Source organism: Duganella sp. Root336D2 (genome assembly GCF_001425005.1).
Taxonomy (GTDB): domain Bacteria; phylum Pseudomonadota; class Gammaproteobacteria; order Burkholderiales; family Burkholderiaceae_D; genus Rugamonas.
This window is the reverse complement of sequence record NZ_LMDB01000038.1, coordinates 1-54,194: the sequence shown is the minus strand read 5'-3', so window position 1 is coordinate 54,194 and position 54,194 is coordinate 1. Positions and strand designations below refer to the sequence as shown.

General features: G+C 60.1%; 66 protein-coding genes (1 of these 66 running past the window's edge). 9 read left to right on the top strand and 57 right to left on the bottom strand.

What is annotated here, in order from left to right; genetic code table 11:
• The 4 genes in view from ASD07_RS26615 to ASD07_RS26600 are tightly spaced (at most 10 nt apart) and all read right to left on the bottom strand, a layout consistent with a single transcriptional unit that may run on beyond the window.
• On the bottom strand, nt 1-392 hold the 5' portion of the coding sequence (locus ASD07_RS26615) for a pilus assembly protein PilP (protein WP_055937742.1). 136 nt of this gene lie to the left of the window's left edge; only the first 392 of its 528 coding nucleotides appear in the window; it begins with the start codon at nt 390-392; its stop codon lies beyond the left edge, outside the window.
• Nucleotides 392-1,075 carry a type 4a pilus biogenesis protein PilO gene (locus ASD07_RS26610; protein WP_055937741.1) on the bottom strand — a complete coding sequence of 228 codons (684 nt, stop codon included), beginning with the start codon at nt 1,073-1,075 and terminating at the stop codon, nt 392-394. Before ASD07_RS26610 ends, ASD07_RS26615 begins: the two co-directional genes overlap by 1 nt.
• 10 nt (nt 1,076-1,085) lie before the next feature.
• Nucleotides 1,086-1,724 carry a PilN domain-containing protein gene (locus ASD07_RS26605; RefSeq protein ID WP_055937738.1) on the bottom strand — a complete coding sequence of 213 codons (639 nt, stop codon included), beginning with the start codon at nt 1,722-1,724 and terminating at the stop codon, nt 1,086-1,088.
• Nucleotides 1,724-2,803, bottom strand: a complete 1,080-nt coding sequence (locus ASD07_RS26600; RefSeq protein ID WP_055937733.1) for a pilus assembly protein PilM — start codon at nt 2,801-2,803, stop codon at nt 1,724-1,726. The genes ASD07_RS26605 and ASD07_RS26600 overlap by 1 nt, the downstream gene beginning before the upstream one ends.
• Nucleotides 2,804-3,165: 362 nt before the next feature.
• On the opposite strand from ASD07_RS26600, the gene ASD07_RS26595 reads away from it, so the two are divergent.
• The gene (locus ASD07_RS26595; protein WP_229207316.1) at nt 3,166-5,433 is read left to right on the top strand and encodes a penicillin-binding protein 1A; all 2,268 of its coding nucleotides are present in this window, start codon (nt 3,166-3,168) and stop codon (nt 5,431-5,433) included.
• 81 nt (nt 5,434-5,514) lie between these two features.
• On the opposite strand, the gene cyaY is transcribed toward ASD07_RS26595, so the two are convergent.
• Complete coding sequence (gene cyaY / locus ASD07_RS26590; protein WP_055937726.1) at nt 5,515-5,847, bottom strand: iron donor protein CyaY; 333 nt, start codon at nt 5,845-5,847, stop codon at nt 5,515-5,517.
• A 72-nt stretch (nt 5,848-5,919) separates the two neighbouring features.
• Here cyaY and ASD07_RS30495 point away from each other — a divergent pair, with 72 nt between their 5' ends.
• Nucleotides 5,920-6,063, top strand: coding sequence for a lipoprotein (locus ASD07_RS30495; protein ID WP_082507583.1), 144 nt, complete (start codon nt 5,920-5,922; stop codon nt 6,061-6,063).
• 4 nt (nt 6,064-6,067) lie between these two features.
• The gene (gene lysA / locus ASD07_RS26585) at nt 6,068-7,336 is read left to right on the top strand and encodes a diaminopimelate decarboxylase (RefSeq protein ID WP_055937722.1); all 1,269 of its coding nucleotides are present in this window, start codon (nt 6,068-6,070) and stop codon (nt 7,334-7,336) included.
• A gap of 253 nt (nt 7,337-7,589) precedes the next feature.
• Here the strand turns inward: lysA and ASD07_RS26580 are convergent, their stop codons facing one another.
• From ASD07_RS26580 to ASD07_RS26555, 6 genes are all read right to left on the bottom strand, one after another.
• Nucleotides 7,590-8,228, bottom strand: a complete 639-nt coding sequence (locus ASD07_RS26580) for a sulfite oxidase heme-binding subunit YedZ (protein ID WP_055937718.1) — start codon at nt 8,226-8,228, stop codon at nt 7,590-7,592.
• Entirely contained in the window at nt 8,228-9,142 is a 915-nt protein-coding gene (gene msrP / locus ASD07_RS26575) for a protein-methionine-sulfoxide reductase catalytic subunit MsrP (RefSeq protein WP_055937715.1), read from the bottom strand. Before msrP ends, ASD07_RS26580 begins: the two co-directional genes overlap by 1 nt.
• A gap of 275 nt (nt 9,143-9,417) precedes the next feature.
• Nucleotides 9,418-9,723 carry a hypothetical protein gene (locus ASD07_RS31505; RefSeq protein ID WP_055937712.1) on the bottom strand — a complete coding sequence of 102 codons (306 nt, stop codon included), beginning with the start codon at nt 9,721-9,723 and terminating at the stop codon, nt 9,418-9,420.
• A gap of 58 nt (nt 9,724-9,781) precedes the next feature.
• Nucleotides 9,782-10,927: a c-type cytochrome biogenesis protein CcsB gene (gene ccsB, locus ASD07_RS26565; RefSeq protein ID WP_055937709.1), complete on the bottom strand. Its 1,146-nt coding sequence runs from the start codon at nt 10,925-10,927 to the stop codon at nt 9,782-9,784.
• Nucleotides 10,928-10,955: 28 nt separating this feature from the next.
• Entirely contained in the window at nt 10,956-13,046 is a 2,091-nt protein-coding gene (locus tag ASD07_RS26560; protein ID WP_055937706.1) for a cytochrome c biogenesis protein ResB, read from the bottom strand.
• 105 nt (nt 13,047-13,151) lie between these two features.
• Entirely contained in the window at nt 13,152-13,817 is a 666-nt protein-coding gene (locus tag ASD07_RS26555; protein WP_055937703.1) for a cytochrome c, read from the bottom strand.
• Between the two features lie 131 nt (nt 13,818-13,948).
• On the opposite strand from ASD07_RS26555, the gene yihA reads away from it, so the two are divergent.
• Nucleotides 13,949-14,650, top strand: a complete 702-nt coding sequence (gene yihA / locus ASD07_RS26550) for a ribosome biogenesis GTP-binding protein YihA/YsxC (protein ID WP_055937700.1) — start codon at nt 13,949-13,951, stop codon at nt 14,648-14,650.
• Nucleotides 14,647-15,651 (top strand): porphobilinogen synthase, encoded by a 1,005-nt coding sequence (hemB, locus tag ASD07_RS26545; protein WP_055937697.1) that lies wholly within the window; start codon nt 14,647-14,649, stop codon nt 15,649-15,651. Before yihA ends, hemB begins: the two co-directional genes overlap by 4 nt.
• 34 nt (nt 15,652-15,685) lie before the next feature.
• On the opposite strand, the gene ASD07_RS26540 is transcribed toward hemB, so the two are convergent.
• From ASD07_RS26540 to ASD07_RS31175, 7 genes are all read right to left on the bottom strand, one after another.
• Entirely contained in the window at nt 15,686-17,149 is a 1,464-nt protein-coding gene (locus ASD07_RS26540) for a sodium:solute symporter family protein (protein WP_055937694.1), read from the bottom strand.
• 91 nt (nt 17,150-17,240) lie between these two features.
• Nucleotides 17,241-18,140, bottom strand: coding sequence for a cell envelope integrity protein TolA (locus ASD07_RS26535; RefSeq protein ID WP_055937691.1), 900 nt, complete (start codon nt 18,138-18,140; stop codon nt 17,241-17,243).
• Between the two features lie 94 nt (nt 18,141-18,234).
• Nucleotides 18,235-21,372, bottom strand: coding sequence for an efflux RND transporter permease subunit (locus ASD07_RS26530; RefSeq protein WP_055937688.1), 3,138 nt, complete (start codon nt 21,370-21,372; stop codon nt 18,235-18,237).
• On the bottom strand, nt 21,369-22,556 hold the full coding sequence (locus tag ASD07_RS26525) for an efflux RND transporter periplasmic adaptor subunit (protein ID WP_055937685.1): 1,188 nt from the start codon (nt 22,554-22,556) through the stop codon (nt 21,369-21,371). Before ASD07_RS26525 ends, ASD07_RS26530 begins: the two co-directional genes overlap by 4 nt.
• 11 nt (nt 22,557-22,567) lie before the next feature.
• On the bottom strand, nt 22,568-23,938 hold the full coding sequence (locus tag ASD07_RS26520) for a cell wall metabolism sensor histidine kinase WalK (RefSeq protein WP_055937682.1): 1,371 nt from the start codon (nt 23,936-23,938) through the stop codon (nt 22,568-22,570).
• Complete coding sequence (locus ASD07_RS26515) at nt 23,938-24,660, bottom strand: response regulator (RefSeq protein WP_055937679.1); 723 nt, start codon at nt 24,658-24,660, stop codon at nt 23,938-23,940. Before ASD07_RS26515 ends, ASD07_RS26520 begins: the two co-directional genes overlap by 1 nt.
• A gap of 106 nt (nt 24,661-24,766) precedes the next feature.
• Nucleotides 24,767-25,831 (bottom strand): hypothetical protein, encoded by a 1,065-nt coding sequence (locus ASD07_RS31175; protein WP_057247173.1) that lies wholly within the window; start codon nt 25,829-25,831, stop codon nt 24,767-24,769.
• Nucleotides 25,832-26,035: 204 nt separating this feature from the next.
• Between ASD07_RS31175 and ASD07_RS26505 the strand changes: the two genes are divergently transcribed.
• Nucleotides 26,036-26,509 (top strand): Spy/CpxP family protein refolding chaperone, encoded by a 474-nt coding sequence (locus ASD07_RS26505; protein WP_055937673.1) that lies wholly within the window; start codon nt 26,036-26,038, stop codon nt 26,507-26,509.
• A 52-nt stretch (nt 26,510-26,561) separates the two neighbouring features.
• Here ASD07_RS26505 and ASD07_RS26500 read toward each other — a convergent pair whose 3' ends face one another.
• The 30 genes from ASD07_RS26500 to rplC all read right to left on the bottom strand — a co-directional run bounded on the left by ASD07_RS26500 (nt 26,562) and on the right by rplC (nt 43,816).
• Nucleotides 26,562-27,629 (bottom strand): hypothetical protein, encoded by a 1,068-nt coding sequence (locus ASD07_RS26500; RefSeq protein WP_156398186.1) that lies wholly within the window; start codon nt 27,627-27,629, stop codon nt 26,562-26,564.
• Nucleotides 27,630-27,722: 93 nt separating this feature from the next.
• Complete coding sequence (gene dsbD, locus ASD07_RS26495) at nt 27,723-29,585, bottom strand: protein-disulfide reductase DsbD (protein WP_055937667.1); 1,863 nt, start codon at nt 29,583-29,585, stop codon at nt 27,723-27,725.
• A 129-nt stretch (nt 29,586-29,714) separates the two neighbouring features.
• Nucleotides 29,715-30,110, bottom strand: a complete 396-nt coding sequence (gene rplQ / locus ASD07_RS26490) for a 50S ribosomal protein L17 (protein WP_055937666.1) — start codon at nt 30,108-30,110, stop codon at nt 29,715-29,717.
• A 188-nt stretch (nt 30,111-30,298) separates the two neighbouring features.
• Nucleotides 30,299-31,276 (bottom strand): DNA-directed RNA polymerase subunit alpha, encoded by a 978-nt coding sequence (locus ASD07_RS26485; protein WP_055937663.1) that lies wholly within the window; start codon nt 31,274-31,276, stop codon nt 30,299-30,301.
• A gap of 103 nt (nt 31,277-31,379) precedes the next feature.
• Nucleotides 31,380-32,003 carry a 30S ribosomal protein S4 gene (gene rpsD, locus ASD07_RS26480; RefSeq protein WP_055937659.1) on the bottom strand — a complete coding sequence of 208 codons (624 nt, stop codon included), beginning with the start codon at nt 32,001-32,003 and terminating at the stop codon, nt 31,380-31,382.
• A 236-nt stretch (nt 32,004-32,239) separates the two neighbouring features.
• On the bottom strand, nt 32,240-32,644 hold the full coding sequence (rpsK, locus tag ASD07_RS26475; RefSeq protein ID WP_028101645.1) for a 30S ribosomal protein S11: 405 nt from the start codon (nt 32,642-32,644) through the stop codon (nt 32,240-32,242).
• A gap of 14 nt (nt 32,645-32,658) precedes the next feature.
• Nucleotides 32,659-33,024, bottom strand: a complete 366-nt coding sequence (rpsM, locus tag ASD07_RS26470) for a 30S ribosomal protein S13 (protein ID WP_055937656.1) — start codon at nt 33,022-33,024, stop codon at nt 32,659-32,661.
• A 16-nt stretch (nt 33,025-33,040) separates the two neighbouring features.
• On the bottom strand, nt 33,041-33,154 hold the full coding sequence (rpmJ, locus tag ASD07_RS30485) for a 50S ribosomal protein L36 (RefSeq protein WP_082507582.1): 114 nt from the start codon (nt 33,152-33,154) through the stop codon (nt 33,041-33,043).
• Between the two features lie 36 nt (nt 33,155-33,190).
• Nucleotides 33,191-33,409, bottom strand: coding sequence for a translation initiation factor IF-1 (infA, locus tag ASD07_RS26465; protein ID WP_005663428.1), 219 nt, complete (start codon nt 33,407-33,409; stop codon nt 33,191-33,193).
• Nucleotides 33,410-34,744 carry a preprotein translocase subunit SecY gene (secY, locus tag ASD07_RS26460; RefSeq protein WP_055937653.1) on the bottom strand — a complete coding sequence of 445 codons (1,335 nt, stop codon included), beginning with the start codon at nt 34,742-34,744 and terminating at the stop codon, nt 33,410-33,412.
• Between the two features lie 26 nt (nt 34,745-34,770).
• Entirely contained in the window at nt 34,771-35,202 is a 432-nt protein-coding gene (gene rplO / locus ASD07_RS26455) for a 50S ribosomal protein L15 (RefSeq protein ID WP_028101648.1), read from the bottom strand.
• A 26-nt stretch (nt 35,203-35,228) separates the two neighbouring features.
• A complete protein-coding gene (gene rpmD, locus ASD07_RS26450; RefSeq protein ID WP_035373423.1) occupies nt 35,229-35,405 on the bottom strand; it encodes a 50S ribosomal protein L30 in 177 nt (58 codons plus the stop codon).
• 14 nt (nt 35,406-35,419) lie between these two features.
• Nucleotides 35,420-35,938, bottom strand: coding sequence for a 30S ribosomal protein S5 (gene rpsE, locus ASD07_RS26445; protein ID WP_055937650.1), 519 nt, complete (start codon nt 35,936-35,938; stop codon nt 35,420-35,422).
• A gap of 10 nt (nt 35,939-35,948) precedes the next feature.
• On the bottom strand, nt 35,949-36,311 hold the full coding sequence (gene rplR / locus ASD07_RS26440) for a 50S ribosomal protein L18 (protein WP_028101651.1): 363 nt from the start codon (nt 36,309-36,311) through the stop codon (nt 35,949-35,951).
• A gap of 13 nt (nt 36,312-36,324) precedes the next feature.
• Nucleotides 36,325-36,858, bottom strand: a complete 534-nt coding sequence (gene rplF / locus ASD07_RS26435; RefSeq protein WP_055937648.1) for a 50S ribosomal protein L6 — start codon at nt 36,856-36,858, stop codon at nt 36,325-36,327.
• A gap of 11 nt (nt 36,859-36,869) precedes the next feature.
• Nucleotides 36,870-37,265 (bottom strand): 30S ribosomal protein S8, encoded by a 396-nt coding sequence (gene rpsH / locus ASD07_RS26430; protein WP_055937646.1) that lies wholly within the window; start codon nt 37,263-37,265, stop codon nt 36,870-36,872.
• 14 nt (nt 37,266-37,279) lie between these two features.
• Nucleotides 37,280-37,585, bottom strand: a complete 306-nt coding sequence (rpsN, locus tag ASD07_RS26425) for a 30S ribosomal protein S14 (protein ID WP_055937643.1) — start codon at nt 37,583-37,585, stop codon at nt 37,280-37,282.
• Between the two features lie 6 nt (nt 37,586-37,591).
• Complete coding sequence (gene rplE, locus ASD07_RS26420; RefSeq protein ID WP_055937640.1) at nt 37,592-38,131, bottom strand: 50S ribosomal protein L5; 540 nt, start codon at nt 38,129-38,131, stop codon at nt 37,592-37,594.
• A gap of 6 nt (nt 38,132-38,137) precedes the next feature.
• The gene (gene rplX, locus ASD07_RS26415) at nt 38,138-38,452 is read right to left on the bottom strand and encodes a 50S ribosomal protein L24 (RefSeq protein ID WP_055937637.1); all 315 of its coding nucleotides are present in this window, start codon (nt 38,450-38,452) and stop codon (nt 38,138-38,140) included.
• Nucleotides 38,453-38,463: 11 nt separating this feature from the next.
• Nucleotides 38,464-38,832: a 50S ribosomal protein L14 gene (gene rplN / locus ASD07_RS26410; RefSeq protein ID WP_028101657.1), complete on the bottom strand. Its 369-nt coding sequence runs from the start codon at nt 38,830-38,832 to the stop codon at nt 38,464-38,466.
• A gap of 249 nt (nt 38,833-39,081) precedes the next feature.
• Nucleotides 39,082-39,348, bottom strand: coding sequence for a 30S ribosomal protein S17 (rpsQ, locus tag ASD07_RS26405; RefSeq protein WP_055937633.1), 267 nt, complete (start codon nt 39,346-39,348; stop codon nt 39,082-39,084).
• Nucleotides 39,345-39,536: a 50S ribosomal protein L29 gene (gene rpmC, locus ASD07_RS26400; protein WP_028101659.1), complete on the bottom strand. Its 192-nt coding sequence runs from the start codon at nt 39,534-39,536 to the stop codon at nt 39,345-39,347. The genes rpsQ and rpmC overlap by 4 nt, the downstream gene beginning before the upstream one ends.
• A 12-nt stretch (nt 39,537-39,548) precedes the next feature.
• Nucleotides 39,549-39,968 carry a 50S ribosomal protein L16 gene (gene rplP, locus ASD07_RS26395; protein WP_028101660.1) on the bottom strand — a complete coding sequence of 140 codons (420 nt, stop codon included), beginning with the start codon at nt 39,966-39,968 and terminating at the stop codon, nt 39,549-39,551.
• Between the two features lie 2 nt (nt 39,969-39,970).
• On the bottom strand, nt 39,971-40,771 hold the full coding sequence (rpsC, locus tag ASD07_RS26390) for a 30S ribosomal protein S3 (RefSeq protein ID WP_055937629.1): 801 nt from the start codon (nt 40,769-40,771) through the stop codon (nt 39,971-39,973).
• 9 nt (nt 40,772-40,780) lie between these two features.
• A complete protein-coding gene (gene rplV / locus ASD07_RS26385) occupies nt 40,781-41,113 on the bottom strand; it encodes a 50S ribosomal protein L22 (protein ID WP_170860297.1) in 333 nt (110 codons plus the stop codon).
• Complete coding sequence (gene rpsS, locus ASD07_RS26380) at nt 41,110-41,385, bottom strand: 30S ribosomal protein S19 (RefSeq protein WP_055937623.1); 276 nt, start codon at nt 41,383-41,385, stop codon at nt 41,110-41,112. The genes rplV and rpsS overlap by 4 nt, the downstream gene beginning before the upstream one ends.
• 9 nt (nt 41,386-41,394) lie before the next feature.
• A complete protein-coding gene (rplB, locus tag ASD07_RS26375) occupies nt 41,395-42,222 on the bottom strand; it encodes a 50S ribosomal protein L2 (protein WP_055937620.1) in 828 nt (275 codons plus the stop codon).
• On the bottom strand, nt 42,222-42,539 hold the full coding sequence (gene rplW / locus ASD07_RS26370) for a 50S ribosomal protein L23 (protein ID WP_028101665.1): 318 nt from the start codon (nt 42,537-42,539) through the stop codon (nt 42,222-42,224). The genes rplB and rplW overlap by 1 nt, the downstream gene beginning before the upstream one ends.
• Nucleotides 42,536-43,156 carry a 50S ribosomal protein L4 gene (rplD, locus tag ASD07_RS26365; RefSeq protein WP_028101666.1) on the bottom strand — a complete coding sequence of 207 codons (621 nt, stop codon included), beginning with the start codon at nt 43,154-43,156 and terminating at the stop codon, nt 42,536-42,538. Before rplD ends, rplW begins: the two co-directional genes overlap by 4 nt.
• Before the next feature lie 3 nt (nt 43,157-43,159).
• Entirely contained in the window at nt 43,160-43,816 is a 657-nt protein-coding gene (rplC, locus tag ASD07_RS26360; protein ID WP_055937618.1) for a 50S ribosomal protein L3, read from the bottom strand.
• Between the two features lie 229 nt (nt 43,817-44,045).
• On the opposite strand from rplC, the gene ASD07_RS26355 reads away from it, so the two are divergent.
• From ASD07_RS26355 to ASD07_RS30480, 3 genes are all read left to right on the top strand, one after another.
• Entirely contained in the window at nt 44,046-44,780 is a 735-nt protein-coding gene (locus ASD07_RS26355) for a PEP-CTERM sorting domain-containing protein (protein WP_055937615.1), read from the top strand.
• Between the two features lie 80 nt (nt 44,781-44,860).
• The gene (locus tag ASD07_RS26350; RefSeq protein ID WP_229207300.1) at nt 44,861-46,225 is read left to right on the top strand and encodes a family 43 glycosylhydrolase; all 1,365 of its coding nucleotides are present in this window, start codon (nt 44,861-44,863) and stop codon (nt 46,223-46,225) included.
• A gap of 84 nt (nt 46,226-46,309) precedes the next feature.
• Nucleotides 46,310-46,678 (top strand): DUF2784 domain-containing protein, encoded by a 369-nt coding sequence (locus ASD07_RS30480; RefSeq protein WP_082507581.1) that lies wholly within the window; start codon nt 46,310-46,312, stop codon nt 46,676-46,678.
• A 465-nt stretch (nt 46,679-47,143) separates the two neighbouring features.
• Here the strand turns inward: ASD07_RS30480 and ASD07_RS26340 are convergent, their stop codons facing one another.
• From ASD07_RS26340 to tuf, 9 genes are all read right to left on the bottom strand, one after another.
• Complete coding sequence (locus ASD07_RS26340; protein WP_055937609.1) at nt 47,144-47,476, bottom strand: hypothetical protein; 333 nt, start codon at nt 47,474-47,476, stop codon at nt 47,144-47,146.
• Nucleotides 47,477-47,484: 8 nt separating this feature from the next.
• Nucleotides 47,485-48,849 carry a cell envelope integrity protein CreD gene (creD, locus tag ASD07_RS26335; RefSeq protein ID WP_162246602.1) on the bottom strand — a complete coding sequence of 455 codons (1,365 nt, stop codon included), beginning with the start codon at nt 48,847-48,849 and terminating at the stop codon, nt 47,485-47,487.
• Between the two features lie 100 nt (nt 48,850-48,949).
• Entirely contained in the window at nt 48,950-49,942 is a 993-nt protein-coding gene (locus ASD07_RS26330) for a phosphodiester glycosidase family protein (RefSeq protein WP_055937603.1), read from the bottom strand.
• A gap of 239 nt (nt 49,943-50,181) precedes the next feature.
• Nucleotides 50,182-51,576: a two-component system sensor histidine kinase CreC gene (creC, locus tag ASD07_RS26325; RefSeq protein WP_055937600.1), complete on the bottom strand. Its 1,395-nt coding sequence runs from the start codon at nt 51,574-51,576 to the stop codon at nt 50,182-50,184.
• Complete coding sequence (gene creB / locus ASD07_RS26320; RefSeq protein WP_055937597.1) at nt 51,573-52,292, bottom strand: two-component system response regulator CreB; 720 nt, start codon at nt 52,290-52,292, stop codon at nt 51,573-51,575. Before creB ends, creC begins: the two co-directional genes overlap by 4 nt.
• A gap of 18 nt (nt 52,293-52,310) precedes the next feature.
• A complete protein-coding gene (locus ASD07_RS26315; protein WP_055937594.1) occupies nt 52,311-52,502 on the bottom strand; it encodes a lipoprotein in 192 nt (63 codons plus the stop codon).
• Nucleotides 52,503-52,571: 69 nt separating this feature from the next.
• Complete coding sequence (gene rpsJ, locus ASD07_RS26310; protein ID WP_028101676.1) at nt 52,572-52,889, bottom strand: 30S ribosomal protein S10; 318 nt, start codon at nt 52,887-52,889, stop codon at nt 52,572-52,574.
• 113 nt (nt 52,890-53,002) lie between these two features.
• Nucleotides 53,003-53,083: a hypothetical protein gene (locus tag ASD07_RS30475; protein WP_081345858.1), complete on the bottom strand. Its 81-nt coding sequence runs from the start codon at nt 53,081-53,083 to the stop codon at nt 53,003-53,005.
• A 19-nt stretch (nt 53,084-53,102) separates the two neighbouring features.
• Nucleotides 53,103-54,194 (bottom strand): elongation factor Tu (tuf, locus tag ASD07_RS26305; RefSeq protein WP_055937591.1); only part of this gene is annotated, 1,092 nt, incomplete at its 5' end.

Sequence of the window (54,194 nt, the reverse complement as noted above, 5' to 3'; positions counted from 1 at the left end):
CCCACGTACTGTCCCTTCTTGACCTGGTAGACGGTGCGGTCGATCTGCACCAGGCCATTCATCACATTGCTCTTTTCCATGGTGCCGACCATCTTCATGGCATCCAGCGGGAAACTCTCGAGGAATTCCTTGCGGCGGTTCTGGTCCGGCGCCTGGGAGCTGCCGGCGCGGCTCTTGGCCAGTTCGGCCAGCAGCTTGCTGGCATTGAACGGATCGAGCACATCGCCGGCCACGTAGGCGAAGGGCACGAAGGTTTTCGGCTCCTGCAGCGGCTTGACGGTCGGCTTGGTCTGGACTTCGGTTTCCTTCATCCAGGTACGCACCTGCTGGACGTCGCTCTCACCGCAAGCGGTCAGCAGCAGCGCGCAGGCGAGGGGGGCAAGCTTCTTCATTACTTCTGACCTCCCTTTTTCTTCTCGTTGGCTGCTTTGCGCTGCTCAGCCACTTCTTCCGGATCGAGATAGCGGAAGGTTTTTGCAGTGGCATTCAGCTGCAGCACGCCGGCCGGCAAATCCTTGCCTTCGCGCGGCTTGATGTCCAGCGAAATGTTGTTCAGCGTGACGATACGCGCCATGCCTGCCAGGTCGCCGGCGAAGGCGCCCAGGTCATGGTAGCTGCCGTTGACACGCAATTCGATCGGCTGTTCGGCGTAGTAGTCCTTGACTTCGACCCGGTTCGGCTTGAACAGTTCGAAGGTCAGGCCGCGGCCGGTACCGGCATTGTTGATGTCCGACAGCAGGGCCGCCATTTCAGCTTTGCCCGGCAGTTGCTTCTCCATCTGTACCACGTACTTGTCGACCTGTTCTTTCTGGCGCTTCAGTTCTTCCAGGTTGACCGCCTGGGCGATCTTCAGCTTGTACTCTTCACGCAGCCTCTGCTCCTGCTGCGCGCCGGCTTCCAGTTCCTCGTACTGCGTCTGCCAGTAGAGGAAGTAGCCGGCAGCGACTGCCACCGCCGCCACGCCCAGCGTAACCAGCAAGCGCGGCAGGATCGGCCACAGGCCCGGGTGCACCCCGTTCAGGTTCCTGAACTGGGCCTTGAGCACCTCATCTAATTGTTTCAAATCAGTTGCCATGGTTATGTTCTCAGGACTTGACTGCGGCATTCGGATTGGCGCCTGGCTTGGCGCCCGGCTTGCCGTCCGGGTTTTCGTCCTTGTCGCGTGGACGCTTGATCATGACCGAGAGCTGGAACTCGACGATGGCGCGGCCGCTCGCCTTGTCCTTGCCGCCGATCGTGCCGGCTTTGACTTCCACCAGTTCCGGACGCTCCAGCCACGGCGAATTGCCGGACAGGTTGCGCAGCAGCTCGGACACCCGTTCCTGCGACTGGCCACTGCCGGTCAGCGTGACTTTCTGGCCTTCCTGCTTGACCGTCTTCAGGAACACGCCTGGCGGAGTCTGCTTGACCAGTTCGTCCATCAGGTACACCGGCTGGTTGCGGTCAGCCTGCAGGTCTTCCACTGCCTGCTGGCGCGCCTTCAGCGCATCGATTTCCTGGCGCAGCGTGGAGATTTCCACGATTTTCTTGTCCAGTTCAACGATGGCGCCTTGCAGCTCGCCGTTGCGCAGCGACTGGATCGACAGTGCCCGGGCGTTGTAGCCGCCCACCACCAGTACCACCGCCGCGCCGGCTGCAGCGCCGATGCCAAGCATCGCGTAGAACGCTTTTTTGCGCAGCGCGCGTTTTTCCTCCCGGTGCGGGAGAAGGTTAATACGTATCATCAGCCGAACCTCCGCATGGCAAGGCCGCAGGCCACCAGGTATGCCGGCGCATCGCTGCGCAGGGCCTGTTCACGCACGCCGGACGCCAGCTGCATGCCTTTGAACGGCGAAATGACGGCGCTGGAAATACGGGTGCGGCTGGCGATCATGTCCAGCAAACCCGGCAACACGGCGCAGCCGCCCGCCAGGAAAATCTGGTCGATCTTGGTAAATGGCGTCGACGTGAAGAAGAACTGGATCGCGCGCGTCACTTCCAGCGCCGCGCCTTCCAGCCACGGTGCAAGCACGTCGGACTGGTAGTTCTCCGGCAAGTCGCCGGCCTTCTTGCGCGCCTCGGCCTCTTCAAAAGCCAGGCCGTAAGAACGCACGATATCCTGGGTCAGCGAATTGCCGCCAAACGGCTGCTCGCGTTCATAGATCGTGGCGCCATCGAGCATCACCGAAATCTGTGTCGACACGGCGCCGATCTGGAACAGCGCGATCACCTGCCCGGCGCCGCCATTTGGCAGTTGGGAGGTGACGTGGTCCAGCGCGGCACGCGCGGCGTAGGACTCGACGTCCACCACCGATGCTTTCAAGCCGGCTTCTTCAGCGATCGCCACGCGGTCGACAACTTTTTCGCGGCGCGCTGCTGCCAGCATCACCTCGATGTCCTCGAGCGAATTGGCAACCGGTCCGATCACGTCGAAGTCCAGGCTCACCTCGTCCAGCGCGAACGGGATGTACTGGGCAGCTTCGGACTCGACCTGCAGTTCCAGCTGCTGCTCCGACATACCGGCTGGCAGAATGATTTTCTTTGTGATGACGGAAGCAGGCGGCATGCCCAGCGCGACATTCTTGGCGCGCGTGCCGCTTTTCTTGACCAGGCGGCGCACCGCCTCGACCACTTGCTCCATATTTTCAATATTGCCGTCGGCGACAGCGCCGCGCGGTAGTGGCTCAGAGGCGCACCGCTCAAGGCGCATGCCGTCCTTGCCCGCATCGGACAATTCCACCAAGCGCACACTCGAGGTGCTGATATCTAAGCCAACCAGCGGGCCTTGGGCGCCGCCAAACAGGGCTTTCAAGTCCAATGGCATGGATGCACTCCTGACAACTCCATAGACATTTACATATCCAAATTCGTTTAAAAACCCGTGTTTAGACCGCAAACATGAGACAGTACATTAGATGCTAGCAACATTGTCAGCGCCGTGTAAAGGTATTTCTCCAGTGCACCATTAATGTTTTGTGAGGGATTTGCCACACCCGATGTTGCAATTAATGGCATATCAATAAACTAAGTTGCCTTGTTGCCCACAACCAATATTTCCGGATATCACGTGCGCTCAAGGGCCGGGAGCCTCATTTATAATGCCTTGCATAAAACTTAGCGAAGCTCCGTATGACTGCAAACAACCACGAAACCACGGCTAAAAAATCGCCGAAGGGTTTTCTGCTGATGGCCCTGATTTCTTTGCTGGGCCTGATCCTGGCCGGCGTGCTGCTGGTGGTATTCGGCCTGGCGCTGGCTTACCCGAACCTGCCCTCGCTCGATACCATTACCGACTACCGTCCGAAAATACCGCTGCGTATTTACTCGGCCGACAATGTGCTGCTCGGCGAGTTCGGCGAAGAGCGCCGCAACCTGGTGCATATCAAAGACATCCCCGAGGTCATGAAGAAGTCGGTGCTGGCAATTGAAGACAGCAACTTCTATGAACACGGCGGCGTCGACTACTGGGGCATCCTGCGCGCGGCGGTCCACAACGCGACCGGCGGCGCCCGCCAGGGAGCGTCCACCATCACGCAGCAGGTAGCGCGCAACTTCTTCCTCTCCAGCGAGCAGACGTTCAAGCGCAAGGCCTATGAAGCGCTGCTGGCCTGGAAGATCGAGCAGAACCTGACCAAGGACCAGATCCTGGAGGTCTACATGAACCAGATCTACCTGGGGCAGCGGGCCTACGGCTTTGCTTCGGCCGCTCAAATCTATTTCGGCAAGAACCTGAAAGACATTAGCGTGGCCGAAGCGGCCATGCTGGCCGGCCTGCCCAAAGCGCCTTCGGCCTACAACCCGGTGGTCAACCCGAAGCGCGCCAAGGTGCGCCAGCAGTACATCCTGCAACGCATGGCCCAGCTTGGCTATATTACGCCCGCACAGTATGAGGCGGCGAAGAATGAGCAGTTAAAAGTCAAAACAGACAGCAGCGCGTTTGGTGTTCATGCCGAATATGTTGCGGAAATGGCGCGCCAGCTGGTCTACGAGCAGTTCAAGGAGGAGACTTACACGCGCGGCCTGAACGTTTTCACCACGATTACCAAGGCCGACCAGGATGCGGCCTACCTCGCGCTGCGCAGCGGCGTGATGGAATATGAAAAGCGCCACCCATACCGCGGCCCGGAATCGTATGTCGACTTGCCGTCGAATAAATCCGAAGCCGACGAAATCGTGGAAACCGAACTGGCCGAGCATCCGGACAGCGACAATATCGTGGCTGCGATGGTATTGAGCGCCGCTGCCGACAAGGTGGTGGCCGTTACCGCCTCCGGCGAGGAAATCACCATCAAGGGCGCCGGCCTGGCCATGGGCAAGAGCTGGCTTTCGGACAAGAACCCGCCGAACAAGCGCATCCGCCGCGGCGCCGTGATCCGCGTCATGCAGGATGACAAGGACTGGCTGGTCACCCAGATGCCGGAAGTGGAATCGGCTTTCGTCTCGGCCAGCACCGAAGATGGCGCGATCAAGGCCATGGTGGGCGGCTTCGATTACAACCGCAACAAGTTCAACCACGTGACGCAGGCCTGGCGCCAGCCGGGTTCCTCGTTCAAGCCTTTCATCTACTCAGCCTCGCTGGAACGCGGCCTGTCGCCGGCAACCATGATCAACGACGCCCCGATCTCCTTCGACGCCGGCCAGACCGGCGGCCAGGCCTGGGAGCCGAAGAACTACGACGGCAAGTATGAAGGCCCGATGACCATGCGGCGCGGCCTGACCAAGTCGAAAAACATGGTCTCGATCCGCATCCTGCACCGCATCGGCGCCAAGTACGGCCAGGAATACACCACCCGATTCGGCTTCGACTCCGAGCGCAACCCGCCGTACCTGACGCTGGCACTGGGCGCCGGCGGCGTGACGCCGATGCAGATGGCCGGCGCCTATGCGGTATTCGCCAACGGCGGCTACAAGATCTCGCCTTACCTGATTGCCAAGGTGACCGACGCCAACGGCAAGGTGCTGTCGCAGGCCAGCCCGGACAAGGCCGGCGACGAAAAGAACCGCGTGATCGACGAGCGCAATGCCTTCCTGATGGATTCGATGCTGAAGGACGTAGTGCGCTTTGGTACCGCGACCCGCGCACTGTCGCTGAAACGCCCTGACATCGCGGGCAAGACCGGTACCACCAACGATTCGATCGATGCCTGGTTTGCCGGCTACCAGGCCAAGCTGGTGGGCATTGCATGGATCGGCTTTGACCAGCCGAAGAACCTTGGCAACAAGGAAACCGGCGGCGGCCTGGCCCTGCCGATCTGGATCAGCTATATGGGCAAGGCGCTCAAGAGTATTCCGGTCGAGGAAAGGACGATTCCGCAGGGCATCATCGCTCAGGATGGCGAGTACTACTATGCGGAGAACCCGCCGGGCGTGGGGATCGACAGCCTGGAAGGCGCGACCCGTGGCACGCCGGCCGAGGAGAAGCAGAAGGACGCCGTCAAGAACGAGTTGTTCTAAACCGCTAAACCTGAATCGGCCCCGTCACGCGACGGGGCTGGCCGAGTGTCACGCCCTGCGGGTCTGACACGGGTTTGCCGTCTACGGCGCCACCACCACCGGCGCCCCACCCTGCTCCGTCACAATCTCCGACAGCGCCGCATACAATTCCGTCCCGCGCCGCGTATCCGTCCATTTGCCCGCCACCTGGCGATAGTGGAAGCCGCCCGAACGCGCCGCCACCCACAGCTCCTGCATCGGGGCCTGCGAGTTGATGATCACCTTCGATCCGTTTTCGACGAACTCGATCTCCAGCACATTGCCGCTGCGGCTGCACTCCACGTCCACCATATCCTGCGCGCACAGGCGGTCCAGCGATGCCTCGATCGCATCCAGGGTCGCTTCGGCCAGGTCCAAAAATTCCGATTCGGTCATGCTACACTCCAAGATTCCTATCAAGCCCCTATTCTAATCGTGAAGTCCCCAATCGCACTTGCTGTCCTTACAATGGCAGCCCTGTTGGCCGGATGCGGCCAAACCGGCCCCCTCTATATGCCAAAGCGTCCCGCCAAGCCCGCCACCGAGGCGAAACCGGGCGTGGCGCCACCGGCGGCTCCGGTTCCCTCCACACCACCAGCATCCCAACAGTAAGCTTATGTCCCACTTCGAATACCAGAACGGCGTGCTGCACGCCGAAGGCGTTGCGCTCGACACTATCGCAGAACAATACGGCACCCCGGCCTACGTCTATTCCAAATCCCAGCTCATAGCGAACTTCGACGCCTACGCCAATGCCTGCGCCGGCCGCGACGCGCTGGTGTGCTATGCGATGAAGGCCAATTCCAACCTCGCCATCCTCGACCTGCTGGCCCGCCGCGGCGCCGGTTTCGACATCGTGTCGGGCGGCGAACTGCTGCGCGTGATTGCCGCCGGCGGCGACCCGAAGAAAGTGATCTTCTCCGGCGTCGGCAAGAGCGTGGAAGAAATGCGCCTGGCACTCGAACACGACATCCTGTGCTTCAACGTCGAATCGATCCCCGAACTGCACCGCCTGAACGAAGTGGCAGGCAGCATGGGCAAGAAGGCGCGCATCTCGCTGCGCGTCAACCCGAACGTGGACGCCAAGACCCACCCCTACATCGCCACCGGCCTGAAAGCCAGCAAGTTCGGCGTAGCCTTTGACGAAGCGCTGGAAACCTACCGCACCGCCGCCAAGCTGGCGCACCTGGACGTGTCGGGCATCGACTGCCATATCGGCTCGCAGCTGCTGGACGACGCGCCGCTGCTGGAAGCGCTGGACAAGCTGATTGAACTGATCGATGCGCTGGGCGCCGAAGGGATCCACCTGCACCACCTGGACATCGGCGGCGGCCTCGGCATCGACTACGGCGACGGCGCACCGGTGCCGGTCGGCGACTACCTGGCACGCCTGTTCAAGCGCATCGACGCCTGGCGCACGGAACAGCACGGCGGCGCACCGATCAAAGTGATTTTCGAACCTGGCCGCTCCATCGTCGGCAATGCCGGCGTGCTGCTGACCCGCGTGGAATTCATCAAGCACGGCGAAGAGAAGAACTTCTGCATCGTCGACGCCGCCATGAACGATATGGCGCGTCCGGCAATGTACCAGGCCTGGATGGATATGCAGCCGGTGCTGCGCAAGGATGCCGCTGCTGCCATGTTCGACGTGGTCGGCCCGATCTGCGAATCCGGCGACTGGCTGGCCCGCGACCGCGAGCTGAGCGTCGACGCCGGCGACCTGCTGGTGATGAAGACCGCCGGCGCCTACGGCATGACCATGGCCTCCAACTACAACACCCGCGGCCGCGCCGTGGAGCTGATCGTCGACGGCGACCAGGTCCACGTCGTACGCCAACGCGAAAATCCAGCCGACCTGTTCGCGCTGGAATCGGTGATCAAGTAATTCTCCCTCCGGGGCGGCAGCCAGCGCCGTCCCATCCAAACCTCGGCGGCGCGGTGCGACGGCGGCAGAAGGGTGCCAAGATTCGGTGCCAAAGATTCGGTGCCAGGTCTGTCATTTGGACACGCAAGCTGATTGTTTGATAATTCTCAATACGTAAAAATGCCGGATTTTGCGTCTTGAGATTTATCAAGCGTGAGCGCTACCTGTCCAAATGACAGACCTGGCACCGAATTGTGGCACCGAATTTCAAACCTCAGCGGCGCGGTGCGACAGCGGCAGAAGCGGCGGCCGTCTTACTGCGTGCCCACCAGGCGCGCATCCCCAGCAGAACCAATACGATCAGCCCAAACAGGATCGGCTTGTTGAAGTCGTGCTTTCCTGCCCGCATCCACCAGAAGTGCAGGATGCCAAGCGGCGCAATCACGTACACCAGCTTATGCAGCAATTGCCAGCGTTTGCCGCCGAGGCGGCGTACCATGCCGTTGGTGCTGGTCACGGCCAGCGGCACCAGCAGCACAAACGCAGTAAAGCCGACGGTGATAAAAGGCCGCTTGGCGACATCCTTCAGCATCTCCTGCACGTCGAAGAAGTGATCGAACCACAGGAACGTGGTGAAGTGCAGCAGCGCATAGAAGAAGGCGTACAAGCCCATCATGCGGCGCAACTTGAGCAGCCAGTTCCAGCCCGACAAACGGCGCAGCGGCGTGACCGCCAGCGTAATGCACAGGAAGTACAAGGTCCACGAGCCGGTGTTGCGCGTGATGTATTGCAGCGGCTCGACCAGCTGGTCGGTCGCGACCAGGTAGACCAGCGCGAAGAACGGCACCAGCGCCAGCATGAAGGCGGTGGATTTGATCGCCGTCAGCTGGCGCGGTGTCGGGGTAAAGGCCATCAGTAGAACTTCTTCAAATCCATGCCGGTGTACAGCGAGGCCACTTCCGGATAGCCGTTGAACATCAGCGTCTTGCGCTTCTTGGTAAAGAAGCCGTCTTCGCCGATGCGGCGCTCGCTGGCCTGCGACCAGCGCGGGTGGTCGACGTCCGGATTCACGTTCGAATAGAAGCCGTATTCACTGGGCGCCGACTTATTCCATGAGGTACGCGGCATGTCGCGCACGAAGCGGATCTTCACGATCGACTTGGCGGATTTGAAGCCGTACTTCCACGGCACTACCATGCGCACCGGCGCGCCATTCTGGTTCGGCAGCACGTCGCCATACATGCCCAGCGTGAGTAGCGCCAGCGGGTGATTGGCTTCGTCGATACGCAAGCCTTCCACATAAGGCCAGTCCAGCACGCGGCTGCGCACGCCCGGCATCTGGTTATGGTCGGCCAGGGTGACGAACTCGACGAACTTGGCATTGTTGGTCGGCTCGACCTTCTTGATCAATTCGGAGAACGAATAGCCGATCCACGGGATCACCATCGACCAGCCTTCAACGCAGCGCAGGCGATAGATGCGTTCTTCCAGCGGCGCCAGCTTGAGCAGGCTGTCGATGTCCAGCGTCATCGGCTTTTTGACTTCGCCTTCGATCTGCACGGTCCAGGGACGCGTGCGCAGCGTGTGCGCATTCTCCGCCGGGTCGGACTTGTCGGTGCCGAATTCATAGAAGTTGTTATAGCTGGTGGCGTCCTTGCGCGAGGTCTGCTTTTCCATCACGGTATAAGCAGGATTCAGCTTGGACGGAAGAGTGGCCGCTTGCACCAGTTCGGGCCCGAGGATGGCGCCGGCAGCAGCCAGCTTGATGAACTTGCGGCGCGACTCGAAAACTTCGCGCGGCGTGATTTCGGAAGGGAGAATCAGCATGGTCGGCTCCAACTGGTGCAAGGTAATAGCCAAACCTTACACCAGTTTGCTGAAGCCGATATTAAAGCTAGCCACGCGCCTTCAGCCACTCCGACACGAAAACGCAATAGTCATTAAACGTCAGTTCTTCTGGCGTCAACTGCGCTTCGTCGCACATGGAAGGCAAATCCCCCAAGAATTGGCGGTATCTTTGCGCTATAGCCGTCCCTCCGGGTATTGTCTTCCTACGAGAAGCGTCATTCAGCCAATCTCGAACATGTCGGATCAGCACACGCTCATCCATACTGCCGCGCACCTAAGAACAAACCCAGTTCGAGGGGCATGTTGAAACGCGGAAGACTGTTGGCAGGATCCAATTCGGTCCGCGAAATATCGTGCACGCCATACCTGGAGGACTGGATTAACCTCTTAATTTTGTCCAGCCGGATGTCTGCCCCGTCGTTCTCTTCCAGCGCACAGCGCGGCACAAATCCACAATCGAAGATGGCAAACACCATCGCATTCTGGAGCGGCTTAAATTCTTCGTCGAATGGACAATTGATAAAAACATTATCGTTGTAATTATCCTCGTCCCCATTCAAGTCCTATTTTTTGGCAGCGAGTGCAGTCGCAACTGCGCGCTTCACGACAGTCTCCAGTTTACAACCTTCCGTAGGAATGCAGGCCGGAGAGGAACATGTTCACGCCGAGGAAGGCGAAGGTGGTGACCAGCAGGCCGACCAGGGCCCACCACGCCGCCGGGCGGCCGCGCAGGCCCGACATCAGGCGCATGTGCAGCCAAGCCGCATAGTTCAGCCAGACGATCAGGGCCCAGGTTTCCTTCGGGTCCCAGGACCAGTAGCCGCCCCAGGCTTCCGCCGCCCACAGGGCGCCGAGGATGGTGGCGATGGTGAAGAAGGCGAAGCCGATCGAGATCGCCTTGTACATCACGTCGTCCAGCACTTCGAGCGAAGGCAGGCGGTCCTCCAGCAGACCGTGCGATTTGAGCAGGTAAGCCGAGGCCACCATTGCAGCCAGCGCAAAAGTGCCGTAGCCAATGAAGTTGGCCGGCACGTGGATCTTCATCCACCAGCTTTGCAGGGCAGGTACCAGCGGCTGGATCTCCGACGCGCCACGCGCCACGGTGTACCACAACAGGAAGCCGACTGCGGCCGAAATTACCAGCAGCACGAAGGGCCCCAGGGTGCGGGTCTTATAATGCTCTTCGTAGTACAGGTAGAACATCGCGGTGATCAGCGAGAACAGGATGAATACTTCGTACAGGTTGGAAATCGGGATATGGCCGACGTCGGTACCGATCAGGTAAGACTCGTACCAGCGTACCAGCATGCCGGTCACCCCCAGCACGATACCGGCCCAGCACAGCCTGGAGCCAATCGCCCCGCCGAAGTCGGAACGCGCCACCAGCCCGCCCCAGTAGAACAGGGTGGACAGGACGAACATGGTGCTCATCCACAGGATGGCCGACTGGCTCGACAGCATGTATTTGAGGAAGAAGCGCTTGTCCGCTGCCGCCAGGTCGCCGCCGTACAGGCTGACTGCCCACAACGCCAGCGCAAACGACAGCGGCATCAGCCAGCGCACAGGCTTCCAATACCAGCCCAGCGCGGCAAACACCGGTGCCGACGCCAGCAGGATGCCCTTCTCGTAGACGTCCATATAGGCGCCGAAGCGGTTAAAGGCGTACAGCGCCCCTGCGCACAGGACCAATGCAAACAGCCAGTCGAACGCGTTGAGGCGCTTGAAATAGCCGGGTTGCTGGGTATAGGTTTGTATTGCTTCCATTTGCGATTCTCCAAAACTTGGCAACAGCTTACGCCGTTTGCGGAAGTTTTTCCTTGAGTTCCTTAAATTCCTGTTCAAAGTCCAGCGTCTTGCGCTGGGTGCTCATGGCCATGAGGGCCGCGGCACCGCCTTCGCCATCCTTGATCCACACCCAGACCCGGCGCTCGCGGATATAGAACATCGCGAACACGCCCAGCACCAGCAGCAGGCAGCCGAGGTACACGATGGTTTTGCCCGGCGAGCGGGTAACCTGGAATACCGATGCCTTGACCTGGGTGAATTCGTCGAGCTGCAGGTAGACCGGGGCGCCGTAGAAGAAGCTGTCCGACAACGCATTGGTGGCCAGCTGCAGGAAACGGCCGTGGGCTTCATCCATCGTGGCAGCCGGCTTGCCATCCTGGGCGCGGGCCGCTTGCCACAGTTCCCACATCGAGCCATTCAGGATCTTCAGGAAGATTTCGGCAGCCTTGGTCTGCTCGGCCTGCGGCACCTTTTCCAGGAAGCGGCTAATGGCGAAGAAGCCGGCGCCGTTGGTGTCGCCGGCGAAGATCTCCAGCCCCTTCAGGGCCGAGGCTTCCAGTTGGCCGCGCAAGGCATCGCCAGCCTTCGATTGAGGCATGGCGCGTGCCGCGTAGCCTGCGGCAGCTTTCTGGCGCAGCAGCGGGTCTTGCAGGGCGGCGCGCAGGCGCATCCACTCCCGCACGCTATGTTCGTCGTCGGCCGGAATGCGCAGGTAGCTGAACGGATCGGACGGATTGGCGCGCACGCCGGCCAGGAAGACGGTATCGCCTTCGATGGTCACCGGCTGCATATAGTTCTGGTATTCGCGCGCCTGTCCGGTCTTGTCGCGCAGCTTGTATTGCACCGAGGGGCCGACGTTCTTCAAGTCCTTGTTGTTGGCGGTCTTGGCGGCCGAGCCCAGCTGCTTGTCCAGGCTGCGCGAGAACGATTCATTCAGGCTTTCGCCCTTGGTGACCGCACGCGCGTCCTGGCCGCTGATGTTTTCCACGTTGAAGGGCCGGAAGTCGCTCCACTCCACCGTGTATTCGTCGCTCAGCTTGGTGGTGCCGTTGACTTCGCCATCCAGGCCGAAAGTGGTGGTGGCGGTGCCCTTCATCGGGTGGCCGAGCAGCTTCAGCTTGCTGCCGCCATCTTCGAAGGAAGACTGGTAAATCGCCACGCCTTCAAAGATCAGCGGCTTGTTGACCTCGACCACCGCGTCGACGGTCTTGCCGCTCTCGTTGGAACGCACCGTCACGTGGCTGGCGAACAGCTTCGGCATGCCGGTGCTGTAGAAGTCGATATCGAATTTCTTGAGCTGGATGGTGAATGGCAGTTCCTGGATCAGTACGCCGTCCGGGCGCGACAGGATGGCGGTATTGCCGGCCGTGCCTTCCGGCAGTGCAATATTGCCGCGGTAAGTCGGGTTGTGCACGCCAAGGCGATGCTGGGCCGGGATGTCGGCAATCAGGCCGGTACCGCCGAAGGCGGTCTTGCCCAGCACCCATTGCTGGAAGCGGATCGGCAGGTCGGAGTCGAGCATGCCGCCAACCAGGATGATGACGATGGCGCTGTGGGCAAAGATATAGCCGAACTTGTTGCCGGCACCGCGTTTGGCCGAGACCAGGATGGCGCCGTCTTTTTCAATGACCTTGGTGCCGTAGCCGGCATGGCCCAGGCGCTGGGCAGTCTGGCCCGCCAGCTGTTCGCGCGACAGCGGCGACTGCCAGTGCGCCTTATGGTGGAAATTGTTCAGCGAAGCCTCGCGTACCTTCTCGCGCCAGCTACGCATATCCTTCAGCATCTTCGGCGTATTGTGCACGATGCACAGCGAGGTCGACACGACCAGCAAGCCGCACATGGAAACAAACCACCACGACGAGTAAATCGCGTACAGTCCCAGTTTATTGAACACTTCGAACCAGAACGGCCCAAACTGGTTGATGTAGTTCGGCATCGGCTGGCTTTGCTGCACGATGGTGCCGATGATGGCGGCGAAGATGATCACCACGAACAGTGCGATCGCGAACCGCATCGAAGACAGCAACTCGACCGTCTCGGCCAGTGCGCCGCGCCGGTTGCGCAGCTGGATTCCGGAGGTGCTTGGGGTATCGCTCATTGCTGCTCAGGGAAAAAGTCAGGAGAATAACAAAAAAGGGCAGCCTGCTTGCGCGGCCGCCCTTTTCATGTCCAGAACCGCCCTGCATCGGGCGGCGCATTGCAATTACTTCAAGCCGGCCATGTAGTCGGCAACCGCTTCGATTTCCTTGTCGGACATGCGGTAAGCGATGGTTTGCATTTCAGCGCTGGACTTGCGGGTGCCGGCCTTGAAGGCTTTCAGGGTGGCAGCGCTGTAGTCCTGGTGCTGGCCGCCGACGCGCGGGTACATGGCTGGCATGCCGCCGCCGGCTGGGCCGTGGCAGGAAGCACAGGCCGGCACGCGGTTTTCAGCGATGCCGCCGCGGTAGATCTTCTTGCCCAGTTCGACGGTGTCCTTGTTCTTGGCGGCGCCGGCCTTGCCGGGCTCGGTGGCCAGGTAGGCTGCGATGTTCTTCTTCTCTTCTTCGGTCAGTGCCTTGGCAAACGCGGTCATCACGGTGCCTGGACGGGCATCGCCGCTGAAGGCCACCAGCTGTTTGTAAACGTAGGCTTCGCCCTGGCCACCCAGTTTTGGGTTGACGGTGATGGTCGATGCGCCCTTGGCGCCGTGGCAGGATACGCAGGCCGGGATGCCGCGTGCGTTGTCGCCTTCCGCATACAGGGTGGCGCCTTTGGCTGGATCAACCTTGGCTGCTGCCGGGGCATGCGCTTCATTAGCGGAGGCCACGCCGGAAACGGCCAGCATTGCAACGAACAAGGATTTTACAAATGGCGAAAACGCACGATTCATTCAGACACCTTGGGACAGAAGTAAATAATGAGTAGTATAAGAATTGGCGCAATATAGCATGGCAACAATTCGTAACCCCTTATTGTACAATAGCTTTCCTGCACTTTTGCCCTCTTTTTGTTGCTTTCCCCATGTCCAAACTCTGGCAAGCCCGTTTTTTCACTACCGTTAACCATCTGCGCGACCTGCCGCGCACGACGGTGCCAGAGATCGCCTTTGCGGGCCGCTCCAATGCTGGCAAATCAACCGCGATCAATATCCTGTGCAACCAGAAAGGCTTGGCTTTCGCCTCCAAAACTCCTGGCCGCACCCAGCACATCAATTTCTTCTCGATCGGCGGCGCCCACGTCGCGATGCACCGCCACGATCCGCTTAACATGGATGAGCTGCAATGCCTGGTAGCGGACTTGCCGGGCTACGGCTATGCGGAAGTGTCGGGCGACGCCAAGAACCACTGGCAGCGCCTGCTGGGCGACTATGTCCAGCGGCGCGAGCAGCTAGCCGCCCTGGTGCTGATGATGGACGCGCGCCGCCCGTTCACCGACCTGGACCAGCAGATGATCGAATGGTTTGCCCCGACCGGCAAGCCGATCCACTGCATCCTGACCAAGGCCGACAAGCTCAACCGCAATGAATCCATCAATGTGCTGCGCCAGGCGCAAGCCAAGCTCGACAGCTACGTCGATGAAGACGGCGAAGGTTTCCCCTTCACCGTGCAACTGTTTTCCGCGCTGAAGCGCATCGGCATCGAGGAAGCGACCGCCAAGATCGAAGAGCTGGCCGGCCTCGCCGATGGCGACCAGGCGCCCCCTCCTGATGAAAGTGAAGAATGATCACTCCTGATTTTCCAGCCATCCGCATGCGCCGCATGCGCCGCGACCCGTTCTCGCGCGCCCTGATGCGCGAGAACACCGTCACCGTCGAAGACCTGATCTACCCGGTCTTCGTGGTGGAAGGCGCCAACCGCCGCGAAGCGGTGGGCACCATGCCGGGCGTGGACCGCATCTCGATCGACAACCTGCTGAAGGTGGCCGAGGAATGCGTGAAGCTGGGCATTCCTGTGCTGTCGCTGTTCCCGAATATCGATCCGTCGCTGAAGACCAACGACGGCGTGGAAGCCACCAATCCGGAAGGCCTGATCCCGCGCGCGGTGCGCGAGCTGAAAAAAAACTTCCCTGAGCTGGGCATCATGACCGACGTGGCACTGGACCCGTACACCAGCCACGGCCAGGACGGCACGGTCGATGAAAAAGGTTCGATCCTGAACGACGAGACCACCGCAATGCTGGTGCGCCAGGCGCTGACCCAGGCCGAAGCCGGCGTCGACATCGTCGGCCCGTCCGACATGATGGATGGCCGCATCGGCGTGATGCGCAAGGCGCTGGAAGAGAAGGAACTGATCCACACCCGCATCATGGCTTATTCGGCCAAATACGCGTCCGCCTTCTACGGCCCGTTCCGCGATGCGGTCGGTTCGGCGGCAGCGCTGGGCAAGGCCGACAAGTTCACCTACCAGATGGACCCGGCCAACACTGACGAAGCCCTGCGCGAAGTGGCGCTGGACATCGCCGAAGGCACCGACATGGTGATGGTCAAGCCAGGCATGCCTTACCTGGATATCGTGCGCCGCGTGAAGGATGAATTCAAGGTGCCGACCTATGCCTACCAGGTATCGGGCGAATACGCCATGCTGAAGGCCGCCGCGCTGAACGGCTGGCTCGATCACGACAAGGTGATGATGGAATCGATGATGGCCTTCAAGCGCGCCGGCGCCGACGGCGTCCTCACCTACTTCGCGCTCGATATCGCGCGCAAGCTGAAAGGCCTGGCGTAAGAAAAAAACGCCGCGGAATCCGCGGCGTTTTTGTTTATGGATTCAAGCCTTTGACGTGGTGCACACCGTCATGGCGATTCTGCAGTACCTGTGGCATCAGCGAACCAGCGATCATGCCGATGAAGCCCGCCAGCAAGCCTGCCAGCTGTCCCGGGAACGTTGCGCCGAGCGAGGAGATCTGCGGGAAGAAGACAATCCAAGTAGCGATGCCAGCGCCCAGCGAGAAGATCGCGCCCTGGGTCGTGGCGCGCTTCCAGTACAGGCCCATGACCAGCGGCACAAACGCACCGACCAAGGTGATCTGGTAAGCCGAGGAAACCAGCTCATAGATCGAGGTGCCATTCATCTTGATCGCGTACAGCAGCACCGACGCTGCGAACACCACGATGGTGGCACGCATGGCGAACAGCTGCTGTTTGTCGTTCATCCCGGGACGCAGGTTTTTCAGGATATTCTCCACGAAGCTGGTCGATGGCGCCAGCAGCGTCGCCGACGAAGTCGACTTGATCGCCGACAGCAGCGCGCCAAAGAACAGGATCTGCATTACCAGCGGCATCTTGGTCAGCACGAAGGTCGGCAGCAGGCGCTGGTAGTCGTTCTTGGCCATTTCCAGGCCATGCTCGCCCAGCACGATGATTGCGCAGGAAACGATGAACATCGGCACCGCGGCGAACAGGATGTAGCTGGCGCCGCCGATGATGGCGCCGGTGCGCGCGGTCGGCGCATTCTTGGCCGACATCACGCGCTGGAACACGTCCTGCTGCGGAATCGAGCCCAGCATCATAGTCACGGCCGAGCCGACGAAGAAGGCGATGTCGGTGAACTGCGCCGGCGGCAGGAAGTTGCCCAGGTCCTTGCTGGCCACCATATCGACCACCTTGCCCGCTCCGCCTGCCAGGTCAGCCGAGAAGAAAGCGATCACGGTCAAGCCGACCACCAGCACGATCATCTGGATGAAGTCAGTCCAGGCCACCGCCAGGAAGCCGCCGATCACCACATAGATCAGCACCGCCAGGGTGCCGACGATCATGCCCATGGTTTCCGACATGGCGCCATTGGTCAGCACCGAGAACACCAGGCCCAGTGCAGTGATCTGCGCCGCCACCCAGCCCAGGTAGGAAACGATGATGGCCACCGAGCAGAACACCTCGATGCCCTTGCCGAAGCGCTGGCGGTAAAAGTCGCCGATGGTCAGCAGGTTGAGCTTGTACAGGCGTGCTGCGAAGAACATGCCGACCAGGATCAGGCAGGTACCGGCGCCAAACGGGTCTTCCACGATGGCGTTCAGGCCACCCTGCACGAACTTGGCAGGAATGCCCATCACGGTTTCCGCGCCAAACCAGGTCGCGAAAGTTGTCGTTACCACCATGATCAGGGGCAGGCTGCGGCCGGCCACCGCAAAGTCGGTCGTATTCTTGATGCGGGTGCCAGCCCATACGCCAAGGCCAAGTGTGCCCAGCAGGTACAGCACAACAAAGGAAATCAGGGTGATGTTCATCGCGGCGAAGACTCCGGCTCCAATCGGCAAATTCGGCGATTATAGCGGCAAGAACCCTGCCGGTTTCAAGAATTTTTACAACGTTGTTGCCTTATCGCACTTTGCCATAATTCGGCCAGAACTCAAGCAGCAGGAAGGCTTGCAGCTCTTTCTCGTCTTCCTTGCGCGCGCTCATTGGGACGTTGCGGCCAAGGCGATGCGACTCCCAGATGAAGTCGCCGGGCTTCTCCTTGCGGATCATCTCGACCATCTTCTTGACGATTGCCGTTTCGATATCTTTTTCCGCGCCCTGGTCGACGTGGATCTGCTGCTGCCAGGTGCGCTTGAAGTTGGTGCTGAAGCCGCGGAACTTGATATCCGCGCCATTGAAGGTCTGGTTGACGATCTGGAACACGCCGCCGGTATCGTTGCGTTCGCCATTCGCGTTGCGGCCCTGGGCGCCCATGATATTGGCCAGGGCGCGCGCCTTGCCGGTGGCGCCCGCATCTTCTTCCTGGGCCGGCTGCTGCGTCTCGCCGTTGCGCGCACGGCGGCGCTGCTCGATCAGCGCCGCCATATCCGGCACGTTGTCGGGCACCGGGGTCAGCTTGGCCTGCTCGGGCGGCACAATCTTTTCCTGCGGCTTGATGATCTCGGTGATCGCGTTCTTGTTCGGCGGCAGGTAGGCACGCGACGAGCGCGGCGTTTCCTTGGACGGCTTGGCTTTCGGCTGCGCTTTGGGCTTGGGCTGCGGCGCCGGCTTGCCCGGGGTGATATACACCATTTCGCCGGCCTTGGCCGGCGGGGTCAGGTCGATCTTGTCCTTGGGCTTGATGAAATAGATCAGCACCACCAGCAAGTGCAGGCCGATGGTGAAGGCCATGCCCCAGCGGTTGGGCTTGCTCGCGCCATACTCAAGCACCTGATCCTGCGGCCATGGCTGGCCGCAGGTCGGGCAATGGTGCCCGTCGTGGGCCGCAAGCTCGGCGTGGGAGTGGGTGTACTGGTGCAAGATATTGGCTTTTTACTGAAGATACTGGGGTGGAAGCTTACCGACTTTCGCCCTTGACGAATGTTACAGGTTGTAAGCGCCGCCCCGCATATTATCAGTGTTTGGCCGCTTTGACGGCCCTCAGCTCGACCGGCTGCGCGGCTTCCGCCGCGGATCCGGCATCCAGCTCGCCATCCTTCATCGGGCCGTTGCCGGAGTACTTGTCGAGGAACAGGTAGATCACCGGCGTGATGTAAAGGGTAATCACCTGCGAGAAGAGCAGGCCGCCGATGACAGCCAGGCCCAGCGGCTGGCGCAGTTCGGCGCCGGCGCCCAGGCCCAGCGCAATCGGCAAGGCGCCCATCAGGGCCGCCAGCGTGGTCATCATGATCGGGCGGAAGCGCAGGATGCAGGCCTCGCGGATCGCATCCAGCGGCGCCTTGCCCTCTTCCCGCTGCGCCACCAGGGCGAAGTCGATCATCATGATCGCGTTCTTTTTCACGATACCGATCAGCATCAGGATGCCGATGATGGCGATCATGGTCAGGTCCATCTTGAAAATCCACAACGTCAGCAGCGCGCCCACCGCCGCGGCCGGCAGCCCGGCCAGGATGGTCAGCGGGTGGATATAGCTTTCGTACAGCACACCGAGCAGTACGTAGATCACGCCCAGCGCCGCCACGATCAGGATCAGCTGGCTGCCTTGCGAATCCTTGAACACGGCAGCATCGCCGCCGTAGCTGGTGATGATCGAGGCCGGCAGGCCCATCTGCATGCCCATCTTTTCGATCTTGGCGGTGGCATTGCCGAGCGGGATATCGGGCGCAAGGTTGAAGGAGATCGTGATCGCCTGCAGCTGGCCCTGGTGGTTGACCGACGTCGGGCCCACAGTGCGCTCGACGCTGGCAAAGCTCGACAGCTGCACCAGCTGGCCGCTGCTGTTACGCACCGACAGCTTGGTCAATGAGTCGTCGAACTGGCGGTCTTCGGTCGCCGCTTCGAGGATCACGAAATAGCTGGCGGCCGAGGAGTAGATGGTCGACACTTGGCGCTCGCCGAAAGCCAGGTAGAGCGCAGTGCGCACATCGGCCAGCTTGACGCCCAGCATATTGGCCTTGTCGCGGTCGATCTTCAGTTGCGCCTGCAAGCCCTTGTTCTGCGAATCGCTGGTGACGTCGCGGAAGTCGGTATCGGCGCGCATCAGGTCCAGGAACTTGGCGGCCCAGTCGTTCAGGGCATCCGGGCTGACCGACTGCAAGGTGTACTGGTAGCGGCTTTTCGATGGACGGCCGCCGAGCTGCAGGTTCTGCACCGGGCTCAGGTAGACCTGGATGCCGGCGATCTTCCTGGTTTCCCTGCGCAGGCTGTCCAGCACCTCCGTCATCTTCTTGCGCTCCGCGCGCGGCTTCAGCACCAGGAACATGCGGCCGGTATTGCCGCCGCCGGTGAACGAGGTGACATCCTTGATGTTCGGGTTGGCCTGGATCGTGGCTGCCACCTTCTCCTGCAGTTCCAGCATGGCCGAAGTCGAGATGTCTTCCGACGCTTCGGTATTGACGCGGATCTGGCCCAGGTCTTCCTCCGGGAAGAAGCCTTTCGGGATGGCGATGTACAGCCAGGCCGTCAACGCAAAGGTGCCAAGCGCGATGCCCAGCACCACGAAGCGGTGGTGCAGCGCCAGCTCCAGCGTGCGCGCATAGGCGTCGCGCGTGGCATGGAAGGCGCGCTCGAAGTGGCGACCGATAAAGGTATCGTCGCCCGAGGTCTCATGCGAGTCGGCCGGCATGAAGCGCGAGGCCAGCATCGGCACCAGGGTCAGCGACACGATCGCCGACACCAGCACCGACAGGCCGACCACCACGGCGAACTCGTGGAACATCAGGCCCATCACTCCCGGCATGAAGAAGATCGGGATGAACACGGCCACCAGCGAAACCGAAATCGAGATGATGGTGAAGCCCATCTCTTTCGAGCCGACCAGGGCTGCCTGCAAGGGTTTCTTGCCCAGTTCGATATGGCGCACGATATTTTCCAGCACCACGATCGCATCGTCGACCACCAGGCCCACCGCCAGCGTGATGCCGAGCAGGGATACGTTGTCCAGGCTGTAGCCCAGCGCATACAGCAGCGCCAGGGCGCCGAGCAGCGAAATCGGCATCGTGACGGCCGGGATGAAGGTGGCAGCCAGGCGGCGCAGGAACAGGAAGATCACCAGCACCACCAGCACCACGGTCAGCGCCAAGGTCAGGTTCACGTCGTGGATCGCTTCGCGGATCGACACCGAACGGTCGTTGACCAGGTTGATCGAGACCGATTCCGGCAGCTGGGCGCGGAAGCGCGGCAGCAGCTTGCGCACCGCATCGACCACCTGCACGGTGTTGGCATCGGGCTGGCGTTGCACCAGCAGCACAATGGCGCGCTCGCCGTTATAGCTGCCGGCCGCCTTGATCGACTGGTAGCTGTCTTCCACCGTCGCCACTTCCTTCAGGCGCACCGGCTGGCCATTGCGGGTAGCGATGATCAGGTCGGCGAAATCGGCGGCATGCATCAGCTGCGCGTTGCCCTGGATGGTCAGCGTCTGGCTCGGTCCATCGATGGTGCCAAGCGGGGTGTTGGCGTTGGCGGCCTTGATGGCGGCCTGCAGTTCGTCGAGCGTCAGGTTGCGCGAGTTCATCAGGTCCGGCTTGGCGCGTACGCGCACGGCAAAGCGCTTCTGGCCGTTGACCGACACCTGGGCCACGCCGGGCAGGGTGGACAGGTTGGGCGCCACCAGGTTTTCCGCGTAATCGTTCAGCTCCGACAGGCTCAGCGATGGCGAAGTCATGGTGGCGAACAGCACCGGCGCATCGGCCGGGTTGACCTTGCGGTAGGACGGCAAGTCCGTCATTTCCTGCGGCAGCGAACGCTGGGCGCGCAGCAGCGCCGCCTGCACGTCGACCGCGGCTTCATTGACGTTGATCGACGCATCGAATTCCAGCGTCAGCGAAGTATTGCCGAGCGTGCTGGTGGAGGTGATCATCGACAGGCCGCCGATGGTCGAGAATTGTTTTTCCAGCGGCAGCGCGACCGACGACGCCATGGTTTCCGGCGAGGCGCCCGGCAAGTCCGCGCTGACGTTGATGACGGGGGTGTTATAGCTCGGCAGTGCAGCGACGGGAATATGGGAGTAAGCCAGCACACCCGCCAGGATCAGGCTCAGCGAGAGCAGCACCACCATGATGGGGCGCCGGATACTCAGCTCGGAAAGGTTCATTCGGACTTGCCTTTCTTGTGGCCCTTGCCGTTCTGTGCCACTGCAGGTTCGGCGATGCGGACTTTGCCGCCCGGGCGCAGGTTCTGCTTGCCTTCGACGATGATCTGTTCATCGCCGTTCAGGCCGGTGACTGCGGCCAGCGTGCCGAAGCCATGGATGCGTTGGACGTTGACTACCTTGGCCGTCTGGTCAGGCGCAACGGTGTACACGAAAGTGCCTTTGGTATTGGTAATAATAGCGTTCTGCGGAACCACCAGGGCGTCTTTCAGCGTGGCGACCGTCAGCCTGGTGTTGACGTACTGGCCCGGCCACAGGCGGCTGTCGGCATTATCGAACACTGCCTTGACGCGGATCACGCCGGCCACCGGATCGACCGTATTGTCGACAAAGCTGAGCTGGCCTTTGACCGGCTTGTCCGAATTGTTCTGGAAGGCTTGCACCGCCACCTTGCCGGCGCGCTGCGCATCGAGCAGGGCCGCCAGGCTGGACTCCGGCACGGTGAAGGCGACGTTGATCGGGTTGAGCTGGGTCACCGTGGTGAGCGAGGTGCTGAGCTGAACCAGGCTGCCCGGGTAGACGTTGATGGCGCCGACGCGGCCGTTCAGCGGCGCGCGGATTTGCGTGAAGCTCTGGTCGACCTTGCTGGCGCGGGCCACGGCGATATCGGCTTCCAGTGCGGCCCGGCTCGAGTCTACCTGGCTCTTCAGGGTATCGACAGCGCTCTGGGCCAGGAAGTTCTGGGTGCGCAGCTCTTGCGCGCGCTGGTACTGGCGCTCCAGGTCGGCCAGGGAGGCGCGGTCTTTCGCCACCTGCGCATCCGCCTTCTCGACATTGGCCGCTTCGCTGCGGGCATCGAGCGAGAACATCAGCTCGCCCTGCTTGACGAACTGGCCTTCCTTCACATGCACCTTGACGATGGTGCTGGTGGTTTGCGGGTGCAGGTCGACAGTCGAGATCGGGCTCACGGTGCCGTTGGCCGACAGTGCCACCGGCACATCCTGGCGCTGCGGCGCCACCACATTGACCGTGGTCGGGCCTTGCTCGCCCTTGCCTTTACCGCCAGCACCGCCATTGCCTTGCGCGTGCTCTGCGCCCTGCTCGGCCGGGCCCTTGTTCGCAAGCCAGGCGCCGCCGCCGATGGCCATGGCCAGGCCCACCACTACTGCCAAAGTTTTCTTCTTCATGTGAGGTCTAACTACTTTCCTGCATAAAATTCCGGGAACACGAGGGTGGCTTCCAGGCCGCCGCTCGCGTGATTGGCCAGGCTCAGGCTGGCACCGTGCTGTTCAGCGATATTGCGCGCAATCGTCAGGCCGAGGCCGGTGCCGCCGGAGGAACGGTTGCGCGAGGTTTCAAGGCGATAGAACGGTTCGAACACCTGTGCCAGCTGGCTGGCCGGGATGCCAGGTCCTTCGTCGCGGATGCGCACGCGCGAAGCGCCGGCTTCGCGCTCGACCGTCACATGGGCACGCTGGCCGTACTTGACGGCATTGTCGATCAGGTTCACCAGGCAGCGGCGGACGTCGAGCGGGCGGCCCATCAGGTCCATGGCGGCGCGGCCTTTCAAGTCCACTTCCTGGCCGGCGTCGGCGGCGTCGGCGCATACGCTGTCGAGCAGGGCGTCGAGGTCGACGCGCTGCATGGCTTCGGTGGTGTCCATGCTGCGCGCCAGGTCCAGGCCCTCCTTGACCATTTGCTGCATGGCCGACAGGTCTTCCAGCAGCTTGCCCTGCAATTCAGGGTCTTGCACCTTTTCCAGGCGCAAACGCATGCGGGTCAGCGGCGTCTGCAAGTCGTGCGTGATGGCGGCCAGCATTTCGGTGCGCTGGGCGATGTGCTGGCGGATGCGCGCCTGCATCGCGTTGAAGGCAGCCGATGCGGTGCGGATTTCGGTTGCGCCGCCCAGCGTGATCGGCGCGTAGTTGATGTCGTTGCCCAGGTTCTTGGCGGCGTCGGCCAGTTTATTCAGCGGCCCCATCGTCATGCGGGCCACCAGGTAAGCCAGCACGGCAATGCTGAGCAGGAATGGAACAAAAGCGGCATATTCATTTTTGCCTGTCGGCGCCGGCTGGCGCGGCGGCAGGATGGACAATTTCAGGTGCTGGCCGTCGGGCATGGTGACCGCCAGCGATTCGCAGGTGCCGCGCCAGGTGCCGGTACCGGCGCCGAACACGGAAAAGGCCGTGTAGGCAGGCGTTGGGCGTTCGCAGGCGTCCGGGCGCTCAAGCAGCGATTGCAGGGCATATTCCTTGCCGAGGCGGTTGGCCAGGGTGGCGCCGAACTCGCTCATTTCCGGGTTGATGCCGTTCAGGTCGTTCAGCACTTCGAGCTTGATGGCGCCCATGCTCGCCACGCGCAGGTACTGGTTGCGCGACTCCGGCAACACCACCACCGCGGTCGAAATGATCTGCTCGGCACGTTCGAGGGCAAAGAAATCGCGGTAGCGCTGCAAGGTGCGCTGGCGTTCGTTGACTGCGAGGTATTGGGTCAGCGCGGCAGAGGCAAGGATGCCCAGCATCAGGACCAGGAAGACCCGGCCCGTCATGCCCCTGAAGAACGCTTTCATCAGTCGGGCTCCACGGCCACCGTACCTGCCAGGACGTAGCCGCCATTCCGTACCGTCTTGATGATTTGCGGCAGGCGGGCATCTTCGCCCAGCTTCTGGCGCAGGCGGCTGATCTGGATGTCGATCGAACGGTCGAACGGATCGGCATCGCGGCCTTGCGTCAGGTTCAGCAACTGGTCGCGGTTCAGCACGCGGTTCGGGTGCTCGAGGAAAACCTTGAGCAGGCGGAATTCGGCGCCGGATAGCATGATGACCGTGCCCTGCGGGTTGACCAGGTGGCGCGCGGTCAGGTCCAGCACCCAGTTCGAGAAACGGATGCGGCTGGCTTTGTCGACGCCGCTGGCGGCGGTACTGGTACTACGGCGCAGCACGCTGCGGATGCGCGCCAGCAACTCGCGCGGCTCGAACGGTTTTGGCAGGTAATCGTCGGCGCCCATTTCCAGGCCGAGGATGCGGTCCAGCGGCTCGCTGCGCGCAGTCAGCATGATGACCGGCAGGGTCGAGTGGGCGCGCAGCTTGCGGCACAGTGTCAGGCCGTCTTCGCCGGGCAGGTTCAGGTCCAGCACGATCAGGTCGGGCTTGCTGTTATCGAGCAGCTTCCACATGGCCGCGCCATCGCTGGCGCCGTGGGTGCGGTAACCATTGGTTTCCAGATAGTCCTGCAACAGGGTGCGGATATCACGGTCGTCGTCGACGATGAGGATAGTGGCGGCATTTTCCATGCCTACAATTATCCCTTGATACGCTCAGGCAGGGGAATGAGTTTGTATCGCCATGTGTATACCGATCCGGTCTACACAATGCGTTACAAACTCCCCCGGCCAGTCCTTATTCCTGGGTCAGGTTCCAAGTGCCGTCGTTCAGGTTCGGCGGAATGCTCCAGACACCGCTCATCTTCTGCAGGCTGTCGAGCTTCCCTGTAAATAACATGCCGGGGTAATCCGGGTCCCCAACGAAAGTCAGCGTCCCGTCAGCACCCAAGGTGCCGGTAAAGCTGAAAGAAGTCGCCATCCCTAAGCAGTAACCTCGCGCACTCCCATTGACGTCCACTGTGAGACGGCATTCCAGCGGATAGCCGCCGGGAGCAGGCACCCCGCCAAAGTAGCTCCCCTTCCAATTACCGGCAAACCGAACCGCCGTGTCCACCTTGCGCGACAGTTTCTGATTGGCATAGCCAAGCATTTCCCACGTCTCCTTCTGCGAGCTTGCTGCGCCGGTTGCCGTGATAGTCTTGGTCGAATTTGAAACACATTTCACCTCGACCCCGAGCTCGGGCTCCCACCAGCAATTGCGCTCAGTAACGATGGTGGAGGTACTACTTTTTTCGCTTGAGTTCCGAATCACCTTGATGGTGTTGAAGGTTCCGGCCGCCACCGTTACAGTCTCTTGTGCAACCGCGCTGTCCTTGATTTCAACGGCGGCCTGAGTCGGAGCTTGCGGCGAACAGTTATTGCTCACAACGATCGAATATTGCCAGTTCATGCCGACCGAGATTGTCAACGGTGCTACAGCGTGATGAGGCAGATTTGGAGTGCTTGTGCAGGTCGAACTATTTTTTCCGCCAAGCCAGCGCCCAAGGACGTCATATTCGTCAGTCGAGGTGCTTGAACTGAATTTTGGACCAGCTGGCCATGTCGTCGTCGACAACGGCGAATCGTACAGGTGAGTAACGGAAACTCCACCGTCAGCTGCCACATTGCTGACCGACGCCGTGATATAGCTCGACGTTTCCGCAGCGGCGCCGTCCTGACTGACCAGTTTGTAGGCGTAATAGTCGTTTACCGTCGGCTTCGCCGCCAGATACGTCTTCGGCCCTGTTTCTAGTTGCGGAGACTGAACGCCGCCCGCTTGATTGCCGCCCCCACACCCAGCCAGAACTCCCAGCGCTGTCATTACGCCAACCCAACGAGAACGCATACTTTTCCTTTGCAAGTGAAATTTTGTTATAAAAATAATCTTTACATAAAGAAAATAATTGTGCAACAACTGGATACAAAACCCTTGCTCCAGGACATTTGGAAAAAGCAGGAAAGCGAGAAGATGCGTCCATGTGCAGTGCGAGTGCACATTTTCATAAATTCATTTCTGAAGGGATAAATGATGAAAACCTTGCATAAAGCATTCGTCATCAGCGCAGCTGTGTTTGGATTTGGCGCGGCTTCTTTGCCGGCCATGGCAGAAGAGGCTCCGCAGCATCAATATGCGGCGACCAAGTTCGATCCGGTAAAGATGCAGGAGCGTATGGACGCGCATGCCAAGCGCATGCACGATACGCTGAAAATCACGCCGGCCCAGGAAGCCGCGTGGCAGGCTTATTTGTCGGCACTGAAATCGAATATGCCGCAGCGCGGCCAGTTCGATCGCGCCTCGTTCAAGAATATGCCGGCGCCGGAGCGCATGGAAAAACGGATTGAAATGACGAAGGCCCGTTTGAGCCGCATGGAAAGCAACCTGGCAGCGACGAAAACCTTCTATGCCGCCCTGACGCCTGAACAGCAAAAACTGTTTGATGAAAAGGCCGGCCATTTCGGCCACGGCAGGCACCACGGCGCCATGCACCAACATCGCTGATCCGGGACGGCAAGCAATAAGGGCGCCTCGCGGCGCCCTGTTGTGGCAAAACCTAGTCCTGGGTGATCAACCAAGTACCGCTGCCTTGATTCGGCACGCTCCAGGTGCCGCTGATCTGCTGCTGGCTTTCGAACTTTGCTGTGATCGTCTGGCCTATGACACCGTTGCCGACCAGGTTCAATGCCAGCGTCCCGTCCGGATTGACCTTGCCGATAATATCGAATTCGAATCCTCTGTCTGCGCAACTGCCCTTGATCGTCCCATCGGGGTGGAACATCGCCGTACACTTGCCGTAGGCGTCGCCTAGCAGGAGGCCGCTCCAGGACCCGGTGAAACGCAGGGCCGATTCCATCTTGCGCCCCAGCTTACGATTGGAAAAACTTTGCAACTCGAAGGAGTCGGCATAATTCGTCTTTTCTCCGGTCGCCTTTTTCGTCCGCACCATATTGGTAAGGCATTTCACCTCCACGCCCAACTCGGGCTCCCACCAGCAGGTGCGCTCACGCACCGACGTCCAGGTCTCATTGATCGAGGTGGAACTTCGCGTTACTTTGAACGCATTGAACGTACCAGCAGGCACGGACACCGGCTCCAGGGCGCCGACCGTATCTTTGAATTCCAGGGTGGATTGCACAGGCCCTGCGCCACAATTGGTATCGAACGCGCCCGCATGCTGCCAGTTCATCCCGGCCGAAATCGTCCGGAGCGCCACGAGGTGATATGGTGGATTGGCGGTCTGGACACAAGAAAAATCCTTGATACTCAGCAGCCGTCCCAGGCTGTCATAATCTTCAGTGCTCGTCTGCGAACGGTATTCCATCAGTTCGGATTGCCCGCCGATTGCGGACACGTATTTAAGGGTCGCGCCTCCATCCGTTGCAACCGCGGCGACCAAACGCGTTACATATTCGGTCCAATCGCCCTGGCCTGAAACCTGCCACACCTGTTTGTACGAGTAATAGTCGCCCACGCTTGGCGTGGCTGCGACATATGTCTTGGGGCCGGTGGGTAATTGCACGCTCGCGCCTGCACTGCCATTACCATTGGCACTACCACCGCCACCGCCACAGGCGACCAGCAACGCCGCCAACACCGTCACGCCAAGACAACGAACATCCATAAACTTCCTTCGACCATTTGTTTATTCAGCAAAAACTATTGATATTATCACAACCTCCCATCCAAAATAAAGGGCGCCTTTCGCGCCCTTGGACTAGTTCAGCTTTTGCAGTGATCGCAAGAATTTCTCTGCGTTCTGGAATCCGATGACACGCGAACCGGCGATTTCCTGGCCTGCGGCATCGAAGAAAATAATTCCGGGCGGGCCGAACAAGGTGAAGCGCTGCAGCATGGCCTTATCGGCTTCGTTATTTTCCGTCACGTCCACCTGCAGCAAAATCGTATTGGCCAATTTCTGCTGGACCGCCGGGTCGACGAAGGTCAGCTTCTCCATTTCCTTGCACGACACGCACCAGTCGGCATAGAAGTCCAGCAGCACGGTTTTGCCGCCGGTCTGCTCCAGCACCGCATCCAGGTCTGCCACGGTTTTGATGCGGGTGAACTGCAGGTGGCGGTCGGCGCGGCCGGCCAGCCTTTCAATCGGGTGCAGCGGATCGGCACTGCCGGTCGCCAGCCCTGCTACCTGGATCAGGCCGAATAGCGCAAAGAAGGCTGCGATGACTTTCGGCAGCCATTTGCCGCGCTCATGGGTCAGCAGGAAGAACGCATAGCCCACGCCCAGGATGGCCCAGCCGATCATCTGCACTTTACCCGGCAACACCGGTGCGACCAGCCACAAGGCCATCGCCAGCATCAGCACGCCGAAGAAGCGCTTCACAGCCTGCATCCAGATGCCGGCGCGCGGCACCAGGGCGCCGGCCGAGATACCGACCAGCAGCAGCGGGATACTCATGCCCAGCGCCATCGAGAACAATGCACTGCCGCCGATCACGACGTCGCGGGTCTGGCTGATGTACACCAGCGCTCCGGCCAGCGGAGCGGCGACGCAAGGGCCGACGATCAGGGCGGAGATGGCGCCCATCGCAAACACGCCGGCCAGTTTGCCGCTGGACTGGCGGTTCGATGCGCCGGCCAGGCGCGATTGCATGGATGCCGGGACTTGCAGGTCATACACGCCAAACATGGACAGCGCCATGGCGGCCATCCCCAGGCCGAAGAAGCCGAGGACCCAAGGGTTTTGCAGGGCAGCCGACAAACCCTGGCCAACCAGGCCGGCTGCCACGCCGAGCACGGTGTAGACGATTGCCATGCCCAGCGAATAGCTGACCGACAGCACGAAGCCGCGCGAGCGGTTGCCGGCAGAACCATCGCCAACAATGATCGAAGACAGGATCGGCACCATCGGCAGTACGCAGGGAGTGAAGGACAGGCCCAGGCCAAGCAGGATGAACAGGGGCGCAATCACCAGCAGGCTGCCACCCTTCAAGGCCGATTCGATCTTGCCCATTTCGCTGTCGCCGGAGGCGGCCACCGCCACGGGGACTGCTGCCGCCACGGCCGCCTCTGGCGTATCGACGCCAGCCGATGCCGGGGCGCCCGGCACGCTCTGCTGGGCAGCCGCAGCGCCCTGCTTCGCGCCGAAGCCGAACACGCCGCTGCCAATGGATGCGCTGCTGCCGCCCACCACCATCAGGCGCGCCGACGATTCCATCGGCGAATAGCACAAGCCTTTCTCCGAACAGCCCTGGCTCGTGGCCTTCAGGGTGAACGGCCCCGGCGCCTGCACCGGGATCACGATCGTCACCTGGTGGCGATAGGTCTCCACATTCTTGGCAAACGTCTCATCGTATTTGACCTTGCCCGGCGGGATTTGCGCTTCACCCAGGGTTGCGCCGTCGGCAACGAACTTGAAGCGCTCGCGGTACATGTAATAGCCGTCGGCGATCTCGTAGGTCACGGCGATGGCCTTGCCCTCCACCACCTTGGCGGAAAACTTGAATGCGACCTGCGGATCGAGGAATTCTTCGTCGGCCCGCGCCGCGCCGGCAAACAGGAATACAAAGAGCGAGAGCGTGGCGAACAGCCACGTCTTGAAGAAGGACGCTTGTCGTTGCATGGTCTTGGGCGGTGGATCGATCGGGCACGCCAATCTTACACCGGGCGGCTTAACGCCGCTTTAAGCTGCTACCAGTGGAAAATAAAAAAAGCCGGGCAATGCCCGGCTCTTCAATAAACCTGACTGAGATTACTCAGCGGTTGGTGCCTCGTCAGCGGAGGTGGTTTCTGGACGGTCCAGCAGCTCGATGAAAGCCATTGGAGCGTTGTCGCCATGACGGAAACCCATTTTCAGGATACGCAGGTAGCCGCCGTTGCGGTTTGCGTAGCGTGGGCCCAGTTCAGCGAACAGCTTCAGGACCATCTCGCGATCGCGCAGACGGGAGAAAGCCAGGCGCTTGTTGGCCAGGGTGTCGGTCTTGCCCAGGGTCAGGATTGGTTCCACGACGCGACGCAGTTCCTTTGCCTTTGGCAGGGTGGTCTTGATCGCTTCGTGACGCAGCAGCGAAACAGTCATGTTGCGCAGCATTGCCAGACGGTGGGACGAGGTACGGTTCAGTTTACGGAGGCCGTTACGGTGACGCATGGTACTTCCTTTCGATGTTGTTTAAATCCGAGATCTTCGATCGCCTTGGCAAGCCGCGGCGCGGTCCGGTTATCACGTTAAGACGCCAGCGGCAAAACGCAGCGGGCGGTACTGCTAAACTGCTAATCAGTTGGTGACAGGGCAGAACATCGCTGCGCGATGTCCAGCACTGTCACCCGATCTGGAAATTACTTCTCCAGGCCAGCCGGTGGCCAGTTCTCGAGTTTCATGCCCAAGGTCAGGCCGCGCGATGCCAGCACTTCCTTGATTTCGTTGAGCGACTTGCGGCCCAGGTTCGGGGTCTTCAGCAGCTCGTTTTCGGTACGCTGGATCAGGTCGCCGATGTAGTAGATGTTTTCTGCTTTCAGGCAGTTGGCCGAACGCACGGTCAGTTCCAGGTCGTCCACTGGACGCAGCAGGATCGGATCGACCATTGGAGCACGCGATGGCGCTTCAGCGGTGGTTTCGGTGCCTTCCAGGGCAGCAAACACGTTCAGCTGGTCGACCAGCACGCGCGCCGATTGACGGATCGCTTCTTCCGGGGTGATCACGCCATTGGTTTCAATGTTGATGATCAGCTTGTCCAGGTCGGTACGCTGTTCCACACGAGCCGATTCGACAGCGTAGGAAACACGGCGCACTGGCGAGAACGAGGCGTCCAGGATGATGCGGCCGATGGTCTTGTTGGCGTCTTCCGACAGGCGACGCACGTTACCAGGAACGTAGCCGCGGCCTTTTTCGACCTTGATCTGCATGTCCAGCTTGCCGCCGGCAGTCAGGTTGGCGATCACATGGTCCGGGTTGATCAGTTCCACGTCGTGTGGCAGGTCGATGTCCGACGCTAGCACCGGGCCTTCGCCTTCCTTCTTCAGGGTCAGGGTCACGGAGTCACGGTTGTGCACCTTGAAGACGACGCCCTTCAGGTTCAGCAGCAGGTCAACCACGTCTTCCTGCACGCCGTCCAGCGAGGAGTACTCGTGAACGACACCGGCGATGGTGACTTCGGTCGGCGCGTAGCCGGTCATCGAAGACAGCAGCACGCGGCGCAGCGCGTTGCCCAGAGTGTGGCCGTAGCCGCGCTCGAACGGCTCCATCACGACTTTGGCGTGACCGTGGCCCAGGGCTTCAACATCGATAATACGTGGTTTCAACAAGCTATTTTGCATGTAAATGTCCTTTTCATTACCCTCGGCTCGTTACACCGATAAGGCTGATGGCATTAAATGGAAAAGGCGGGAGCCAGTCCCGCCTTGGTACAGCAACCCGGGATTAACGGGAATACAGTTCGACGATCAGCGATTCGTTGACGTCAGCAGCGATTTCGTTGCGCTCTGGCAGGGACTTGAAGGTACCTTCCATTTTCTTGGAGTCAACCGACACCCAAGCTGGCATGCCAACTTGTTCGGCCAGCGACAGCGCTTCGACGATACGGGTCTGCTTCTTCGACTTTTCGCGCACAGCGATCACGTCGCCGGTCTTCACGTTGAACGAAGGGATGTTCACCACTTGGCCGTTCACGGTGAAGGCTTTGTGGGAAACCAGCTGACGCGCTTCCGAGCGGGTCGAGCCGAAGCCCATGCGGTAGGCAACGTTGTCCAGGCGGGATTCCAGCAGGGACAGCAGGGTTTCGCCGGTTGGGCCCTTGCGGCGCTCAGCTTCAGCGAAGTAGCGACGGAACTGGCGTTCCAGCACGCCGTACATACGCTTGACCTTCTGCTTTTCGCGCAGCTGGTTGCCGTAGTCGGAGGTGCGGGCGCCGGATTTCACGCCGTGCTGGCCTGGCTTGACGTCCAGTTTGCACTTGGAATCGAGCGAGCGGCGTGCGCTCTTCAGGAACAGGTCGGTGCCTTCACGGCGGGACAGTTTTGCTTTTGGTCCGATATAACGTGCCACGGTATTTTCCTTAATGATTTAGATGACGCCCCAGCCGCATCGGGATGCGGTTAGGCGCTAGCCTGCTCCACTGACAAGCAGGCGGTGGCTCAACATTGCCAACGCGGCCACAGATGCGGCGCGAGAAGGCAAAAATAGCCGGACAGTATAACCGTTTCCGGTTCACTGTTCCAGCGATTTTGATTGCAGAAGACGGTGGCCGGTTCACACCGAACCGGCCAATGTCAGACTGACTATTAGATGCGACGACGCTTAGGAGGACGGCAGCCGTTGTGCGGCACTGGAGTCACGTCCTGGATCTCGGTGATCTTGATGCCCAGGTTGTTCAGTGCGCGAACAGCGGATTCGCGGCCAGGACCAGGGCCCTTGATGCGAACTTCCAGGTTCTTCACGCCGCATTCCTGCGCAACTTTACCAGCGGCTTCAGCAGCAACCTGCGCTGCGAACGGGGTCGACTTACGCGAACCCTTGAAGCCAGCACCACCGGAGGTCGCCCACGACAGAGCGTTGCCCTGGCGGTCGGTGATGGTGATGATGGTGTTGTTGAAGGAAGCGTGAACGTGTGCGATACCTTCAGCGACGTTCTTCTTGACTTTCTTGCGTACGCGAGCGGCTGCTGCGGAGCTTTGTTGCTTAGCCATAGTAGTTCCCTAGATTATTTCTTCAGCGATTGAGCGGCTTTGCGCGGGCCCTTGCGGGTACGTGCATTGGTGCGGGTGCGCTGACCGCGGACCGGCAGGCCCTTACGGTGACGCATACCGCGGTAGCAACCCAGATCCATCAGACGCTTGATGTTCATCGACAGCTCGCGGCGCAGGTCGCCTTCCACGATGAATTTGCCGATTTCTTCACGCAGCTTCTCGAGTTCGCTGTCGTCCAGGTCCTTGACCTTCTTGTTGGTTGCAACGCCGGCTTGTGCGCAGATGAACTGCGAACGAGGACGGCCGATACCGTAAATCTCGGTCAGGCCGATAACGGTGTGCTTATGATTTGGGATGTTAACCCCTGCAATACGTGCCATTCGTTATTCCCTCGAATTAACCTTGACGCTGCTTGTGACGAGCTTCCACGCAGATTACGCGGACCACGCCCTTGCGCTTGATGATCTTGCAGTTGCGGCAGATGCGCTTAACTGAAGCGTTAACTTTCATGATTGCACTCTCTTATGTTCGAAATTGCTTAATTAATTACTTTGTCCGGAACACAATACGGGCCCGGGACAGGTCGTACGGCGTCAATTCAACCGTGACTTTGTCGCCAGGGAGAATGCGGATGTAGTTCATACGCATTTTACCCGAAATGTGGCCGAGTACCACGTGGCCGTTTTCCAGCTTTACCCGAAAAGTTGCATTGGGCAAGTTCTCCAGGATCTCGCCCTGCATCTGAATTACGTCGTCTTTTGCCATTTATCGTGTCGGAAGCCCGCCCTTGAAGTTAGCTTTGCGCAGCAGCGATTCATATTGCTGCGACATCACATAATTTTGCACTTGGGCCATGAAGTCCATGGTCACAACTACAATAATCAACAGCGAAGTACCACCAAAATAGAACGACACCTTCCAGTAGCTCTGCATGAATTCCGGCAGCAGGCAGACTACGGTGATGTACACGGCACCCGCCAGGGTCAATCGCATCAGGATCTTGTCGATGTAACGGGCTGTCTGCTCACCGGGACGAATCCCTGGCACAAAGGCCCCGCTCTTCTTCAAGTTGTCCGCAGTTTCTTTGCTGTTGAACACCAGTGCGGTGTAGAAGAAGCAGAAGAAAATGATTGCCACGGCGTACAGCAGTGCATGGATTGGCTCACCAGGAGCCATCGACGCAGCCAGATCTTTCAGGAAGCGGACCACCGGGTTAGAGGTGTCCGCACCTTTCGAAAACCAGTCCACGATGGTAGCCGGGAACAAGATAATCGACGAAGCGAAGATCGGCGGGATTACGCCTGCCATGTTGAGCTTGAGCGGCAGGTGGCTGGTCTGCCCACCGTAGATCTTGTTACCGACCTGACGTTTGGCATAGTTGACCAGGATCTTGCGCTGGCCACGTTCGACGAACACCACGGCGTAGGTGACAGCTGCCACCAGGACCACGATGACGATCCCCGAGAAAGCGTTGATCTGGTTGTTGCTGACCTGGGTGAACAAGCCACCCAAGGCACTCGGCAGACCAGCCGCGATACCGGCGAAGATGATGATCGAGATGCCGTTACCAAGGCCGCGCTCGGTAATCTGCTCGCCCAACCACATCACGAACATGGTGCCGGTCAGCAGCGTCACCACGGTGACGAAGCGGAAGCCCATGCCAGGGTCGATCACCAGGCCAGGCTGGGATTCCAGCGCGACCGCGATGCCGAACGCCTGGAACAGTGCCAGACCGACAGTTGCATAACGGGTGTACTGGGTAATCTTGCGACGGCCCGATTCACCTTCTTTTTTCAGCGCCTCCATGGTCGGCGACACGATCGACACCAGCTGCATGATGATCGAGGCCGAAATGTATGGAGTAATGCCCAGGGCAAAGATCGTGAAACGCGACAGCGCGCCACCCGAGAACATGTTGAACATGCCCAGGATGCCGTTCTGCTGCGATTCAAACAACCGTGCCAGCTCTACCGGGTTGACACCCGGCACAGGGATGTGTGCACCGATACGGTACACCACCAGAGCGCCCAGCAAAAACCACAGCCGGTTCCAAGGGAAGCCGGCGGCGGCGGATTTAGCAAGCTGTTGGTTTGTTGCCAATTTTCGCTCCGATTAAGCTAGCTGACTCAGGCTACCGAGCCGCCAGCTGCTTCGATGGCTGCTTTCGCGCCAGCGGTCACTTTCAGGCCTTTAACGGTCACTGCTTTAGTGATTTCGCCGGAAGCGATAACACGTACGTCGCGTGCCAGAACATTCAGCACGCCGGCCTGTTTCAGCACCAGGATGTCGACTTCACCGACAGCCAGGGCGTTCAGGTCGGACAGACGCACTTCAGCCTTGAAAGTGGCATTCAGGGATTTGAAGCCACGCTTAGGCAGACGACGCTGCAGAGGCATTTGACCGCCTTCGAAGCCGACTTTATGGAAGCCGCCCGAACGCGATTTCTGACCTTTATGGCCGCGGCCTGCGGTTTTACCCAGGCCGGAGCCGATACCGCGGCCAACGCGGCGCTTAGCGTGCTTCGCGCCTTCTGCTGGTTGAATGGTATTCAGTTGCATTGTTTTCTCCAGTTCCTAAGGGTCGCTTAGGAAACGACTTTAACGAGGTAGGCGACCTTGTTGATCATGCCGCGCACAGCAGGAGTGTCCTGCAGTTCGCTGACAGAGTTCACACGACGCAGGCCCAGGCCACGCACGGTTGCGCGGTGGTCTTGACGGGTGCCGATCAGGCCCTTCACCAGTTTGACTTTGATAGTGCTCATTGAAGTGCTCCCTATTAACCCAGGATCTCTTCAACCGACTTACCGCGCTTGGCGGCGATGTCAGCTGGAGTGCTCATTTTGGCCAGGCCGTCCAGGGTGGCGCGCACCAGGTTGTACGGGTTGTTCGAGCCGGTGGATTTCGCCACGACGTCGGTCACGCCCATCACATCGAAGATAGCGCGCATTGCGCCACCTGCGATCACGCCGGTACCTGGCTTAGCTGGCGACATCATCACTTTCGACGCGCCGTGGCGGCCGGTGACGGTGTGCTGCAGGGTGCCGTTCTTCAGAGGAACCTTGATCAGGTTGCGACGGGCTTCTTCCATTGCCTTCTGCACACCGACCGGAACTTCCTTCGACTTGCCCTTGCCCATGCCGATGCGGCCATCGCCGTCACCAACCACGGTCAGCGCGGCGAAGCCCATGATGCGACCACCCTTGACCACTTTGGTCACGCGGTTGATCGCGATCATCTTTTCGCGCATGCCATCATCCGGCTTATCGGATGCCATTTTTGCTTGCATTTTTGCCATGATCGTACCCTTAGAACTTCAGGCCAGCTTCACGCGCGGCTTCAGCCAGCGCCTTGATGCGGCCGTGGTAACGGAAACCGGAGCGGTCGAAGGCGACTTCGGTGATGCCCGCTTTCAGTGCTTTTTCTGCGACACGCTTGCCAACCAGTGCGGCAGCGGCGGCGTTGCCACCCTTGCCCGACTTGCCAGCCAGCTCGGCGCGAACTTCCGCTTCCACGGTCGAGGCCGAAACCAGAACTTTGGCGTCTGGGCTGATCAGGTTCGCGTAAATGTGCAGGTTAGTGCGGTGCACCGACAGGCGGTTCACTTTCAGTTGCGCGATCTTGATGCGAGTTTGACGTCCGCGGCGCAGACGAGATTCTTTTTTGTCCATCGTCAGCCCCTAATTACTTCTTCTTGGTTTCTTTGAGCTTAACCACTTCGTCCACATAGCGGACACCCTTGCCCTTATAAGGCTCAGGGGAGCGGTAAGCACGCACTTCGGCAGCCACCTGGCCAACCTTTTGGCGATCAACGCCAGAGATGATGATCTCGGTTGGGGTCGGGGTTGCCACCTTGACGCCGGCAGGCATGTCGTGAACGACCGGGTGCGAGAAGCCCAGGGACAGGTTCAGCTTGTCGCCTTGGGCCTGGGCTTTGTAGCCCACGCCGACCAGGGACAGCTTCTTCTCGAAGCCCTTGGTTACGCCCACGACCATGTTGTTGACCAGGGCACGCAGGGTGCCGGACATGGCGTTCGATTCACGGCTGTCATTGACCACGTCGAAGGACAGGGTGCCAGCATTGTTTTCAACTTTAACCAGGCCGTTCAGGCTCTGGGTCAGGGTGCCCAGTGGGCCCTTGACGGTGATCGCTTGTGCGGAGATGGCAACTTCGGCGCCAGCAGGCACAACGATCGGCATTTTAGCTACACGAGACATTGTGTTACTCCTTAAGCCACGAAGCAGATGACTTCGCCACCAACACCGGTAGCGCGCGCCTTGCGATCGGTCATGACGCCTTGCGGGGTCGACACGATTGCCACGCCCAGGCCGTTCATCACGGTTGGGATCTCATCTTTGCCTTTGTAGATACGCAGGCCTGGACGCGAAACACGTTCCAGACGTTCGATCACAGGACGGCCTACATAATATTTCAAACCGATTTTCAGTTCCGACTTGCCCTCGTTGGTGGACACGGCGAAATCTTCAATGTAACCCTCGTCTTTCAGGACGTTGGCAATCGCAACTTTAACCTTCGACGATGGCATTGCCACGGAGGTCTTTTGCACGGTTTGTGCGTTGCGAATACGGGTCAGCATATCGGCGATAGGATCGCTCATACTCATTGCTTATTCTCCTATTACCAGCTGGCTTTGGTCATACCCGGGATCTCGCCACGCATGGCGAATTCACGGAGCTTGATACGACCCAGGCCGAATTTACGGAAGGTGCCACGTGGGCGACCGGTGACCTGGCAGCGGTTACGCTGACGGGTTGGAGCCGAGTTACGCGGCAGTGCCTGCAGTTTCAGGCGCGCTTCGTAACGCTCTTCTTCCGACTTGGTCTGGTCATCAATGATGGCCTTCAGAGCGGCGCGCTTGGCAGCAAACTTGGCTACCAGGTCAGCACGCTTCTGTTCACGGTTAATCAGTGCGAGTTTTGCCATGATCGTTTAGTTCCTGAACGGGAATTTAAAGGCGGCGAGCAGCGCTTTGGCTTCATCGTCGGTCTTCGCGGTGGTGGTGATCGAAATGTTCATACCACGCAGTGCGTCGATCTTGTCGTACTCGATTTCCGGGAAGATGATCTGTTCTTTCACGCCGATGTTGTAGTTACCACGGCCATCGAAGGATTTGCCAGACACACCACGGAAGTCACGCACGCGCGGCAGGGCCACGGTGATCAGACGGTCCAGGAATTCATACATGCGGGCGCCGCGCAGGGTCACCATGGTACCGATCGGGTAGCCTTCGCGGATCTTGAAACCTGCGATTGCCTTACGGGCCTTGGTGATGACTGGCTTCTGGCCGGCGATCTTGGTCAGGTCGCCAACAGCGTGCTCGATGATTTTCTTGTCAGCCACGGCTTCCGAGAGACCCATGTTCAGGGTGATCTTGGTCAGGCGCGGCACTTCCATCACGGAGGAGTAACCGAATTTACCGGTCAGCTCAGCGACGATCTTGTCTTTGTACAGTTGTTGCAGACGGGCCATTTCTGATTACCCTTTCACTACTTCGCCGGAGGACTTGAAGACGCGGACTTTTTTACCGTCCACTTCTTTGAAGCCTACGCGATCTGCCTTACCGGTCGCAGCGTTGAACAGAGCAACGTTGGACACGTGAATAGGCATGGTCTTATCGACGATGCCACCTTGAACACCAGTCATCGGGTTCGGCTTAACGGCTTTTTTAGCCACGTTAACGCCATCAACCACGACGTGCTCAGCGTCTACACGCTGGGTCACTACGCCGCGCTTGCCCTTGTCCTTACCAGTCAGGACGATGACTTCGTCGTTTTTGCGAATCTTATCCATTGTCTGACTCCTTACAGGACTTCCGGTGCCAGGGACACGATCTTCATGAACTTCTCAGTGCGCAGTTCGCGCGTCACTGGTCCAAAGATACGGGTACCGATCGGTTCCAGCTTGTTGTTCAGCAGGACAGCAGCATTGCCGTCGAACTTCACCAGCGAACCGTCCTGGCGACGCACACCCTTAGCGGTGCGCACTACCACGGCGTTATAAATTTCACCTTTTTTGACACGGCCGCGAGGCTGAGCCACCTTAACGGTGACTTTGATCACGTCGCCGATGCCAGCGTAACGGCGCTTGGAACCGCCCAACACCTTGATGCACATGACTTCCTTGGCACCGGTGTTGTCGGCCACTTCGAGCCGGCTTTCAGTTTGAATCATAGTTATCTCTTTCCCAACTTAAGCCGAAGAATCCACACAATGCGGATATCGGTCAGTCTTGGTCCCGCCAGCCAAAATGGCTGATTGGGTGCTTGATCTTCATACAAGTACTGACCGCTATCGCGTCTGCGGAGAGAAACTTTGCGGCGGATACATGGACGAAGCCCGCAAGTATCACATAAAACCTGCGGGCCTGCAAGAACTAATTAAATTGTGGCCGGGAACTCACGCTCCCGGCTTGCAACTTACTTAGACGATTTGTGCAGCTTGCACTACACGGGTCACCGTCCACGCCTTCGTTTTGGAGATCGGACGACCTTCCACGATCTCTACCGTGTCACCGGCTTTGACCTGGTTGGTCTCGTCGTGCGCGTGGTACTTGGCGCTACGAACGATGATCTTGCCATACAGAGGGTGCTTGACGTGACGTTCGATCAGAACGGTAACGGTCTTGTCCATCTTGTCGGACACGACTTTACCGATCAGAGTACGCTTCAGCTTAACTTGTTCGGTCATTTCGCTTCCTTCGAGTTCATTACCGTTTTTACGCGGGCGATGTCGCGGCGGACCTTCTTCAGCTGCGAACTGTTGCCCAGCTGCTGGGTAGCAGCTTGCATGCGCAGACCGAACTGCGCCTTCAGCAGGTCGTTCAGTTCTTTCTGCAGTGCAGCCTGGTCTTTGCCACGGAGTTCAGATGCTTTCATATTTCACTCCAATTATTGGCCAACCTGGCGCACCACGAAGGTGGTAGCCAGAGGCAGTTTAGCAGCAGCCAGACGGAACGCTTCGCGTGCCAGTTCTTCGCCAACGCCATCCATTTCGTACAGGACTTTGCCTGGACGGATTTCGGCAACGTAGTACTCCGGATTACCTTTACCGTTACCCATACGGACTTCGGCAGGCTTGTTGGAGATCGGCTTGTCTGGGAATACACGGATCCAGATACGGCCACCACGTTTGATGTGACGGGTCATCGCACGACGTGCGGACTCGATCTGGCGCGCGGTGATACGACCACGTGCCACGGCCTTCAGGCCGAATTCACCGAACGACACGTTAGTGCCGGTGGAGTGCGAAATGCCGGTGTTGCGGCCTTTCTGCTCTTTACGATATTTCCTGCGGCTAGGTTGCAGCATGCTTATTCTCCTGCTTTATCAGCTGCAGCCGGCTTGGCAGCGCGGCGGGCGGCTGGTGCGCCTGGTTTAGCACCGGCACCTGCTGGGCGGCGGCCTGCTGGCTTGCCGTCTTCGCGGCGCGGGCCACGTGGCTTCTTCTCTTCGGCCGGGGTGTCGATGACTGGTGCTTCGCCGGTGGCGGAGCGGTCACCCTTGTACACCCACACCTTGACACCGATGATGCCGTAGGTGGTGGAAGCTTCGGAGGTACCGTAGTCGATGTCCGCCTTCAGGGTATGCAGAGGCACGCGGCCTTCGCGATACCATTCGGTACGGGCGATCTCGATGCCGTTCAGACGACCCGAGGACATGATCTTGATGCCCTGGGCGCCCAGGCGCATTGCGTTCTGCATGGCGCGCTTCATGGCGCGGCGGAACATAATACGCTTTTCCAGCTGCTGCGAGATCGAGTCAGCGATCAGCTGAGCGTCGATTTCCGGCTTGCGGATTTCTTCGATGTTCACGTGCACTGGCACGCCCATGATCTTGGTCAGGGCGGACTTCAGCACTTCGATGTCTTCGCCCTTCTTGCCGATCACGACGCCAGGACGCGAGCTGTACACGGTGAAGCGTGCGTTCTTGGCAGGACGCTCGATGACGATGCGGCCTACGGAAGCGTTTTTCAGCTTCTTCTTCAGGAAAGCACGTGCCTTCAGGTCTTCGTTCAGCATGGAAGCGAAGTTACCGTTGGTTGCGTACCAGCGAGATGCCCAGTTACGGGTGACCGCCAGACGGAAACCGGTTGGATGAATTTTCTGACCCATCGCAGCTCCTTAGTTACCGACAGTCACGTAAATGTGACAGGATTGTTTCGAGATACGGTCGCCACGACCTTTAGCGCGTGCAGTGAAGCGCTTCAGGACCGGGCCCTTTTCGACGTAAATGGTCTTGACGACCAGCTCGTCGATGTCGGCACCGTCGTTGTGCTCGGCGTTCGCAATAGCGGACTCCAGCACTTTCTTGACGATGAACGCGCCTTTCTTAGGGCTGAACTGCAGAATGTTCAGCGCAGCGTCAACCTTCTTGCCGCGAATCAGGTCAGCGATCAGGCGACCTTTTTGATCCGACAGGCGCACGCCTTTGAGGATAGCTTTGGTTTCCATTATTTCTTAGCCTTTTTGTCAGCAGCGTGGCCCTTGAAGGTACGGGTCAGCGCGAATTCGCCGAGCTTGTGACCAACCATGTTCTCGGAAACGTACACAGGCACGTGGACCTTGCCGTTGTGCACGGCAATGGTCAGACCGATGAAGTCAGGCATGATCGTCGAGCGACGGGACCAGGTTTTAATTGGCTTTTTGTCTTTGGTCGCTTGCGCGGTTTCGACTTTTTTCACCAGGTGGGCGTCGCAGAACGGCCCTTTTTTCAATGAACGAGTCATGGTTTATCCTTATTTCTTGCCGCGGCGAGAGACGATCATCGAAGAAGTACGCTTGTTCGAGCGAGTCTTCTTACCCTTGGTCTGCTGGCCCCATGGCGATACTGGATGACGACCAGCTGCGGTACGGCCTTCACCACCACCGTGCGGGTGGTCGATCGGGTTCATGACCACACCGCGGACGGTTGGGCGAACACCGCGCCAGCGCATGGCACCGGCTTTACCGATCTTGCGCAGGCTGTGCTCAGCATTGCCGACTTCGCCGATGGTGGCGCGGCACTCGATGTGCACGCGGCGCACTTCGCCGGAGCGCAGGCGAACCTGGGCGTAGGTACCTTCACGGGCCATCAGGACCACAACAGCACCAGCGGTACGGGCCATCTGGGCACCTTTACCTGGCAGCATTTCCACGCAGTGGATGTTGGTGCCGACTGGGATGTTACGGATTGGCAGGCAGTTGCCGGCCTTGATCGGCGCTTCCGAACCGTTCAGCAGGGTGTCGCCGACAGCAACGCCTTTAGGGGCGATGATGTACTTGCGCTCGCCGTCGGCGTAGCACAGCAGGGCGATGTGTGCGGTACGGTTTGGATCGTATTCGATCCGTTCCACTTTCGCAGGGATGCCATCCTTGTTGCGCTTGAAGTCCACAATACGGTAGTGCTGCTTGTGGCCTCCGCCGATGTGGCGGGTGGTGATGTGGCCGTTGTTGTTACGGCCAGCAGTCTTCGACTTCTTTTCCAGCAGGGCGGCGAACGGACGACCTTTGTACAGGTCGCTGTTCACAACCTTCACCATGCCGCGACGGCCTGGGGAGGTTGGCTTCATCTTAACGAGTGCCATTATTTAGCCTCCTCGGTGAAATTGATTTCCTGGCCTGGCTTCAGGCACACGAAAGCACGCTTGGTGTGGTTGCGGCGACCGACGAAACGGCCGGAACGCTTAACCTTACCTTCGCGGTTCACGGTCTGCACCGATTCCACTTCAACCTTGAACAGCAGTTCAACGGCGGCCTTGATTTCTGGCTTGGTCGCATCCTTGGATACCAGGAACACGATCTGTTCGTTCTTTTCCGCAACCATGGTGGCTTTTTCGGAAATGACCGGAGCCAGCAGCACCTTCATCAGGCGCTCTTCGCTGTGTTTGATAACTGCGCTCATGCCAGCATCTCCTCAATCTGTGCCAAGGCTGCCTTGGTGACCAGGACCTTCTTGTAGAAGACCAGGGACATTGGGTCAGCGTGACGCGGCTCGACAACCAGCACGTTCGGCAGGTTGCGGGAAGCCAGTTCCAGGTTTTCCTGGATGGTGTCGGTAACGATCAGGACCGAGTCCAGACCCATGCCGGTCAGCTTTTGCGACAGCAGCTTGGTCTTAGGGGCTTCGATCGACAGGTCTTCGATCACAACCAGACGCTCTTCACGGGCCAGCTGAGACAGGATCGAGCAGATACCTGCGCGATACATCTTCTTGTTGACCTTGTGGGTGAAATTCTCGTCAGGCGAGTTCGGGAAGATGCGGCCACCACCACGCCACAGCGGGGAGGAGGACATACCAGCACGAGCGCGGCCGGTGCCTTTTTGGCGCCATGGCTTCTTGGTCGTGTGGTGGACTTCTTCACGGTCTTTTTGCTTGCGGTTACCGCTACGTGCGTTAGCAGCGTAAGCAACGACGACTTGGTGGATCAGTGCTTCGTTGTAGTCACGGCCGAAGACGGTGTCAGCGGCGGCTACGTTCGACGCGACTTGACCTTGCGCGTTCAAGAGCTTCAGTTCCATCGATTAAGCTCCCTTCTTTGCTTTAACTTTAACAGCTGGCGATACAACAACCTGGCCGTTTTTCGCGCCTGGTACTGCACCCTTCACCAGCAGCAGCTGGCGATCAGCGTCGATACGAGCGATTTCCAGGTTCTGGGTGGTGACGGTGACGTCGCCCATGTGACCGGTCATGCGCTTACCTGGGAACACACGGCCTGGATCCTGCGCCATACCGATCGAGCCTGGTACGTTGTGCGAACGGGAGTTACCGTGGGTTTGACGACCCGATGCGAAGTTGTGACGCTTGATGGTACCGGCGTAGCCTTTACCAATCGACACACCTTGCACGTCGATCTTCTGACCGACTTCGAACAGGGAAGCGGCGATAACTTCACCAGCTTTCAGTTCGTTTGCTTTAGCTGCGTCAACGCGGAATTCCTTGATAAAGGAACCAGCTTCAACACCTGCTTTAGCGTAGTGACCGGCAGCAGCTTTAGTCACGCGGGATGCGCGACGCTGACCGAAGACAACCTGAACAGCGGAATAACCATCCACTTCAGGAGTTTTGATTTGCGCAACACGGTTGTTCGATACGTCCAACACGGTGACTGGGATCGAATCCCCGTCATCGGTGAAGATGCGCATCATACCAACCTTGCGACCGAGGAGGCCAAGGCTCATTTTTTCTCCATTCCCACCTACGATTGGGCGGGGCTTTGTTTAACTACAAAAAAAGATACGGGCCATAAAAAAGACGAACCCATACCGAAGCCGGCTAGTGTACCGCCATTCCCCCCTTGACGCAACAGCTTTGTACGAGGTATGTCAGGTGTTTTAGCCATCCGGCAAGCGGGCGCCGCCATGAATTGACTCACAGTTAAGATTGCCCACTTCGCGCAAGGAGGTAAGCATGGTTAAACTGGCAATTCCTGCTGTCCTGGCGGCCCTCATGGCCATTTCCCCTGCCCGCGCCGGTGTGGTCGGCGCCATCCTGAGCCTGGACCAGCTGCAGATCCAGACCAGCGGCAATGTCGCGCTACAGCCCGGCTACTGGGAAATGTCGTCGCGCATTCTCAATGCCGGTCATGGCGAGGAGATTTCCGGCACCGATAGCCACAACGATAGCTGGGCGCCGCTGGCCACCTCGTCCAGCCACGGCGGTTCGCTGACCCGCGGCAGCTGGGATGCCCTGGGCGGTGGCGGCGAGCTGTATGTCGCCATGGTCGATAGCGATGCCCCTTGGACCCGGGGCCATACCGAGCTGTGGACCAACACCACGGTTTACCTCGCGCCGGGCGCCAGCATCACCGTCAGCGGCCAGGTCGGGCTGGAATTCGAGAACAGCACGACAGCCCAAGCCTTCGGCTCCGCGATGGCCGGTGTCTGCCTCGACCTGGCGCCGGGCGAATGCCGCAACAACTACAGGCGCACTACCTACCTGGCCGACGATCCTGATGGCTATACCGACAACTTTTCGGTGAGCTGGACCAACAATACGAACACCAACCAGCAACTGCTATGGAGCAGCAACCTGTCGGTCGGTGCCATGCCGCCTTTGCCGGTACCGGAACCGGCCGGCTGGGGCATGCTGGTTGGCGGGCTCGGCCTGCTGGGGGCATGCCGGAAACGGTATCGCAGCGCCTGAAAAACTCATTGGTGGGCGGGCGCAAGGAATCCTAATGTGGTGATGGGCCAGTGCGCCCTATAACCATAAAAGGAGACCTGATGAAAAAACTGCTGGCAGTACTCTGCCTGTGCCTGCCCGCCCTGGCGGCGCAGGCCATCAACCTGGCCGGACTGCAAAATGCCCATGACCCGGGCACCATCACCAAGGACGGCGATACTTATTTCAATTTCACCACCGGTAGCGGGATCTGGTATTCCACCTCGACCGACCTGGCAAGCTGGCAGGGCGGCCCGGGGCCGGTGTTCGGCACCACCCCAAGCTGGGTCGCCAACAAGATCCCCAACTTCAGCGGCTCGTTCTGGGCGCCGGACGTGATCCACATGAACGGGTATTACTACATCTACTACTCGGTATCGACCTTCGGCACCTCCAGCTCCGCCATCGGCGTCGCCCGCTCGGCCTCGCTGAAGAACCCGGCCTGGACCGACCTTGGCATCGTGGTCGAATCATTTGGCGGCAGCAGCGAGATCAACGCCATCGACCCGGCCCTGTACCGCGACCATGACGGCAAGGTGTATATGAGCTACGGCTCCTTCTTCGGCGGCATCGGCGTGGCCGAGATCAACCAGTCGAGCGGCAAACTGGCCGGCAATGTCAGCAAAATCTGGGGCGGCAACGGGCAGGACATCGAAGCGCCCTACATCACGCGCGACGGCGGCTACTACTACCTGTTCGTCAACCGCGGCGCCTGCTGCAAAGGTTCGAACAGCACCTACTACGTCGAAGTACAGCGCGCCACCAGCATCACCGGCCCCTACTCCGGCACCCGCACCGTGCTGCCGAACGTCGACGGCAAATACAAAGGCCCCGGCCACATCGGCGTGCTGAAGCAGGACGGCTGCAATTTCACCTCGATCCACTACTACGACCTGAACGACAGCGGCAACGCCAAGCTCGACATCCTGCGCATGACTTACAGCGGCGGCTGGCCAGCGCTGACACGTAACTTCAGCAACTTCGCCGGCTGCGGCGGCATGAGCGACGGTCCCTACGTGATCAAGTCGCGCCTGAGCGGCAAGGCACTGGCGGTAGCCAACGCCTCCACCAGCAACGGCGCCATGGTGCAACAGCAGAGCTACAGCGGCGGCAAGCACCAGCAATGGTATGTGGTCGGTCATGGTGACGGCCAGTACAGCGTGATCAACGCCGGCAGCCTGCTCAGCCTGGACAACTGGGAAAACTCCACCAGCGCCGGCACCAATATCGCGCAATGGTCATACTGGGCCGGCAACGGCCAGCACTGGAGCTTCGCCAGCCCGTCCAGCGGCTGGTACACAGTAAAGAACCTGCTGAGCGGCTACGTGATGGACGTGCAAAACAAGAGCACCGCCGACAACGCACAAATCATCCAATGGCCGCTAACGAACGCCAGCAACCAGCAATGGAGCTTTACCCGCCCGTAATACGGCAGAGCCCGTGTCACACCCTGGGGTCAGACCCCAAGGTGTGACACGGGCTCGTCCGGAACGCGGGCGTAGAATGCAGCGATGCTATCTCGCCTCGCTGCCGATGCGCTCCTGCTGCTGCATCTTGCCTTTATCCTGTTCGCACTTTTCGGTGCTGTTCTGGCGCTGCGCTGGCCGCGCATCGTGCGGCTGCACTTGCCGGCTGCACTGTGGGCCATCGGCATTGAACTGATGGGCGCCATCTGCCCGCTCACCTATCTTGAAAACGAATTACGCGTGCGCGCAGGCCAACAGGGCTATGCGGATGGATTCATCGAGCATTACCTGCTGCCCCTGATCTACCCTGCCGGACTGACGCCTGCCGCGCAGCATATAGTGGCGGGCGTCGTATTGGGCGTGAACCTTCTGCTGTACGCGCGGCTGTGGTTGCGCCGAGGCGCCCGCCGCTGATCCGCAGGAAGCAATCGCCACTTGCTCGGGCAAACGTACATAGCCCCGGAAAGTATCCGGCCGGCTGCGCCCAAGCCGGGTTTGCAGGATCTGCATCAGGTCCTGGTATGCGGCACTGTCCGGCGTCGGTGCACACGGCAGCGCCAAACGATACGCCGGCGCGGCGCCATGCCCGGTCACTGCGACAGCGCGGTAAGCGCTGGCGACTACTGCGACCAGTTCCGTGCCAGGCCGCACATCGAGCTCCCAGGCCACCGTCTCGTAGCTGGCCAGCACTAGCACCACGCGAGCGCCGCGCTGGTCGAGCACGACCCGCACCGGACCGGCGGGCTCACCGGCCGTATAGCCAGACAGCAGCACCAGTTGCGCGCCCTCAGCGAGGGATGGAGCGAGCAAGCCGCCCGGCAGCAGCGCGCCGGCCTGGGCCGGCAAACCATTCATATCGTTCATCAAAGGTTTCCTTTCTCAACTTGCCGGGTAGCCGAATAAAACACCATAGGCCAACCAGACCGCTACTGGGCAGGTGAGCGTCATGCCAAGGTGGGCCAACCGGCTCGGCCATGCCTCAATGCCGAAAAATTTCGTGCTCCTTGCCGATATGAAGACTGCAGCAAGGTACGTCACGGCAAAGCCGATATTCAGAACAGCGACGAGGACGTCCCAGGTATCGGGATTGCCGCGCGCGCCAAACTCGGTGATGCGCAACCTGGTGAGCCCTGCGTGTTCGAGCAAAACAAGGATTGCAAACTGCAGGGCAAGCAGCAGCCGGAACGCAAGGCGTATCGCTTGCGCCGCCATCTCCTGGCTTACGCCTGCTCTGCCGGCAGGACTGCCGGGTTGTTCAGGTTGTACCAGTCCACTTTGCGGGTAGCGACCATGATGGCGGCCAGCACGGCGAACAGCAGGATGGCGCCCAGCATCAGGGCATTGTTCTCGGAGTTGAGCAGACCAAACAAGATCCCGTACAAGGCGCACAGCGCAGCGCCGAAGCCCAGGCCGCGCTTCCAGTCGTGCAGCACGTGCATCAGGTAATAGCCAATCAGCACGATGCAGGCGGCGCTGGCGGCGATGTAGGAGGCGACAAAGTCATAGTGCTCGGACAGGCTGACCAGCAGCAGGAAGAACAGCGCCAGTGCCAGGCCCACCAGCAGGTATTGCACCGGGTGGATCGGCAGCCGTTTCATCACTTCGAACAGGAAGAAGGCAGCGAAGGTCAGCGCCACGAACAGCAGGCCGTACTTGGTGGCGCGGTCGGCCATTGAATACACGTTGACCGGCTCGATAAACGCGGCTTCGATAGTGTCAAGCGCGGGCATGGCATTTTCGCCCTGTCCTGCCGACTGCTCGCGCTGGCGGAGCTGCGACTGCGCTTCGCTGGCCAGCGATGAAATGCGCCACACCGCCTGGAAGCCCTTCTCATCCAGGCTATATTGCTCCGGCAGGAAGCGGCCGCTGAATTGCGGATGCGGCCAAGGGGAGGACATGACAAAGCGGTTATTGCGCGCCAGCGGGACAAAGCCCTGGCTGTTCATGCCCGCCAGGTTCAAGTTGAAGCTGAACTTGACCGGCCCCGCCGCAGCATCTTCCATCGACAGTTTGGCGTGCAATCCCTGGCGCGAAGAACGCAGGCCGGACCCTTGCTCGAATTCGACACTGCGCGTGCCCCACACCAGGCGCGGGATGTCGCGTACGCCGCGCACGTCGGCCACCGCCAGGGCGATGTACGGACGCTCGGGCGTGATCTGCGAGCCGCTCTCGGTATGCGGCAGCTCGGCCACGGCAGGCACGAGGAAGTCGCCGTTGATCTTGTGCGCGCCGTTGAACATCAGCACCTGATGGATGCCGCGGTGGCGGCGCTCGGTGCCGAGATTGGACACGACCTCAAGCTGGTTGGGGAACACCAGGTGCTGCGATTGCTTGCGGTAGCGCTTCGTCTCCGCCTTGCCGTCCTTGTCCTTCTCTTCGGCGGTGTACACCTCGCTGTACGGCATGACCAGCACTGGTCCGTAGATATGCTGCTCGCCGACCGAATCGTTGGCAATGCTGCGCGCCGCTTCGTCGCGGTAGGAGATGCGTTCACTGATGGTGGACTGGATCATGGCCAGCGGCACGCCGAGCAGCAGCATCAGCATGCCGACGATGAGGGCCTTGAATAGGAGTTTCTTTTGCATGGTATGGCGCATCCTGTTGTTATGGTTGCGCCAGTGTAGAAAGCCGGTGTGCGGCGACGATGCGTTCTGTGTGAAGCAAGCGAATATTTTTCGCACCAGTTCAGCGCGCACGCTCGACCGTCAGCGCGACCGGCATGGCCCACGTCGCCTGCGCAAAAGGCCAGCGCAGCAAGCTCACCTCCGTTCCCTTCGGTGCGCCCTCGCGCACCTGCGCTTCCCATCGCGCATAGAACCTGCGCTGGAACCCGTTCAGCCGCACGCTCTGGCAAGCGACTGGCCCGCCGTCCAGGTTGAGCGCCATCTTCAGGTCCAGCGGTGCGTCCTTGAGAAAGCTTGCCAGGCGGTCAAGCGAGAAAAATGCTTCTTTCGTGGTGCCGACCAGGATGCGTCCCGACCGGTCCTGCGCCACGAAAGTGCGATTGGCGAGCCAGCGGCTTTTCACGTTCACGTGCGTCTCGCCATCTTCGCCCAGCAAGAGTGGATAAGAAACCATCGCATTGCGTGCGCCCGTGAAAGCATCCTGCCAATCAGCTTGCACGAGGTTGTGCAGCGCTGCGCTTCCGTCTTCGCGCGCAACAAAGGCGCCGGCGCGAGCGTTGTACTGGCGGGGACCAAGCTGTTCGCCTTCGCTGATGAACGGCGTATCGGGCTGGCCTTTCAGGCCGAAGTAGCTGCCGTTCACGATCAGCACGGCGCTGGGCAGGGCGCGCTCCCATTCATCCAGCCCTTTGTCGCCTGCGGGTGCGCTGCGCACCGCGAAGCGGAAACGCTGTGGATCGATCCGGTTCAGCAGGATGCGATCTACTTCGCCATCTGCCGACATCACCGGCATGTCAGCCACCTCAAAGCCGGGTTCCGCTTCGCGCCAGTGGAACTGGCCGGCCGAAACTGCCGGCACGATGTCTTTGAGCGCTTCCCGCATGGATGGCGGCAACCGGGCATCGTCGGCGCCCATCTTGATCCAGTAAGTGCCGCCGCGCCGCTGCAGTACATTGAAGCCGTAGTCGCCGTTGCGCTGCCGGACCCAGATGCTGGCAACAAGGAGCGCCAGCACCAGCAGCGCCAACACAAGGTAGATCGATTTCCGTTTCAAGAGTGCTCCGTCACTTGCGCAAATTGCGCCAGTGTGGGGAACGGCTGTGCGTTGGCGATGCGTTCGGCGTGAAGCGCAGTCAATATTTTGGTATGCAAGCTCCCTCGACCGCGTGCTCTTGAAGGTCAGGCGGCGCCTGATCGGTACTGACGTCTGTCAGCGATACCACGCAACCGTCCGGAACGCCGTCCACCAGCATGTCACATGTCTTACCCGCCTCGTGCCCAGCAATAGATTGCTCAGGTATTTTTCGAGTTTTGTGGCAGGCGTACCATGGCGCGGCAACCAGTGCCGGACACATTTGCAACCTGCGCTGTGCCGCCATGCAGCGCGATCACCTCCCGCACAAAGGGCAATCCGAGGCCAGTGCTCTTTGGTGCATTCGGACGCGGCAGGGAGTAGAAGCGTTCGAACACGCGTTCGAACGCATAGTCGGGAATGCCGGGGCCGTTATCGGTAACCGCGATCTCCAGCAGGTCGCCCTCGCTGCGCGCGGACATGGTGATGCAGCTGCCGCGCGGCGCGAAGCTGATTGCATTGTCGAGCAGGTTGCCAAGCGCCTGGCGCAGTAGCAGGCGGTCGCCGAGGAGCTGCAGTTGCGGCGGTGCGTCGACAATGAGCTGCAGCGAGCACGCGGCGAGGCGCCCCTGGTAGTCTGATGCCACGTCCTGCAACAGCCCTGCCACATCGAGCGGCGCGGCGTCGTCGATGCGCTGTTGCTTTTCCACGCGCACCAAGGCCAGCAGCTTGTCGATCAGGTCGCGCTGGCGCGCGTTCTGGGCCTGGATGGTGGACAGGAACCGGCGGCGCTGCTCGGGCGGCATGTCTTCTTCCAGCAATTCGGCTGTGGCCTGGATGGCGGCGATCGGGCTTTTCAGTTCATGCGTCAGCGTATGCATCAGGGTTTCGACGTAATCTTTGCCCTCCAGCTTGGCGCGCATGGCTTCCAGCGCGTGGCCGAGCGTGCTGATCTCGCTGCTACCCAGCTTGGGCATGACGGCTTTGCGGCCGGCCTGCACCTCTTCCACGAATACCATCAGCTTGTTGACGGTGCTGGCCATGCGCCAGGTAATGGCGACGCCGATCAGCAGCGACAGGCCAAGCAGCACAATGCCCCATTTGAGGATCTTGCGCTGGCTGCGCTCGATGAAGCCTTGCACGCTGGAGATGGGCTTGGAAACCGTCAGCACGCCGATGATGCGCTCGCCGTCGCGCACCGGCGCAGCGACGTACATGCCGAGGCTGCTGTAATCGCGCGGCACTTCGCTCGTCATGCGCGCACCGTACTGGCCACGCAGCGTGAGGTAGACGTCGTTCCAGCGCGAGTAGTCCTTGCCGACCGACTTGCCGGCAGAGTCGAAACGCACGATGCCATCAGCACCGGCGATAGTGATGCGGTAATCGGTGTTGCGGCTGGCGGCGCCGAGCTTCGCCAGCAGGGCCGTTTCAGTAGCGCCCTCTTTTACATCGTCGGCGACCAGCTGGGCCAGCAGCTGCGCGGTGTCGTTCATGGCCGCTTCCAGCGTGGAGCGGGCACCAGGTTTCACCTCCTGCACGAAGACGTTGAGCAGGAACCAGGCTGCCAGGCCGACGATCAGGAAGTAGCCGAGCAGGATGCGCAGGCCGATCTTCATGCGCCGGGCTGCAGGCTGTAACCCATGCCGCGATGGGTCTGGATCGGGTCGGCGTTGTCGTCGATGGCGCGCAGCTTGGCGCGCAGGGATTTGACGTGGGCGTCCACCGTGCGGTCCAGCGTTTCCGGCGCGTCGCACCAGACGCGGTCCATCAGCTGGGCGCGCGACAGCACATGGCCGGGATGCTCGACCAGCGTTTTCAGCAGCAGGTATTCATAACGCGTCAGGTCGAGCGGCTGGCCGGCGAACAGGATGCGGGCTTCGGCCGCGCGCAGTTCGAAGGCCGGCGTGCGCGAGGCGGCGGGCGGTGTGGCCTGGGCAGCTGGCACGGCGCCATTACCATTGCCATTCCCGGCGCGGCGCAGGATCACGCGCACGCGCGCCACCAGTTCGCGCGGCGAGAACGGCTTGGTCACATAATCGTCGGCGCCGATTTCCAGCCCGACGATGCGGTCGATTTCATCGCTGCGCGCGGTCAGGAAAATCACCGGCGCTTCGGAAAACTGGCGCAGGCGGCGGCATACATCAAGGCCGCTGATATCGGGCAGGCCGACATCCAGGATCACCAGCGCCGGCGCCAGGTCGCGCGCGGCCGCCAGGGCCTGCTCGCCCAGCATCACGTGGTGCGGGGTGAAGCCTTCCTTGCCCAGGGCGAAGGCAATACTGTCTGCAATGGCTTGTTCGTCTTCGACGATCAGGATGGTCTTATCGCTCATGCGCGGCAGTATAGCGCGTCAGTTCTTGTCGGCTTCTTCTTTCTGCTTTTGCTGGGCCTCTTCCATCTTTTTCAGTGCATCCTGCGTCTTGTCGCGCTGGGCGCCCATGGCCTTGATGTCCTGTGCCGCCTGGTCGGCCGGGTTCTTCCTGCCGCATGCGGCCAGCAGGGACAGGGCCGCGATGGCGGCAAATACTGCGATGCGTTTCATTGGCTACTCCTGAAAAAGAAAAGCCCGCTCAGGAGCGGGCTTTTCAGGTGTCTTGCGACGAAACCGGGATTACTGCAGTTTGATTTCGACGTCCACGCCAGCTGGCAGGTCCAGCTTCATCAGCGCGTCAACAGTCTTGTCGGTTGGATCCACGATGTCCATCAGGCGCTGGTGGGTGCGGATTTCGAACTGGTCGCGCGAAGTCTTGTTCACGTGCGGGGAACGCAGCACGTCGTAACGCTGGATGCGGGTTGGCAGAGGAACTGGGCCTTTTACCACAGCGCCGGTGCGCTTGGCGGTGTCAACGATTTCCAGTGCGGACTGGTCGATCAGCTTGTAGTCGAAAGCCTTCAGGCGGATACGGATCTTTTGGTTTGGAGCGGACATGCTTATTCCTTAAAAGAACGAACCGGCAACAATATGTTTCCGGCAATGTATGTAATTACTGCGACGGGCCGACATGATAGCACATGCCGGCCCGTTTGAATCACCCAGGCAGATTAAGCCAGGATCTTGGCTACCACGCCGGCGCCGACGGTACGACCGCCTTCACGGATGGCGAAACGCAGGCCTTCTTCCATCGCGATCGGGGAGATCAGNTTAAGCCAGGATCTTGGCTACCACGCCGGCGCCGACGGTACGACCGCCTTCACGGATGGCGAAACGCAGGCCTTCTTCCATCGCGATCGGGGAGATCAGCTTGACGGTGATGGAGACGTTGTCGCCTGGCATAACCATTTCTTTGTCCGCTGGCAGCTCGATCGAACCGGTCACGTCGGTGGTACGGAAGTAGAACTGTGGACGGTAGTTGTTGAAGAACGGGGTGTGACGGCCGCCTTCATCTTTCGACAGAACGTAGATCTCGCCGGTGAARTGATCGTGCGGCTTGATCGAACCTGGCTTGGCCAGAACCTGACCACGCTGAACGTCTTCACGCTTGGTGCCGCGCAGCAGCAGRCCAACGTTGTCGCCGGCTTGACCCTGGTCCAGCAGCTTGCGGAACATTTCCACGCCGGTGCAGGTGGTTTTCACGGTGTCGATGATACCGACGATTTCGATTTCTTCGCCGACCTTGATGATGCCGCGCTCAACACGACCGGTCACCACGGTGCCGCGGCCGGAGATCGAGAACACGTCTTCCACMGGCATCAGGAAGGCGCCGTCAACTGCGCGCTCTGGGGTCGGGATGTAGGTGTCCAGGGCTTCAGCCAGGCGGATGATGCACTCTTCGCCCATTTCGCCAGCTGCGCCTTCCAGCGCCATACGTGCCGAACCTTTGATGATTGGCAGGTCGTCGCCTGGGAATTCGTACTTGGAGAGCAACTCGCGCACTTCCATTTCGACCAGTTCCAGCAGTTCTGCGTCGTCGACCAGGTCGCACTTGTTCAGGAACACGATGATGTATGGAACGCCAACCTGGCGTGCCAGCAGGATGTGCTCGCGGGTCTGTGGCATTGGGCCGTCAGCTGCGGAGCAAACCAGGATCGCGCCGTCCATCTGCGCAGCACCGGTAATCATGTTCTTGATGTAGTCGGCGTGGCCTGGGCAGTCAACGTGAGCGTAGTGACGGTTKGCAGTCTCGTACTCGACGTGGGCGGTGTTGATGGTAATGCCGCGTGCTTTTTCTTCTGGAGCAGCGTCGATCTGGTCGTAAGCTTTGGCTTCGCCGCCGAATTTCTTCGACAGGACGGT

Bases quoted from the DNA above. Each gene is read 5' to 3' on its own strand.
- rplE (WP_055937640.1), bottom strand. From the start codon at position 38,131: ATGGCCCGTCTGCAACAACTGTACAAAGACAAGATCGTCGCTGAGCTG.
- rplC (WP_055937618.1), bottom strand. From the start codon at position 43,816: ATGAGCCTTGGCCTCCTCGGTCGCAAGGTTGGTATGATGCGCATCTTC.
- rplQ (WP_055937666.1), bottom strand. From the start codon at position 30,110: ATGCGTCACCGTAACGGCCTCCGTAAACTGAACCGTACCTCGTCCCAC.
- ASD07_RS26610 (WP_055937741.1), bottom strand. From the start codon at position 1,075: ATGGCAACTGATTTGAAACAATTAGATGAGGTGCTCAAGGCCCAGTTC.
- cyaY (WP_055937726.1), bottom strand. From the start codon at position 5,847: ATGACCGAATCGGAATTTTTGGACCTGGCCGAAGCGACCCTGGATGCG.
- ASD07_RS30475 (WP_081345858.1), bottom strand. From the start codon at position 53,083: ATGGAAGAAGGCCTGCGTTTCGCCATCCGTGAAGGCGGTCGTACCGTC.
- yihA (WP_055937700.1), top strand. From the start codon at position 13,949: ATGTCCAAACTCTGGCAAGCCCGTTTTTTCACTACCGTTAACCATCTG.
- rplX (WP_055937637.1), bottom strand. From the start codon at position 38,452: ATGGATAAGATTCGCAAAAACGACGAAGTCATCGTCCTGACTGGTAAG.
- rpmC (WP_028101659.1), bottom strand. From the start codon at position 39,536: ATGAAAGCATCTGAACTCCGTGGCAAAGACCAGGCTGCACTGCAGAAA.
- rpsJ (WP_028101676.1), bottom strand. From the start codon at position 52,889: ATGTCCGCTCCAAACCAAAAGATCCGTATCCGCCTGAAGGCTTTCGAC.
- rpsQ (WP_055937633.1), bottom strand. From the start codon at position 39,348: ATGACCGAACAAGTTAAGCTGAAGCGTACTCTGATCGGTAAAGTCGTG.
- rpsS (WP_055937623.1), bottom strand. From the start codon at position 41,385: ATGACTCGTTCATTGAAAAAAGGGCCGTTCTGCGACGCCCACCTGGTG.
- ASD07_RS30495 (WP_082507583.1), top strand. From the start codon at position 5,920: ATGGCAGCCCTGTTGGCCGGATGCGGCCAAACCGGCCCCCTCTATATG.
- ASD07_RS26515 (WP_055937679.1), bottom strand. From the start codon at position 24,660: ATGGAAAATGCCGCCACTATCCTCATCGTCGACGACGACCGTGATATC.
- rplW (WP_028101665.1), bottom strand. From the start codon at position 42,539: ATGAGCGCAGTTATCAAACACAGCGAAGAGCGCCTGATGAAGGTGCTG.
- ASD07_RS26315 (WP_055937594.1), bottom strand. From the start codon at position 52,502: ATGAAACGCATCGCAGTATTTGCCGCCATCGCGGCCCTGTCCCTGCTG.
- creC (WP_055937600.1), bottom strand. From the start codon at position 51,576: ATGAAGATCGGCCTGCGCATCCTGCTCGGCTACTTCCTGATCGTCGGC.
- rpsM (WP_055937656.1), bottom strand. From the start codon at position 33,024: ATGGCACGTATTGCAGGGGTTAACATCCCAAATCATAAGCACACCGTT.
- ASD07_RS26560 (WP_055937706.1), bottom strand. From the start codon at position 13,046: ATGAGCGATACCCCAAGCACCTCCGGAATCCAGCTGCGCAACCGGCGC.
- rpmD (WP_035373423.1), bottom strand. From the start codon at position 35,405: ATGAGCACTATCAAAGTCAAACTGGTGAAGGGCCTGATCGGCACCCGT.
- rpsH (WP_055937646.1), bottom strand. From the start codon at position 37,265: ATGAGTATGAGCGATCCTATCGCCGATATGCTGACCCGTATTCGCAAC.
- hemB (WP_055937697.1), top strand. From the start codon at position 14,647: ATGATCACTCCTGATTTTCCAGCCATCCGCATGCGCCGCATGCGCCGC.
- ASD07_RS26350 (WP_229207300.1), top strand. From the start codon at position 44,861: ATGAAAAAACTGCTGGCAGTACTCTGCCTGTGCCTGCCCGCCCTGGCG.
- ASD07_RS26605 (WP_055937738.1), bottom strand. From the start codon at position 1,724: ATGATACGTATTAACCTTCTCCCGCACCGGGAGGAAAAACGCGCGCTG.
- ASD07_RS26530 (WP_055937688.1), bottom strand. From the start codon at position 21,372: ATGAACCTTTCCGAGCTGAGTATCCGGCGCCCCATCATGGTGGTGCTG.
- rplR (WP_028101651.1), bottom strand. From the start codon at position 36,311: ATGGACAAAAAAGAATCTCGTCTGCGCCGCGGACGTCAAACTCGCATC.
- ASD07_RS26485 (WP_055937663.1), bottom strand. From the start codon at position 31,276: ATGCAAAATAGCTTGTTGAAACCACGTATTATCGATGTTGAAGCCCTG.
- ASD07_RS26340 (WP_055937609.1), bottom strand. From the start codon at position 47,476: ATGGCGGCGCAAGCGATACGCCTTGCGTTCCGGCTGCTGCTTGCCCTG.
- rpmJ (WP_082507582.1), bottom strand. From the start codon at position 33,154: ATGAAAGTTAACGCTTCAGTTAAGCGCATCTGCCGCAACTGCAAGATC.
- ASD07_RS26355 (WP_055937615.1), top strand. From the start codon at position 44,046: ATGGTTAAACTGGCAATTCCTGCTGTCCTGGCGGCCCTCATGGCCATT.
- ASD07_RS31175 (WP_057247173.1), bottom strand. From the start codon at position 25,831: ATGACAGCGCTGGGAGTTCTGGCTGGGTGTGGGGGCGGCAATCAAGCG.
- rplO (WP_028101648.1), bottom strand. From the start codon at position 35,202: ATGCAACTGAATACCATTCAACCAGCAGAAGGCGCGAAGCACGCTAAG.
- ASD07_RS26525 (WP_055937685.1), bottom strand. From the start codon at position 22,556: ATGAAGAAGAAAACTTTGGCAGTAGTGGTGGGCCTGGCCATGGCCATC.
- rpsN (WP_055937643.1), bottom strand. From the start codon at position 37,585: ATGGCAAAACTCGCACTGATTAACCGTGAACAGAAGCGTGCTGACCTG.
- creD (WP_162246602.1), bottom strand. From the start codon at position 48,849: ATGCAAAAGAAACTCCTATTCAAGGCCCTCATCGTCGGCATGCTGATG.
- rplN (WP_028101657.1), bottom strand. From the start codon at position 38,832: ATGATTCAAACTGAAAGCCGGCTCGAAGTGGCCGACAACACCGGTGCC.
- rplD (WP_028101666.1), bottom strand. From the start codon at position 43,156: ATGGAACTGAAGCTCTTGAACGCGCAAGGTCAAGTCGCGTCGAACGTA.
- ASD07_RS26500 (WP_156398186.1), bottom strand. From the start codon at position 27,629: ATGGATGTTCGTTGTCTTGGCGTGACGGTGTTGGCGGCGTTGCTGGTC.
- ASD07_RS30480 (WP_082507581.1), top strand. From the start codon at position 46,310: ATGCTATCTCGCCTCGCTGCCGATGCGCTCCTGCTGCTGCATCTTGCC.
- rplP (WP_028101660.1), bottom strand. From the start codon at position 39,968: ATGCTGCAACCTAGCCGCAGGAAATATCGTAAAGAGCAGAAAGGCCGC.
- ASD07_RS26520 (WP_055937682.1), bottom strand. From the start codon at position 23,938: ATGAAAGCGTTCTTCAGGGGCATGACGGGCCGGGTCTTCCTGGTCCTG.
- infA (WP_005663428.1), bottom strand. From the start codon at position 33,409: ATGGCAAAAGACGACGTAATTCAGATGCAGGGCGAGATCCTGGAGAAC.
- rpsK (WP_028101645.1), bottom strand. From the start codon at position 32,644: ATGGCTAAGCAACAAAGCTCCGCAGCAGCCGCTCGCGTACGCAAGAAA.
- ASD07_RS26595 (WP_229207316.1), top strand. From the start codon at position 3,166: ATGGCCCTGATTTCTTTGCTGGGCCTGATCCTGGCCGGCGTGCTGCTG.
- ASD07_RS26580 (WP_055937718.1), bottom strand. From the start codon at position 8,228: ATGGCCTTTACCCCGACACCGCGCCAGCTGACGGCGATCAAATCCACC.
- ASD07_RS26600 (WP_055937733.1), bottom strand. From the start codon at position 2,803: ATGCCATTGGACTTGAAAGCCCTGTTTGGCGGCGCCCAAGGCCCGCTG.
- msrP (WP_055937715.1), bottom strand. From the start codon at position 9,142: ATGCTGATTCTCCCTTCCGAAATCACGCCGCGCGAAGTTTTCGAGTCG.
- rpsC (WP_055937629.1), bottom strand. From the start codon at position 40,771: ATGGGTCAGAAAATTCATCCAACCGGTTTCCGTCTGGCGGTCACCCGT.
- creB (WP_055937597.1), bottom strand. From the start codon at position 52,292: ATGAGCGATAAGACCATCCTGATCGTCGAAGACGAACAAGCCATTGCA.
- rpsE (WP_055937650.1), bottom strand. From the start codon at position 35,938: ATGGCAAAAATGCAAGCAAAAATGGCATCCGATAAGCCGGATGATGGC.
- rplF (WP_055937648.1), bottom strand. From the start codon at position 36,858: ATGTCTCGTGTAGCTAAAATGCCGATCGTTGTGCCTGCTGGCGCCGAA.
- ccsB (WP_055937709.1), bottom strand. From the start codon at position 10,927: ATGGAAGCAATACAAACCTATACCCAGCAACCCGGCTATTTCAAGCGC.
- rplB (WP_055937620.1), bottom strand. From the start codon at position 42,222: ATGGCACTCGTTAAGATGAAGCCAACCTCCCCAGGCCGTCGCGGCATG.
- ASD07_RS26505 (WP_055937673.1), top strand. From the start codon at position 26,036: ATGATGAAAACCTTGCATAAAGCATTCGTCATCAGCGCAGCTGTGTTT.
- lysA (WP_055937722.1), top strand. From the start codon at position 6,068: ATGTCCCACTTCGAATACCAGAACGGCGTGCTGCACGCCGAAGGCGTT.
- ASD07_RS26540 (WP_055937694.1), bottom strand. From the start codon at position 17,149: ATGAACATCACCCTGATTTCCTTTGTTGTGCTGTACCTGCTGGGCACA.
- dsbD (WP_055937667.1), bottom strand. From the start codon at position 29,585: ATGCAACGACAAGCGTCCTTCTTCAAGACGTGGCTGTTCGCCACGCTC.
- ASD07_RS26555 (WP_055937703.1), bottom strand. From the start codon at position 13,817: ATGAATCGTGCGTTTTCGCCATTTGTAAAATCCTTGTTCGTTGCAATG.